Annotated in this window: 49 protein-coding genes (2 of these 49 cut by a window edge); 17 read left to right on the forward strand and 32 right to left on the reverse strand. The window is 51.7% G+C overall.

Annotated features, from left to right (window positions below):
• The 3 genes in view from QWI17_RS14340 to QWI17_RS14350 are tightly spaced (at most 18 nt apart) and all read left to right on the forward strand, a layout consistent with a single transcriptional unit that may run on beyond the window.
• A protein-coding gene (locus QWI17_RS14340) for a YaeQ family protein (protein ID WP_302723206.1) crosses the window boundary here: on the forward strand, positions 1–25 show its 3' end. The gene continues 512 nt to the left of window position 1, outside the view; 25 of the gene's 537 nt are visible here — the last part of the coding sequence; its start codon lies beyond the left edge, outside the window; the stop codon is at positions 23–25.
• Positions 26–43: 18 nt separating this feature from the next.
• Positions 44–916: a thioredoxin gene (gene trxA, locus QWI17_RS14345; protein ID WP_302723207.1), complete on the forward strand. Its 873-nt coding sequence runs from the start codon at positions 44–46 to the stop codon at positions 914–916.
• Positions 917–927: 11 nt separating this feature from the next.
• Positions 928–1,890: a DUF4380 domain-containing protein gene (locus QWI17_RS14350; protein ID WP_302723208.1), complete on the forward strand. Its 963-nt coding sequence runs from the start codon at positions 928–930 to the stop codon at positions 1,888–1,890.
• 68 nt (positions 1,891–1,958) lie between these two features.
• Here the strand turns inward: QWI17_RS14350 and fucP are convergent, their stop codons facing one another.
• Positions 1,959–3,257: an L-fucose:H+ symporter permease gene (fucP, locus tag QWI17_RS14355; RefSeq protein WP_302723209.1), complete on the reverse strand. Its 1,299-nt coding sequence runs from the start codon at positions 3,255–3,257 to the stop codon at positions 1,959–1,961.
• Positions 3,258–3,582: 325 nt separating this feature from the next.
• Between fucP and QWI17_RS14360 the strand changes: the two genes are divergently transcribed.
• Positions 3,583–4,602 carry a LacI family DNA-binding transcriptional regulator gene (locus tag QWI17_RS14360; RefSeq protein ID WP_302723210.1) on the forward strand — a complete coding sequence of 340 codons (1,020 nt, stop codon included), beginning with the start codon at positions 3,583–3,585 and terminating at the stop codon, positions 4,600–4,602.
• A 126-nt stretch (positions 4,603–4,728) separates the two neighbouring features.
• Positions 4,729–5,484, forward strand: coding sequence for a hypothetical protein (locus QWI17_RS14365; RefSeq protein ID WP_302723211.1), 756 nt, complete (start codon positions 4,729–4,731; stop codon positions 5,482–5,484).
• On the opposite strand, the gene QWI17_RS14370 is transcribed toward QWI17_RS14365, so the two are convergent.
• The 6 genes from QWI17_RS14370 to leuS all read right to left on the reverse strand — a co-directional run bounded on the left by QWI17_RS14370 (position 5,481) and on the right by leuS (position 12,378).
• Positions 5,481–6,356, reverse strand: a complete 876-nt coding sequence (locus QWI17_RS14370) for a DUF3014 domain-containing protein (RefSeq protein WP_302723212.1) — start codon at positions 6,354–6,356, stop codon at positions 5,481–5,483. The genes QWI17_RS14365 and QWI17_RS14370 overlap by 4 nt on opposite strands.
• Positions 6,357–6,444: 88 nt before the next feature.
• Complete coding sequence (locus tag QWI17_RS14375) at positions 6,445–7,542, reverse strand: SGNH/GDSL hydrolase family protein (RefSeq protein ID WP_302723213.1); 1,098 nt, start codon at positions 7,540–7,542, stop codon at positions 6,445–6,447.
• The gene (locus QWI17_RS14380; protein WP_302723214.1) at positions 7,539–8,276 is read right to left on the reverse strand and encodes a GDSL-type esterase/lipase family protein; all 738 of its coding nucleotides are present in this window, start codon (positions 8,274–8,276) and stop codon (positions 7,539–7,541) included. The genes QWI17_RS14375 and QWI17_RS14380 overlap by 4 nt, the downstream gene beginning before the upstream one ends.
• 17 nt (positions 8,277–8,293) lie before the next feature.
• Complete coding sequence (gene holA, locus QWI17_RS14385; RefSeq protein ID WP_302723215.1) at positions 8,294–9,343, reverse strand: DNA polymerase III subunit delta; 1,050 nt, start codon at positions 9,341–9,343, stop codon at positions 8,294–8,296.
• A 2-nt stretch (positions 9,344–9,345) separates the two neighbouring features.
• The gene (locus QWI17_RS14390) at positions 9,346–9,858 is read right to left on the reverse strand and encodes an LPS-assembly lipoprotein LptE (protein ID WP_302723216.1); all 513 of its coding nucleotides are present in this window, start codon (positions 9,856–9,858) and stop codon (positions 9,346–9,348) included.
• A gap of 57 nt (positions 9,859–9,915) precedes the next feature.
• A complete protein-coding gene (gene leuS / locus QWI17_RS14395; protein ID WP_302723217.1) occupies positions 9,916–12,378 on the reverse strand; it encodes a leucine--tRNA ligase in 2,463 nt (820 codons plus the stop codon).
• Positions 12,379–12,601: 223 nt separating this feature from the next.
• Between leuS and rplU the strand changes: the two genes are divergently transcribed.
• The 4 genes from rplU to proB all read left to right on the forward strand — a co-directional run bounded on the left by rplU (position 12,602) and on the right by proB (position 15,710).
• The gene (gene rplU, locus QWI17_RS14400; protein WP_302723218.1) at positions 12,602–12,913 is read left to right on the forward strand and encodes a 50S ribosomal protein L21; all 312 of its coding nucleotides are present in this window, start codon (positions 12,602–12,604) and stop codon (positions 12,911–12,913) included.
• 14 nt (positions 12,914–12,927) lie between these two features.
• Entirely contained in the window at positions 12,928–13,185 is a 258-nt protein-coding gene (gene rpmA / locus QWI17_RS14405) for a 50S ribosomal protein L27 (RefSeq protein ID WP_302723219.1), read from the forward strand.
• 158 nt (positions 13,186–13,343) lie between these two features.
• Positions 13,344–14,537 (forward strand): Obg family GTPase CgtA, encoded by a 1,194-nt coding sequence (gene cgtA, locus QWI17_RS14410; protein ID WP_302723220.1) that lies wholly within the window; start codon positions 13,344–13,346, stop codon positions 14,535–14,537.
• 51 nt (positions 14,538–14,588) lie between these two features.
• The gene (proB, locus tag QWI17_RS14415; protein ID WP_302723221.1) at positions 14,589–15,710 is read left to right on the forward strand and encodes a glutamate 5-kinase; all 1,122 of its coding nucleotides are present in this window, start codon (positions 14,589–14,591) and stop codon (positions 15,708–15,710) included.
• A gap of 85 nt (positions 15,711–15,795) precedes the next feature.
• Here proB and QWI17_RS14420 read toward each other — a convergent pair whose 3' ends face one another.
• The 5 genes from QWI17_RS14420 to QWI17_RS14440 all read right to left on the reverse strand — a co-directional run bounded on the left by QWI17_RS14420 (position 15,796) and on the right by QWI17_RS14440 (position 23,429).
• Positions 15,796–17,121 carry an alpha/beta hydrolase gene (locus QWI17_RS14420; RefSeq protein WP_302723222.1) on the reverse strand — a complete coding sequence of 442 codons (1,326 nt, stop codon included), beginning with the start codon at positions 17,119–17,121 and terminating at the stop codon, positions 15,796–15,798.
• Between the two features lie 5 nt (positions 17,122–17,126).
• A complete protein-coding gene (locus tag QWI17_RS14425; protein ID WP_302723223.1) occupies positions 17,127–18,086 on the reverse strand; it encodes a hypothetical protein in 960 nt (319 codons plus the stop codon).
• 2 nt (positions 18,087–18,088) lie between these two features.
• Complete coding sequence (locus QWI17_RS14430) at positions 18,089–19,963, reverse strand: GMC family oxidoreductase (RefSeq protein WP_302723224.1); 1,875 nt, start codon at positions 19,961–19,963, stop codon at positions 18,089–18,091.
• A gap of 15 nt (positions 19,964–19,978) precedes the next feature.
• Entirely contained in the window at positions 19,979–22,531 is a 2,553-nt protein-coding gene (locus QWI17_RS14435; protein WP_302723225.1) for a hypothetical protein, read from the reverse strand.
• A gap of 295 nt (positions 22,532–22,826) precedes the next feature.
• The gene (locus QWI17_RS14440) at positions 22,827–23,429 is read right to left on the reverse strand and encodes an ATPase (RefSeq protein ID WP_302723226.1); all 603 of its coding nucleotides are present in this window, start codon (positions 23,427–23,429) and stop codon (positions 22,827–22,829) included.
• Between the two features lie 215 nt (positions 23,430–23,644).
• Between QWI17_RS14440 and QWI17_RS14445 the strand changes: the two genes are divergently transcribed.
• The 3 genes from QWI17_RS14445 to QWI17_RS14455 are packed head-to-tail and all read left to right on the forward strand — an operon-like array spanning position 23,645 to position 26,711.
• The gene (locus QWI17_RS14445; protein WP_302723227.1) at positions 23,645–24,610 is read left to right on the forward strand and encodes a phosphoribulokinase; all 966 of its coding nucleotides are present in this window, start codon (positions 23,645–23,647) and stop codon (positions 24,608–24,610) included.
• Positions 24,611–24,653: 43 nt separating this feature from the next.
• Entirely contained in the window at positions 24,654–25,472 is an 819-nt protein-coding gene (locus QWI17_RS14450; RefSeq protein ID WP_302723228.1) for an HAD-IIB family hydrolase, read from the forward strand.
• Between the two features lie 18 nt (positions 25,473–25,490).
• Complete coding sequence (locus QWI17_RS14455; protein ID WP_302723229.1) at positions 25,491–26,711, forward strand: glycosyltransferase family protein; 1,221 nt, start codon at positions 25,491–25,493, stop codon at positions 26,709–26,711.
• Between the two features lie 115 nt (positions 26,712–26,826).
• Here the strand turns inward: QWI17_RS14455 and QWI17_RS14460 are convergent, their stop codons facing one another.
• The 5 genes from QWI17_RS14460 to QWI17_RS14480 all read right to left on the reverse strand — a co-directional run bounded on the left by QWI17_RS14460 (position 26,827) and on the right by QWI17_RS14480 (position 32,715).
• Positions 26,827–28,290, reverse strand: a complete 1,464-nt coding sequence (locus QWI17_RS14460; protein ID WP_302723230.1) for a Fic family protein — start codon at positions 28,288–28,290, stop codon at positions 26,827–26,829.
• Positions 28,291–28,302: 12 nt separating this feature from the next.
• Positions 28,303–29,553 carry a RuBisCO large subunit C-terminal-like domain-containing protein gene (locus tag QWI17_RS14465; RefSeq protein ID WP_302723231.1) on the reverse strand — a complete coding sequence of 417 codons (1,251 nt, stop codon included), beginning with the start codon at positions 29,551–29,553 and terminating at the stop codon, positions 28,303–28,305.
• On the reverse strand, positions 29,550–30,221 hold the full coding sequence (locus QWI17_RS14470) for an IspD/TarI family cytidylyltransferase (protein WP_302723232.1): 672 nt from the start codon (positions 30,219–30,221) through the stop codon (positions 29,550–29,552). The genes QWI17_RS14465 and QWI17_RS14470 overlap by 4 nt, the downstream gene beginning before the upstream one ends.
• A gap of 101 nt (positions 30,222–30,322) precedes the next feature.
• Positions 30,323–32,071, reverse strand: coding sequence for an alpha-amylase family glycosyl hydrolase (locus QWI17_RS14475; RefSeq protein WP_302723233.1), 1,749 nt, complete (start codon positions 32,069–32,071; stop codon positions 30,323–30,325).
• Positions 32,072–32,175: 104 nt separating this feature from the next.
• Positions 32,176–32,715 carry a gluconokinase gene (locus tag QWI17_RS14480; protein ID WP_302723234.1) on the reverse strand — a complete coding sequence of 180 codons (540 nt, stop codon included), beginning with the start codon at positions 32,713–32,715 and terminating at the stop codon, positions 32,176–32,178.
• A 104-nt stretch (positions 32,716–32,819) separates the two neighbouring features.
• On the opposite strand from QWI17_RS14480, the gene gntR reads away from it, so the two are divergent.
• Complete coding sequence (gntR, locus tag QWI17_RS14485) at positions 32,820–33,863, forward strand: HTH-type transcriptional regulator GntR (protein WP_302723235.1); 1,044 nt, start codon at positions 32,820–32,822, stop codon at positions 33,861–33,863.
• Between the two features lie 46 nt (positions 33,864–33,909).
• Here gntR and QWI17_RS14490 read toward each other — a convergent pair whose 3' ends face one another.
• From QWI17_RS14490 to pdsR, 6 genes are all read right to left on the reverse strand, one after another.
• A complete protein-coding gene (locus QWI17_RS14490; protein ID WP_302723236.1) occupies positions 33,910–36,276 on the reverse strand; it encodes a GH36-type glycosyl hydrolase domain-containing protein in 2,367 nt (788 codons plus the stop codon).
• 181 nt (positions 36,277–36,457) lie between these two features.
• Positions 36,458–38,086, reverse strand: a complete 1,629-nt coding sequence (locus QWI17_RS14495) for an MFS transporter (protein WP_302723237.1) — start codon at positions 38,084–38,086, stop codon at positions 36,458–36,460.
• Positions 38,087–38,269: 183 nt separating this feature from the next.
• Positions 38,270–38,548 (reverse strand): DUF413 domain-containing protein, encoded by a 279-nt coding sequence (gene maoP / locus QWI17_RS14500; RefSeq protein WP_302723238.1) that lies wholly within the window; start codon positions 38,546–38,548, stop codon positions 38,270–38,272.
• Between the two features lie 159 nt (positions 38,549–38,707).
• Positions 38,708–38,974 carry a 30S ribosomal protein S20 gene (gene rpsT, locus QWI17_RS14505; RefSeq protein ID WP_302723239.1) on the reverse strand — a complete coding sequence of 89 codons (267 nt, stop codon included), beginning with the start codon at positions 38,972–38,974 and terminating at the stop codon, positions 38,708–38,710.
• A 91-nt stretch (positions 38,975–39,065) separates the two neighbouring features.
• Positions 39,066–41,231: an ATP-binding protein gene (locus QWI17_RS14510; protein WP_302723240.1), complete on the reverse strand. Its 2,166-nt coding sequence runs from the start codon at positions 41,229–41,231 to the stop codon at positions 39,066–39,068.
• Complete coding sequence (gene pdsR / locus QWI17_RS14515) at positions 41,228–41,923, reverse strand: proteobacterial dedicated sortase system response regulator (protein ID WP_302723241.1); 696 nt, start codon at positions 41,921–41,923, stop codon at positions 41,228–41,230. Before pdsR ends, QWI17_RS14510 begins: the two co-directional genes overlap by 4 nt.
• Before the next feature lie 138 nt (positions 41,924–42,061).
• On the opposite strand from pdsR, the gene QWI17_RS14520 reads away from it, so the two are divergent.
• Together QWI17_RS14520 and QWI17_RS14525 are read left to right on the forward strand one after the other, a co-directional pair.
• On the forward strand, positions 42,062–43,759 hold the full coding sequence (locus tag QWI17_RS14520; protein ID WP_302723242.1) for a DUF3592 domain-containing protein: 1,698 nt from the start codon (positions 42,062–42,064) through the stop codon (positions 43,757–43,759).
• Entirely contained in the window at positions 43,749–45,173 is a 1,425-nt protein-coding gene (locus QWI17_RS14525) for a C13 family peptidase (protein ID WP_302723243.1), read from the forward strand. The genes QWI17_RS14520 and QWI17_RS14525 overlap by 11 nt, the downstream gene beginning before the upstream one ends.
• Here QWI17_RS14525 and QWI17_RS14530 read toward each other — a convergent pair.
• From QWI17_RS14530 to QWI17_RS14570, 9 genes are all read right to left on the reverse strand, one after another.
• Complete coding sequence (locus tag QWI17_RS14530; protein WP_302723244.1) at positions 45,170–45,514, reverse strand: Na+/H+ antiporter subunit G; 345 nt, start codon at positions 45,512–45,514, stop codon at positions 45,170–45,172. The two genes, QWI17_RS14525 and QWI17_RS14530, sit on opposite strands and share 4 nt — an antisense overlap.
• Positions 45,515–45,520: 6 nt before the next feature.
• Complete coding sequence (locus tag QWI17_RS14535) at positions 45,521–45,790, reverse strand: K+/H+ antiporter subunit F (RefSeq protein WP_302723245.1); 270 nt, start codon at positions 45,788–45,790, stop codon at positions 45,521–45,523.
• Positions 45,775–46,287, reverse strand: a complete 513-nt coding sequence (locus QWI17_RS14540; protein ID WP_302723246.1) for a Na+/H+ antiporter subunit E — start codon at positions 46,285–46,287, stop codon at positions 45,775–45,777. The genes QWI17_RS14535 and QWI17_RS14540 overlap by 16 nt, the downstream gene beginning before the upstream one ends.
• Complete coding sequence (locus QWI17_RS14545) at positions 46,280–47,803, reverse strand: monovalent cation/H+ antiporter subunit D (RefSeq protein ID WP_302723247.1); 1,524 nt, start codon at positions 47,801–47,803, stop codon at positions 46,280–46,282. Before QWI17_RS14545 ends, QWI17_RS14540 begins: the two co-directional genes overlap by 8 nt.
• Positions 47,800–48,141: a Na+/H+ antiporter subunit C gene (locus QWI17_RS14550; RefSeq protein ID WP_302723248.1), complete on the reverse strand. Its 342-nt coding sequence runs from the start codon at positions 48,139–48,141 to the stop codon at positions 47,800–47,802. The genes QWI17_RS14545 and QWI17_RS14550 overlap by 4 nt, the downstream gene beginning before the upstream one ends.
• Positions 48,141–50,978, reverse strand: a complete 2,838-nt coding sequence (locus QWI17_RS14555) for a monovalent cation/H+ antiporter subunit A (protein ID WP_302723249.1) — start codon at positions 50,976–50,978, stop codon at positions 48,141–48,143. The genes QWI17_RS14550 and QWI17_RS14555 overlap by 1 nt, the downstream gene beginning before the upstream one ends.
• Positions 50,979–51,364: 386 nt before the next feature.
• The gene (locus tag QWI17_RS14560) at positions 51,365–51,901 is read right to left on the reverse strand and encodes a DUF3833 domain-containing protein (RefSeq protein ID WP_302723250.1); all 537 of its coding nucleotides are present in this window, start codon (positions 51,899–51,901) and stop codon (positions 51,365–51,367) included.
• An 8-nt stretch (positions 51,902–51,909) separates the two neighbouring features.
• Positions 51,910–52,998: a phospholipase A gene (locus tag QWI17_RS14565; protein ID WP_302723251.1), complete on the reverse strand. Its 1,089-nt coding sequence runs from the start codon at positions 52,996–52,998 to the stop codon at positions 51,910–51,912.
• Positions 52,999–53,097: 99 nt separating this feature from the next.
• Entirely contained in the window at positions 53,098–54,135 is a 1,038-nt protein-coding gene (locus QWI17_RS14570) for a hypothetical protein (RefSeq protein ID WP_302723252.1), read from the reverse strand.
• A 346-nt stretch (positions 54,136–54,481) separates the two neighbouring features.
• Between QWI17_RS14570 and QWI17_RS14575 the strand changes: the two genes are divergently transcribed.
• Together QWI17_RS14575 and QWI17_RS14580 are read left to right on the forward strand one after the other, a co-directional pair.
• Positions 54,482–55,690: an efflux RND transporter periplasmic adaptor subunit gene (locus QWI17_RS14575; RefSeq protein ID WP_302723253.1), complete on the forward strand. Its 1,209-nt coding sequence runs from the start codon at positions 54,482–54,484 to the stop codon at positions 55,688–55,690.
• Positions 55,690–57,671: the 5' portion of an efflux RND transporter permease subunit gene (locus tag QWI17_RS14580; protein ID WP_302723254.1), read on the forward strand. It continues 1,180 nt past the right edge of the window; 1,982 of the gene's 3,162 nt are visible here — the first part of the coding sequence; its start codon is at positions 55,690–55,692; its stop codon lies off the right edge, out of view. The genes QWI17_RS14575 and QWI17_RS14580 overlap by 1 nt, the downstream gene beginning before the upstream one ends.

Genomic DNA, 57,671 nt, shown 5'->3' on the forward strand with positions numbered 1-57,671 from the left:
GAATCCCACCGATAATCTTGATTAAAACCAGAAGCGAATACTCATGAATGACTCACTGAATACAGCTGCAAATATTGTCGATGTCACCGCCGAAACAGCGCAACAGTTGGTGATCGATGCCTCTTTTGAAAAATTGGTGATCGTAGACTTTTGGGCCGATTGGTGTGAGCCCTGCAAAAATTTAATGCCAGTGTTGGAGAAAATAGCCGGAGAGTACCCCGATAGCGTTTTGCTGGCGAAGATTAATGCCGACGATCAGCAGATGCTGGCATCGCAGTTTGGTGTGCGCAGCCTACCTACTGTTATGTTGGTAAAAGATGGTCAGCCTGTCGATGGCTTTACCGGCGCCCAGCCTGAGCCGCAGATCCGAGAGATGCTGGATAAGTATGTCCCCAAGGCCTGGGAGGCGGATTTACAGCAGGCGAAGGCGTTACTTGACGAGGCAAACTACACCGAGGCGTTGCCACTGTTAAGGCAAGTCCATGAGGAATCGGGGCAGTTGCCCTTGGTAACCTCTATGTTGGCGCTGTGTTTTGCCGAACTTAATCGTACCGATGAGGCTGAAGCACTTTTGGCGACGGTTAAAATGGTGGATCAGGATGCGCTTTATCAGCAGGCCTTATCGGTTCTCGAGTTGAAAAAGCAATCGGCGGGCTCCCCTGAATTGGAAAAGCTGCAGGCCGACTATGACGCTGACCCGGCCAATATGGACGTCGCTTACGCACTGGCCTTACAGTTAAACGAAGAGGGGCAGCATAAGGGAGCGTTAGAATTATTGTTGGATATTTTTAAGCGCGATCGCACTTTTCAAGACGGAGCGCCACGCAAGGCCATTACCGATATCCTTGCCGCTCTCGGCAAAGGTGATCCGCTGGCCGTTGAGTATCAGCGCAAATTGTTTACTCTGTTGTACTAAGGCGCCCGGCGATGCAGGTTTTACGCAAATGTTCGGCACTTCTGATGGCTTTGTCGGTGCTTGGGTGTACTGATAAAACAACCGACGTAGCGCCGGCGATTTCACCCCCTGATTACCTATCGTTGACCAATGGACGCGTTTATTTAGAGCGCGGGCCTTTGCGGGTGAGTATCACACCTGCGGTGGGTGGGCGTATTGAGTCACTCAGTTACGGCGCCGTGGAACGCCTGGCCCCGCGCTCTGCCAATAACAATGAGTGGGGTAATGTGCTTTGGACTAGCCCGCAAGCTGATTGGGGGTGGCCGCCGCCCGAAGCGTTGGATTCTGCCCCGTACCGCATTGAAATTACGGCAACTGGTGTTCAGCTACACAGCAGCAAATCTGAAAAGCTAGGGGTTTCATTGAGCAAGGCCTATGCTTTGGCAGAGAATACCGACACCCTAATAATCGATTATCAGATTCTCAATCAATCTGATCGGGAGATTACGTTAGCGCCCTGGGAAATAACGCGCTTACCGGCGCAGGGTCAGGTGTTTTTCCCCAAAGGGGATACCCCTTATCACAGTGGTCAGTTTGCACCGCTGGATTTCACTCATAGCGCCGGTATCGCCTGGTTTGATTATGCTGCTCAGACGTTGAGCGCCGATCACTACAAGTCCATGACCGATGGGGACGAGGGGTGGCTTGCGTATCAAGCCGACGACTGGTTGTTTGTAAAAGCTTTTGAAAATGTTCCCGCTGATTTAATTGCGCCCGGTGAAGGGGAAATAGAGCTTTACGCTAAAGGAGACGGCTCTTATATTGAGCTGGAGCAGCAGGGCTATTTGACGACTTTATTGCCCGGTGAGGCCTTGGATTGGCGAGTGCTTTGGGCTTTCGAATTGCTGCCTCAAGGTGAGTTGCAAACAAATCGTGAATGGTTGGTGGCGCGAGCCCGCCAATTAGCCGGACTCGCCCTCAATGACACCGACTAGCAGTAACTGTGTTCAGATCGGGGGAGCCATATAAGCCCATCATAATCTAGAACACAGTTGCTGCTAGGTTAGTCCGCGTTATTGTACAGATTGGAGTATTTCACTCCGTAAAACAGTATGTAGCCATAGCATAAAGCTGGCAGCAAGAAGGACAGTTGAATACCAATTGTGTCCGCAAGAAAGCCCTGCGCCAGTGGCACAATAGCACCGCCCACAATGGCAACGCACAGCAAGCCGGAGCCTTGACTGGTTAAGCTGCCAAGCTTATGCAACGCCATACTGAATATGGTTGGAAACATAATTGAGTTAAACAATCCCACCGCAATAATAGCCCACATCGCGACCTTACCATCGAGCAAAACCGCAGACAAAACCAGAGCAATAGCGGCAACGCAGTTAAACGCCAGTACCTTACCCGGCTGGACGTGGCGCATTACCACAAAGCCAATAAAGCGACCAATCATCGCGCCGCCCCAATAAAAGCTTACGTATACGGCGGCTTCATGTTCTTTCATGCCGGCGATATTGGCTTCGCCAAAAAAGTTTACCAGAAAGCTACCGATGGCCACTTCGCCACCGACGTACATAAAAATACCGACAGCGCCCAACAGTAAGTGAGGCTTGGAGAAAATCGAGACCTTAGTGTCTGCAGCAGTGACTGCGCTGGGTGCCTCTTCATGGGAAATTTTTGGCAGTTTGGCCAGCTTGAAAAACACGGCCAGCGCGATGAGTGAGCCGGCCAGAACCAGGTAGGGCATTTGTACCGCTGCGGCCTCTTTTGCTTTGGCGGCAGCGGCGTCTAATTCCGACAGCGCAGATGGGTCAATGGCCTCGCCCGCGGCTGCCAGAATGAGCAAGCCGCCGAGTGCTGGCGCGATAGTGGTGCCGAGCGAGTTAAAGGCTTGAGTTAGGTTGAGACGACTGGACGCCGTGCGGGCTGGCCCCAGCACCGTCACATAGGGGTTAGCGGCCACCTGTAAAACCGTAATGCCGGCAGCCAATATGAAAAAGGCGATTAGAAATACAGTATAGGTACTCATTGATGCCGGATAGAACAAGAAGCAACCAAAGCCTGCAATGATCAACCCGGTAACGGCGCCGTTCTGATAACCAATTTTCTTGATCAGCATGCCCGCGGGTAACGATACAACGGCATAGGCAAAAAAGAAGCAGAATTGCACCATCATAGCTTGGGTATAGCTGAGAGTATAAACATTCTTAAGGTGGGGAATAAGCACATCGTTCATGGCCGTTAGCAGGCCCCACATAAAGAACAATATGGTGATAATGACCAAGGGGGCCGTGTAGTTTTCGTCGTTCGAATCAGCCACCTGAGTGACGCCGACACTGGAAGGAGCAGTTGCCATAATAAACCTCGTAGAAAAAACGTGTTGTGTGCACCGCCTGGGTTGTTTTTGGGTTGGTCAGTGCGCTTTATTGTCAGGTGGCTGCCTGTTTATTGTATTGTCCAGTCCGGAGAGAGCTTTATGCCGTCTTTGTTGGCTACGACGACATGCCGCTGTTCCCAAGCCCCAGCTGGCGAGTTTCAGGCGAAGACACTATAAATGAAATTGACAGCGCTGTCAGCTCAGTTTACGCAGAGGCATTAGCATTGGGGTAGAATGCAATTGCCAGCGCGGGTTGAGGCTCTGCTGGTAAGACCAAAAATAATTGCAAATTGCAGGGGATTAAGTGGTGGCAAAAGCAACCATTGACGATGTTGCGGCGTTGGCAGGCGTGTCAATGAAGACCGTATCGCGGGTGGTAAACAATGAACCTAATGTCCGCGCGGCTACCCGTGAAAAGGTTGCGGCAGCCATTGCCGCGCTGGACTACCGCCCCAGTCAATCGGCGCGCTCGTTGGCGGCTAACCGATCTTACGTGTTGGGGTTGTTGTATGACAATCCGAGTGCCAGTTACGTCATTGATGTGCAGGCCGGCGCGCTGGCGACCTGTCGCCGGGCCGGTTACGATTTGCTGATTCACCCCTGTAAGCACGATAGTGAGGAGCTGACACAAGAGGTTCTTCTGCTGGCGCGGCAGAGCCGAGTGGATGGTTTGATCTTGACGCCGCCCTTGTCCGATATTGCTGAGCTTGTGCAGGGGTTGGTCGAGGCGCAAGTGCCGTTTGTGCGCCTATCGCCAACGGAAAACAAAGCGGCCTGTCCTTATGTGCAAACCAATGATCAGGAAGCCGCTTATGATATGACCTGTAAATTACTGGAATTGGGGCATACGCGGATTGGCTTTATTGCAGGTCACCCTGATCATAAAGCCGTGACCGAACGCTATTTGGGGTATCTGGCAGCGCTTAAGGAGAACGACCTGAGGTATGATCGCACTTTGGTAGAACAGGGTTACAACTCTTTTGACTCGGGTCGCGAGTGTGCGGCCCGCCTGTTGGACTTGCCCGATGCCCCCACGGCTATATTCGCCAGTAATGACGATATGGCAGCGGGTGTGATCATCGAGGCGCACCACCGTGGTATAGCCATGCCTGTAGAGCTATCGGTGGCTGGTTTTGACGATACACCTGTTGCCCATCAAATCTTCCCTTCCCTGACTACTGTCCGTCAGCCAATTGTTGAAATGGCCGGAAAGGCCGCTGAACTCTTAATCAAACTGCTTAAGGGCAAGTCGGTTCAAATGCCGGCGGCCATTATGAGTTGTCGCATTCTCGAGCGTGAAAGTACCCATCAAGTTCAGCCTTAACCTGCTTTGATCGCGGTCGGTTTTGGCATAAAAGTCCTTTTCTCGTCTACACTTTTATAGCCGGCGTGTGGCAAGCGTCTGTTGTGGATGCGTTGCCGTGAATTGTGGGTAAAAGGTCGATAAACGATGATGAGAATAATAAAGCTCTACTGCAGGCACGTTTTGGTGGTGATGGTAGCGGCCTATTCTATGCCTGCCAGCGCCGAGATATTATGGCAAACCTACAGCGTCAGTTATCTTAAAGGCAATCATTATCGGGTTGGAGATCCACAGCGAGAAGTCTACACCTTCGAGTATGCCGCCAGCACCAGCTGGGGCGACAGTTTTATGTTTTGGGATCATGTGATTGCCAGTTCTGGTACAAGCACCAACTATGGTGAGTGGTCGCCGCGTCTAAGTCTTTGTAAAAATAAACTTTTATGTCTTCAGCAGGCCGATGAACAGGGTTGGTTAAAAGACACAATGTTGTCCGCGACCATAGAGATGGGGGAGGGTTTTACCAACTATCTGTACGGCGTGGGGTTACAGTTTCGTGTGCCGGGGTTTCGTTATGCAAACCTTGATTTTTACCGTCGAGACAATGATGAAACGGAAGATAACTGGCAGACTACATTTACCTGGGCCTACCCGTTTGAAGTTGCCGGCCAAGTATTTTTATACGATGGTTTTGTAGATTGGTTTTCGACCACCCAAGACCAGCGCAGCAGTCTGCACTGGACGTCGCAGCTTAAGTGGAATTTAGGCGAAAACTTTAAGCTGAATTCTCCCTTGTACATTGGGGTCGAATACACCTACTGGCACAATAAGTTTGGCATTAAAGATTCGGAGGCTTTCCCTACTGATGAAAGTAATGCCAATTTGCTTATTAAATGGCACTTTTAAGGGGCCGTTAATTCAGTTTCAAATTTTTCCAAGTATGCCTTCACCTTGGCTCGATTCTCCGGGCCGATACGCAACATTAACTTCTGTGGGTCAGAAAGGGCTTCCAGCTCTGGATCGGTGTACTTGTACATAACCGCTGGTCGCTTCAATGTCAGTGTTTTAGTGACCTCTGGGGTGGCCAACATATTATCGATGGCATTGAGGAGTACCGGGCGGAACTTTCCCTCCAGACCCTGTTCGGCGTAAGCTTCGTCGAACATGGGTTCAAGTGTGGTAAAAATCCTCGCCAAGGCTGCCGGCTCAATTGATTCCATCAACGCGATATGCTTGTCGTAGCGACGGTAATTGGCCTCAGTAAGTTCATATTCTGCATCCGGCCCGCCACTAATTTGCGTAACCCCCAGAGTTGGTAACGGCGACAGTACGGGGCGGTATTGATTTACCAGACGGTTGTTGGCAATACTGATCGCCGCTCGCACGGTTTTGCGCACAACCTCATCGGGGACGATCAGAGCGGTGAGCTCATCACTGGATTCCGGCGCAATTTGTTCGCTCACGAAGGCATCACTTTCATTGAGCGGCGGTAGTTCTATCTCCGGTTCTGCAATTTCCGGCTCTGGCACAGGCTCGGGCGTAACCGGGTCGACAGGTTCCGGCTCTGGCGTTTCGATGATAGGTTCTGGCTCAATTACAGGCTCTGGGGTTGGTGCCGGCTGGACCGGGGCCGGAGCTTGAACGGGCACAGGTGTAGGTAAGGTATCTGGCGTAGCCTGCTGGCTTTGATACCAATAAATAAAGCCACCCAGTAACGCAATAACGATTACTATTGCGATGATGGCAACTGCATTTCCCGCGGTACTGCTGTCCTTCATAGCCTGCTCCAGTGAGCTAACCTTTTTTCTAACTGTGCGTTAGGTTGTGTCGTTTTACAAGCCTTAGAATGTTATTTAACGTTATGGTTCAGTCGTCCTTTAAATTTAGCAAAGGTTTTAGTTGTATCCATAAGCTTTGGGCGATTTGCCGGTGCTGCTCACCAGTTGGATGTGCATCGCACTCATCGCCGGGGTAATAGGGCGAATCTATTTGATATAGCCTGGGGTTTGCCACTTGTTCGACCGTGTTTGCGATATATCGCTTAAGAACTGTTTTTTGTGGTCGGCTCGGATCAGCCTTGTCATTGACGATAGACCCTTCAGTGAGGGCGATAATCGCCTCGGGGTATGTGGTTAGCAAGCGCCGGGCAAATTCAACGTAGGCACCGACGAATTCGCTCTGCCCCGGCAATGCGCCAATGCCTAAGCTGAAGTCATTGGTGCCCAGTGAAACCACAATCACATCCGGTACAAAGCTTGATAAATCGGCCGGCGGGTTGCCGGGTTCTGGTATGGCCAAAGCAAAGAAATCCGGCGCCTGTAACTCGTCGGTATTGCCGTTCCAGCTGCGTATAACGCCGCGGCCTCCATAGCATACCAATTGGGTTTCGGCGTTGAGTTTGGCGCCGAGCAGCATGCCGTAAGAGTTGTCAGAATCAGGCTCGCGTGGCTTAGTTTTACAGGCGGCTTCTGCTGTGTAAACTCCCTCACCGCAGGTGACGGAGTCGCCAATGACCAGTAATTTGTTGGCGGCAGGTTCGGGCGGGGCGGACAAGCGGCCCTCGTCGAGCGCAAAGCTCTCAATGGTGACCAGGCCGCGCCACGCTTCGGATAAGTGACTGATTTTTATCTGGTGCTGTCGTGTTGCCGATTCAATCAGAGTGTAGCGCGTAGGCTCTGTGGTTAGTGCCAGGCGCCTTGGTGGTTGCTCGTCTATGCGAATGCCGAGTAGGCTGCCAGGCTTAGTACTCGAGGCAACCATGCTAAGCGTGCCCCCATCAATACTCAGATTGGCGTTGACACTCGGGTAGCCGAATTTTACGCGCCCTGCCTGCTCTACATAACGACCGCTCCAGCGAATTAAATCATCGTTCGCATTGAGTGTACTCTGTGCCGGAGGAGGGGCCGTGCAGCTCACCACAGCACAAGTAGTCACTCCCACGATCAGTGCTTTGACGGAATTCATTTTGTCTCACCCAGAGGCGATTTCACCAGAAACAAAAGTTGTTCGATCCAGGTTTCGTAACCTTTGCGGCCCGGATGTAAAAAATCGCCCATAACCTCGGCACTGATACGTCCGTCGTCCTCCAAAAAGAGATCGCCAAAATCGTAATACACAACCCTTGGGTTATTTTCCAGTTGCTGCAGCAGGCTGTTTGTGGCCTTTACCCAATGCCGTTCCGGGGTGTTGGGCTGTTCACCAAAAGGCAATATACCTTGCAGAATCAAGTTTGCATTGGGGTAATAATCGAGTGCTCTATCGACGACAGCCTTAACCCCTAGAAAAGTGTCCTCGGGCGTCGCCTGGTGGTGGAGGTAATTATTGACACCGGCCATCAGTACCACCAGCTCCGGGTCTAGCTTTTCCACATTACCGTGATCCAGGCGCCACAGCATATTCTGGGTCAGGTCGCCGCCAATGGCGAAATTTACCGCACCCAGAGGGGCGAAGTGCTGCTCCCACAGTTCGTGATCCCACCCCTGAGTGATTGAGTCGCCAAGAAAAACAACACGGGCTTGGCCCTGCTCGGCCAGCGCAACATCGGCAGCGTGCCACTCGTACCAATTCGACAGGCTCATCCAGGAAAACTGTTTCGTGCGCGGAACCGGCTCTGTGGAGAGGGGGTCTGCAAATACGCTACCTGCGAGCAGAAGTAAACCGGTTACATTGAGTGTGCATATCAGTTTTTTAGCATTCATCGTATGGTTCTCGTGCTTTATAGTTTGAGATTAAGGCGAATATTATTTGGTGACAGGCTTTGGGTGCCAGCAATATTGAGCACCAGATCCAGCAATTCATCCCACTGATCGGCATTGCGCATACCCTTAATAGCGCGATCTATACCGCCCGCCTGTCGCAGCAGCAGTTCGAGCTTAGGCCTTCTGAGCCGGTGCAGGGCTTTGCCGGCCAAGGGCTGCCGTTTAGCCCAAATTCCCGCTTGTTTCATCGCCCAGTCGGGGTGCTTGCCCTGTTCAACTTGAATGGCGGCCTGCAGAATTTGGCGCAGGTCACGACTCAGTGCCCAAAGTATGGCGGGCGCTTCGGTGCCTTCAGTTTTAAGACCTTGTAGGCTTTTAACGGCCGCTCTGGCATCGCCGAGCAGGGCTTTGTCAGCGAGCCCGAAAATGTCATAGCGTGCGCTGTCTGCCACCACGGAGGCCATAAGCTCTGCGCTCACATGGCCATCGGTTGTCAGTAATTTGAGCTTTTCTATTTCCTGCGCAGCGGCCAGTAGGTTGCCTTCAATACGTGACGCGAGCATATCGATGGCACTGCTTTCTGCGTTAAGTCCGGCCTGTTTCAGTCGTTGACCAATCCAGCGGGGCAGCTGCGGTGGGTCAATGGGCCAGATGGGAATGTGTACGCCAGCTCCATCCAGGGCTTTGTACCACTTACTGCGTGTCGTGGCGCTATCGAGTTTTCCGGTGACAACAAGCAACAAGGTATCCGCGGGCAGCGTTTGGGTATATTCCACCAGTGCGCGCGAGCCCTTGTCGCCGGGCTTGCCATTGGGCATGCGCAGTTCAATCAGTTTTTGACTGGCGAACAGAGATAGGCTGTTGGCGGCGTTGTGCAACTGGCCCCAGTCAAATCCAGCTTCAATGTGGTGCAGCTCGCGCTCTTCAAAACCTTGCTGTCGAGACGCTTTACGGATGCTGTCGCAGGCCTCTTGCACTAACAAAGGCTCGTCTCCGCTGACCAAGTAGATAGGCGCAAGTTTTTCGCCTAAAGCGCGCTGTAGTTGGTCAATGCGCAACTTAGCCACAGTTATTCCTGCGCAGCTTGTTCGGGTTGAAGTTGAAAGTAGCTTTGTCGCAGTATTTGCTGAACCAGCTCCCGGCGCATATCATCGAGCAGTAATTCCTGTTCTCGTTCGATACCGGTTGTGTCAGATGCATCGAGTGAGCGGGTAACGATAGCGCTCAATGGCGAGGTTACCGCCACAGCCTGGGTATCGAACCACTGAAACGGTTGACTCAATTGCAGCTCGAAAGCGGCGGCCAGGCTGTCGGTACCAACTCCGACGGTTCGTTTGCGCAAATCTTCGTCTTCCAGCACGAGGACGTACTGCGCTTTCTCGCCCGCGCCGACAACGTCAATATCATTCTCGACAAAAGCATCGGTTAAGATTTGTAGCAGGGGAGTGTACTGCTCGCTCGAAGCAATCCGCACTGAATCCAGTGCGAGCGGGGGCAGCAGATTGCCGCGCACTTGCCAGCCGCAGCCGGCCAGCACGCCCGTTACCAACATTGCCCATATGGCAAACATTCGCACTGTCACTATGAGCCTCCCCTGTGTACTTTGGATGACGAAAGAGGCTGCCAAAACAGCCCCGTTTTAGTTGGCGACAATGTTGACCAACTTATTGGGAACGACAATCACCTTGCGAACCGTAACACCTTCTAAAAAGCGCTGAACATTTTGCAGTGAAAGTGCCTGGGCCTCAAGATCGCTGCGCTCGGCCTCTACCGACGCCTGCATTTTGTCGCGAACCTTACCATTGACCTGAACCACAATCTCAATACTGGTGCGTTTCAGGGCGGCTTCATCCACGGCTGGCCAAGGGGCATCCAGGGGGATTGTGCTGTGCCCCAGTGCATGCCAGAGGGATTGGGCGATGTGCGGCACAATGGGCGCGAGCATCAGCACCGCGGCTTCCAGCGCTTCGCGTTCGACCGCAAGCCCCTCGGGAGAGGCGCGATCGGCCAGCTTACTGACCTCGTTCATCAATTCCATTACTGCGGCGATAGCGGTATTAAAGGTTTGGCGACGACCGTAGTCGTCACTGACCTTGGCTATGGTTTCATGCGTTTTACGACGCAGATCGCGCTGAGAGTCATTCAGCGATTCGATGTCGATGCTACCGGGGGTACCCGCCTTTAAGTGGCCGTGCAGGGTTTTCCATAAGCGGCGTAAAAAGCGGTTGGCACCTTCAACACCGGAATCGCTCCACTCCATGCTCTGCTCGGGGGGCGCGGCGAACATTGAAAACAAACGAACCGTGTCGGCACCGTAGTGTGCAATTAACTCTGCCGGGTCAACGGTATTGCCTTTGGATTTGCTCATTTTGACGCCGTCTTTGAGTACCATGCCCTGGCACAAAAGACGCTCAAAGGGCTCGTCGCATTCGACCAGGCCTTCGTCGCGCATTAATTTGTGAAAGAAGCGCGCGTATAATAGGTGCAAAATGGCGTGTTCGATACCGCCGACGTATTGATCTACAGGCAGCCAGTAGTTGGCGGCATCCGAGTCGAGCATGCCATCGGCAAAGTTGGGGCAGGTGTAACGCGCGTAGTACCAGGAAGACTCCATAAAGGTGTCAAAGGTGTCCGTCTCGCGCTCTACCGCGCGGCCTTCGTATTCGGCCTTGCGCCATTCGGGGTCGGCTTTTATCGGGGACTGAACGCCGTCGAGTACCACGTCTTCGGGCAGTAATACCGGAAGCTTGTCCGCCGGTACCGGAATTTCGCCGCCGCCGGGCAAGTTCAGCATCGGAATAGGGGCGCCCCAGTAGCGCTGGCGGGAAACCCCCCAGTCGCGCAGACGATAATTGGTCTGTACTTTACCTTTTTTGGCCGCTTTGAGAGTTTGTGCAATCGAGTCAAAGGCCGCTTTAAAGTCGAGGCCGTCGTACTCACCAGAGTTAACCAGTACGCCCTTGTCGACAAAGGCCTCCTTGGTAAGATCTATTGCTGAACCGTCTTTGGGGGCGATAACCTGCTGAATCGGCAAACTGTATTTGTGCGCAAATTCGAAGTCGCGTTGGTCGTGAGCGGGCACCGCCATAACGGCCCCAGAGCCGTAGTCCATTAACACGTAGTTGGCGATCCAAACCGGCACTTCTTCACCGGTAATCGGGTGCAGTGCCTTCAGGCCCGTATCCAGGCCCTTTTTCTCCATATTGGCCATATCGGCTTCGGCAACCGATTGCTCTTTACACTCGGCAATGAACTTGGCAATGCTGTCATCGGCGTCTGCCAGAGACTGGGCGATGGGGTGTTCTGCGGCCAGGCTCACGTAACTGACACCCATAAGCGTGTCGGGGCGTGTGGTATAGACCTCAAAGCCGGTGTGACCGCCGAGCTTTTCGGCCAAATCAAAACGCATTTCAACGCCCCGGCTTTTGCCGATCCAGTTGCGTTGCATGGTTTTGACCTGCTCCGGCCAGTTGGGCAGCTTGTTCAGATCTTTCAGTAATTCTTCGGCATAAGCGGTGATACGGATAAACCACTGTGCCAACTCCCGACGTTGGACCGTGGTGCCACAGCGCCAGCAGCAGCCGTCTTCGACCTGCTCGTTGGCAAGGACGGTTTGATCTTCGGGGCACCAGTTAACCGCTGAGTTCTTTTTATACACCAAACCTTTTTCGTACAGGCGAGTGAAGAACCATTGCTCCCAGCGGTAGTAGTCGCTGCGACAGGTGGCCAGTTCACGGCTCCAGTCGAAGCCAAAACCGAGCTGTTTAAGTTGACCTTTCATATACTCGACATTCGAGTAGGTCCATTTTGCGGGCGCGGTATTGTTCTTAATGGCGGCATTTTCCGCAGGAAGGCCAAAGGCATCCCATCCCATAGGGTGCAGTACATTCTTACCCTGCATGCGCTGAAAGCGGGAAATTACATCGGAAATCGTGTAATTGCGCACGTGCCCCATGTGCAGCTTACCGCTGGGATAGGGGAACATGGCGAGGCAGTAGAATTTCTCGCGGCTGGTGTCTTCGGTGACTGTAAAACTCTGGTTCTCTTCCCAGTAGCTCTGGGCCGCGGATTCCACCTCGGCGGGGTGATATTGCTCTTGCATTGTGGGCTATGATTCCCTGCGAATTGTCGGTGATAGATAAAGAGCGGGCATTATAGGGGGTAGGCCGCGTGATACCAAGGGTTGAGTCGTGCAAATAATCGCTAAAAGAGGTTGATTTGGGTGGAGGTTTGGCATAAAATCGCCGCCCCTAATACGGCTCAAGTCTATAAAACGCGTGGCAACCCCTCGTTACTTCGTGCCGTCCAAGCGCATTGGAGCAGTTATGTACGCAATTTTTGAAAGCGGTGGCAAACAGCATCGCGTAGTGGAAGGCGAAACCCTGAAGCTCGAAAAAATCGAAGTCGCCACCGGCGAAAAAATCGAATTCGACAAAGTTTATCTGGTAGCTAACGGCGGCGACGTAAAAATCGGTGCGCCTGTTGTAGACGGTGCCAAGGTAACTGCCGAGGTAGTTACTCACGGTCGTGCGGACAAGGTGAAAATCATCAAATTCCGTCGTCGTAAGCACTCTATGAAGCGCCAGGGCCACCGTCAGTGGTACACTGAAGTTAAAATCACCGGTATCAAAGGTTAAGCAGGAGTTTACTCATGGCTCATAAAAAAGCAGGCGGTAGTACACGCAACGGTCGCGATTCGGAAAGTAAACGCCTTGGTGTAAAGCGCTTTGGCGGTGAAGCTGTATCGGCCGGTTCTATCATTGTTCGTCAACGTGGCACCAAGTTCCACGCTGGTGTAAACGTGGGTATTGGTAAAGACCACACCCTGTTTGCTAAAGCAGACGGCACTGTAAAATTTGAAGTCAAAGGTGACAAAAACCGCCGCTTCGTTTCCATCGAAGCTGTGTAAGTCACTCTTGGTCGGCTGCTAAGCAGCCATTCGGCGCAAGCCGTTTAGAAAGAGCCCCGTCGATTACCGATGGGGCTTTTTTGTTGATAGACTCACAGAAAGGTCGGGCTGTGAGTGGTGAATTACCGGCCTAATCAGTTCATTCAGCGGAGAAAGCCGTGAAATTTGTCGACGAGGCACCGATTTACGTGGAAGCAGGAAAGGGCGGTAATGGCTGCCTGAGCTTTCGCCGGGAAAAATTTATTGCCAAAGGTGGCCCAGACGGTGGTGATGGCGGTGACGGCGGCAGTGTTTTTCTGTGCGCCGATGAGAATCTGAATACACTGGTGGACTATCGCTATACCCGCCGCTTTAAAGCGCCCAGCGGAGATGGTGGCCGGGGTAAGGATTGTCGCGGTAGAAGCGGCGAAGATCTGACATTGCCGGTACCGGTAGGCACGACTGTCATCGATATTGATTCGGGTGAAACCCTGGGTGATTTAACCAAGGCCGGAGATACCCTCAAAGTTGCTCAGGGGGGCTTTCATGGCTTGGGAAATGCTCGCTTTAAGTCGAGTACCAATCGCGCTCCTCGTCAAACCAGCCCCGGTAGCCCCGGTGAAATACGCAACTTGAAGTTAGAGTTGAAAGTGTTGGCCGATGTTGGCCTATTGGGTTTACCCAATGCGGGTAAGAGTACTTTTATTCGTTCCGTCAGTTCCGCCAAACCTAAAGTGGCCGATTACCCATTTACCACACTGGTACCGAATTTGGGTGTGGTAAAAGTTCAGGAGCACCGCAGTTTTGTGGTGGCTGATATTCCCGGTGTTATTGAAGGCGCCGCTGATGGGGCAGGCCTGGGTATACGCTTTTTGAAGCATTTAACGCGCTGCCGGGTATTGTTGCACCTGGTGGATGTATGCCCGGTAGATGGCAGCGACCCTGTTGAAAACGTAAAAGCTATTGCACGTGAGCTAGAAACGTTTAGCCCGCATTTAGCGCAGCGTAAGCGCTGGCTGATACTCAATAAAGTAGATTTACTGCCCGAAGATGAGCGCGAGGTTATTTGTCAAAATATTGCTAAAGCGCTCGACTGGACTGGGCCTGTCTACGCAATTGCCGCGGTCAGCGGTATCAATGTTGATACTCTGGCCGGGTCTTTGATGCAGCATTTGGAAGAACTTTGGCAGGCCGAAAAAGACGATCCTGAATTGCTTGAGGCAGAGTTTGCTTTTCAGGATGCGATGCAAGAAGAAGTGCGTGAGCGTATCGAGACTTTAAGAGATCAGCATCGCGCAGCGCGTAAAGCACAAAAAACTGATGACGATGATGACGACTTCGATGATGATGTCGAAGTGGAGTATGTGCCTTAATTCTTCGCATTAAGAGTCGGTCTTTCAGTGGAACGGTAAGAGAACGAGCGAATGTCAAAACGTCAGGAGTTAGGTCAAGCTAAGCGTTGGGTGGTTAAAATTGGTAGCGCGCTGCTGACCGATGATGGCAAAGGGTTGGACTATGCAGCCATTTCGCACTGGGTGTCGCAAATCGCAGCACTCAAAAAGCGTGGCATTGAGTTGGTGCTCGTTTCCTCTGGCGCCGTAGCCGCCGGAATGACACGTCTGGGCTGGACGCAAAGGCCCACCGAGATTCATCTGCTACAAGCCGCCGCCGCCGTGGGGCAGATGGGCCTCATTCAAAATTACGAGTCTGAGTTCTCGCAATTTGGCTTACACACCGCGCAAGTATTGCTCGATCACGATGATCTCTCCTCCCGTGAACGCTATCTCAATGGCCGTTCAACTCTGCGTGCCCTAATGGATCTTAATGTGATCCCCATCGTTAATGAAAACGACACAGTCGTGACCGATGAAATCCGATTTGGCGACAACGATACATTAGGGGCTCTGGTTGCGAATCTGATTGATGCCGATGTTTTGGTCATAATGACGGATCAGGATGGGATGTATACCGCTGATCCTCGCACCCATGCTGACGCTGAGCTGATCAGTGAAATGGCTGCTGCCGACGCTCGACTCGATGCTATGGCAGGTGATGGCGGTAGTTTGGGGCGTGGAGGCATGATTACTAAAGTGCGGGCAGCTCGTGTTGCCGCTCGCTCAGGCGCCGATACCATTATTGTCGGAGGTCGGCAGGATTCGGTGTTAACTCGCCTGGCCGATGGTGAAAGCCTCGGTACTTATCTGTGGGCTGATCAAGAGCCACAGGCCGCGCGCAAACGTTGGATCGCCGGTCACTTACAGTCGCGCGGGACGTTGGTCTTGGATGACGGCGCTGTAGCGGTATTACAAAAACAAGGTAAAAGTTTGTTGCCGGTTGGCGTAAAACAGGTGATAGGTGATTTTAAGCGCGGTGAAATGGTCGTATGCAAGAACTTGCAAGGTCGTGAAGTGGGCAGAGGGCTTGTCAACTATCACGCATCGGATGCCCGCCAGATTATCGGGCACCCTAGTTCACAGATAGCGGAACGCCTTGGTTATCAAGGCGATGCAGAGCTGATTCATCGCGATAATCTGGTTATTGTTTAGGTTTGCAGTTTCGTTTGTGTCTGAGGTTTTCCCTCACAGCGTAATATTCGTGTGTCCGTGCCGGGATCTGGAAGTCTGGGGCCAATTATTCTTCGGCATTTAAATCGTTAAACTGACCCATAAAAAAACCAAAGCATGCAGCGAAGGAAAAGTGCCCCCCGCGCTCACAATTCTCGCTGAGCATCTTCGATTCCTGGTGCAGGCTGGACGCAACAATAGATGTTAAATACGCCGATACTTTGTCATTGAAAATATCGCCATGGTCTTTGATAAAGCTAGCATCGGTGCTTAAAAATACGATGGGGTCTTGTGCGGAGCACGGCAGCCGGGCCGTTAATGGATTGTGCGTTGTTGCGCTCTTGTCTTCGCAGTAGTCATGAAACTTCCACTCTCCCAACGGCTGGTCGTACGGATCCCTACGGTTATTTCGGTTGAGTGTTATCGCGCCAGTCCAAAATCGTTCATAGTTGCCAATTGTTGTAATGTCGAGATTGTGTTCGGAAAACTTATACAGTTTATCTTGATAATAGCGTTCAAAATCGACTTCCTCCCAACCTAAGGCGGCAATGGACTGTCCGACTGGGAAATACACATGAGTTGCCTGGTCTCCCTTTGAACTAATAACATGTAGGAGCTCCGACTGCGGCGATGACTGCTCAGCAAAACGCATACTATGCTCTTTTAAGGCAAAAATTTGATTGGCTTCTATGGCTGGGTTAAGCAGTACGACGCCCTCGCCAATAGGGGGTGTGGCCTTGCCATTGGACATTCCGGTAATCATCTTAGTTAATAATATATTGTCTACCGCCGACAAAGTCATTGCGCCGCCAAAACTGTGGCCGGCAATCAGCAAAATATTATCAGGTTTACGTGCATCAATTTCCGCCAGCTTCAGAATGACTGACGAAACACCGTTCGCGCCGATTTCTTCGGCTACCGATTTTCTTGCCCAATAGGTAAGGTATTCAGAGCCCGCACCGTATAAAGATTTGCCTCTCCAACCGATGTAAACCCCCATAAGCTTGCGCTCACCCAGAATATTAGCACTGCCAATTTTGTTGAGCACCTGGCGAAAACTTTTTACATTGCGGTCGTCGTTGCTGGCATTGTGTAGCCAGCCGTGAACAAAAACGACCACTGCTACCCCTGAATCCTCGCTTGCGTAAGACTCTATGCGGCTCACAATGTCCTCGGTTTTACGCCGGTCAAATTGATTGCCTCGCTCGGAGAACTCAATAAAACTCAATTCGAAATTGTCATGTTCTTCAATATAAGACTCTGCGCACGTTTGCCGGCAGTTGGCGGGTGGCTCGGTTCGCCAGGCGGTACTCCGGGTGCAGGAAACCGTTAACGCCACCAATATGCCGGCGCCAAGGAGGAGTGCAAGTACACGAACAAACTTGCTGGGCATAGTGCTCACCACGGCTCGGCCAGATAAGGAAACTCGCTTAAAAACGGCTTGTCATTGGTGTCCTTGCGAGGCCACTCCCAAGTTCGTACATCGCCCAGCGATAGTTCCCACAGCAGGCAGTCACCTACTTTGCAAGTAAGTGCGGCAACGTCATCGGTTAGCATGCGGCCATTGGGGAAGCCCGGGGAAAACTTTGTGCTAAATATCATGACGTCCGGGAACTTATCATAGTCGCGAATCGCAAAAAGTGGTGCAAGTTTTGACATAAGTATGCCGTCGATAAAGCCGGGGTCGTTATGTTTTTTGTTGATGGCTTCAAGGTGCTGGGCGGGCTCCAATGTGTTGAGGAAGTCTAACCGAGGCTGCATGGTTCGGTTAGACCGCCCCACATGATCTATTTTCTTTCCGTGTTTTACAATATCACCCCACATAACAAAGTTATGCTGTTCGGCAGCGAATTCGGTGATGGGGATTGTAACAGCCATGGCGACCACGTTAGAGCCAAAAAACTTCGGAAATATAAAGGGGTCGTCTCGCACGCCGGTAAACACACGAATATTCTCAGAATCCTTCAAAGTGCCGCTTTTCTCTAAAGCCGTAAGGGATGCGTTGTTATCCAGGTGAAAAGCAAGAGTCGCGTCGGGGTGGATGTGAGACGGGCTGCTAATGCTGCCCCCGTAGCGTAATTTTTGCTGAGGATTATCAAAGCTCACCTCAGACGACAAGTCAAAATGTACCCGGTAGGTTTGCTCTGACAAGTGATCAATGGGTGGTGGCTTTTTTAGGCCTGGGTGGGTGGTTAGGATAACAACGAGATTGCCCTTGTGTGGAAACACAAATAGCCCCGATAGACTTTGGGTCGGCTCTCCGTTAAAAACCGGGTCCGCATGATCTGAGGCCAAGCTTAATGAGCAGGCACAGCCTAGTATGCTTACTAGTAAGTAGCAAAGGTAAAGTTTTTTCATGGTTAGCTCTTGTGGCTTTGGAATATCACGTCGGCGGCCTTTTCAGCGGCAACGTAAATAGAGGTGACGATAAAAAAACCGGGAATGCGGGGAAAAATTGACGCGTCTACCACGCGCAAATTGCCAATACCGCGAACCTGAAAATTGCTGTTGAGTACAGCCATAGGATCGTCGTCACGGCCAATTTTGCAGGTGCAGGAAGCGTGGTGCCCCCAGGCGCGGTTGCGTACAAACTCAGCCAGTTCGGCGTCGCTTTGCTTGTCTTGCCCCGGAAGTTCCTCTTCGGCGATTAAGCCTTTGTCAATCAGAGGCTTCGTCATGCTTCGGACAAAGCGAATACCTTCCACCACGGAGGCGAGATCGGCACCGGTATCGTCATTACCCTCATCGAAATAGCGGAAGTTAATGTAGGGTCGGTCAAGTGGGTCATTGGAGGCGAGTGTTACGTAGCCTGCGGTGTTGTTTGTGTGTGCTTTCAATATTGCCCAAGTGAGATAGTTCAGATTTTTAATTAGCTTAGAGTAGCCGGGAAAATAGCCTTTAAATTCGGCGAGCAGCGCAAAGCAAAATAAATCGGGCAAAGGGCGAGAGGGCAGTGAACGTTTAATGGCAGCCAGCACAGCGCCGTTAGTTGTGTATACGCCTTTACCTTTTAACCATTCTTGATGCTGCGGATCTTTAGTGTCGTAATTGGCGTCTTTGAGTACTTCCCAGTTGTCAAAGTTCATCCGGTTAACGACACCGACTTCGTAGCGGTCCTGTAAGTTTTTGCCAACCCCCGGTAGGTGTAGCTTGCATTCAATGGCGTGTGTCTCTAACTCTTCTCGATCGCCAATGCCGGAGAGCATAAGCAGTTGAGGCGTATTAAACGCGCCGCCAGCCAGAATAACTTCTTTAGCGGCGTAAACCTCGCGTACCTCTCCCACTTCCCCGCTTGGGTACTGGTAAGCCCGGTACAGCTTTTCACCCTTGCGGTATTCTACGCCGCGGGCATTGAGCTGCTCATCAATAATAACCCGGGTAACCAGCGCATTGGTTTCAATGGTAAGGCGCTCGGGGTATTTCTTCGCCACATCGAGCAAGCGTTCGCGAGTGCCGTGTCGTTTGTGTTTGCCGGTGGCAAGTGGTGGGTAGCGCAATCCTGTGGCATTGTTTTTCACAAGGCGCCAGTCGTTGGGGTCACCTGCTCCGCGTTTTATCCAACCCAGTCGTTGCCATAGCCTTGGCAGCATACGTAAGCCAACCGCACCTTGTTCCTCTAAGGAGTCGACTAAAGCGTGATCTTTCAGGACATATTCAATTGGAATGGCTTTTTCGGTTCTGAACCAGCCAGAGAAACCGTGGCGCGATGGATTGAACTTGAAGAGTTTGTAAATCCAGCGCCATACCGGTCGGTAGTGGCAATCCTCCAATTTCTCGAAATAGGATCGCATGGTGTCCGAGTTCCAGCTGTCGTCACCGGTAAGCTCGGCAATATCGTCCCAATCTTGATTGTGAGGGTAGACCGTAATCATGGCGTTGTGGGCTGTGCAGCCGCCCAGACAACCCGCCCGAGGGTAGAGTACGCCGTTAACAGGTTGCCCTAAGTATTCAGGGGAGTACTTAGGATCTTTCTTTTGTTGCGTTTGATCAGAGTAATGACGAACAAAGTAATCCCAACGCATTTCATTGTTTTCGGTTGAAAAGGCGTGAAAAACCGGCACTTCATAGTCTTCGGGTAGCCGGTTTTCGGTGCTGACCTGATCACTACCCTTGTGTTTGACCGGGTCTTGTCCGGACTCCAATACCAGTACCCGAGCCCCGTATTCAGCCAGGCGCGCCGCTACCGTGCCACCACCTGCGCCGGACCCGACAACAATATAATCGTACTCGCTCATGTGACAATCCTTTGCTTACATGGTTTTAAGGAATTCAATCAAAGCATACTTTTCTTGATCCGTAAGGGGTGTTTCCTCTTCGCTATCGGGCAGGTAGTCGGTGCCGAAATAATGCCCCTTATTGGTTACGTAATCGGGGCAGGAGCTGCCTTGATACAGTGGCTCGACCAAATTGGCGAATATCGTTTTGGCCTGTTCATCCGACGCGCCATGTGGCAGTTTCTTCAAGTCCTTGATGATTTTTACCAATAACTTTATTCGGTCTTTATCAATGTTACTTATATCCGTATTGTAGATAAGGTTAACGGGGGTTCCGGCGGGAATAGGGCCTAATGTAATACCATCGGATGAGAACAGCTTGGGCAACAGCTTACTCAAAATACCGTCAAATTCGGCGACGAAGTTAGGTAGGTACCCCGGTGTGATATTTAAATAACTTGTTTGCTGAGTGACCTGAATGTAGCCCGGGTGTTTTTTCCCGGAGCGGGTAATCACGTCAAACGGATAGTCATAGTCGTAACTGTCGTCCTGGCCGGAGTGAGCGCGACGCTCGGGCCACAGCAGTCTTTCAACCGAGGCCTCAAATGATTTCATGCGCGCCTCTACTGTGCCTTCATACTCAAAAGGCCCCAGTGCGTTATTAAGCAGGAAGGGGGCGGACGACCATAAACTGATTAATGAAGCGGGGCGAGTATAGCCGCGACCGCCACCAGGCATGGCGAAATCGCGGACCTCACCGGTATAGGGGTTTTGCACCTGAATGTTGCCCACTGCAGGCAGTGATTTGTATGAGCTGGATGAGAAGTTATCCCAGATGTCACCGGCCAGCGCATTGCGTGCTAAAGGGCTGCAGGCATTGGTTTCGAGCAGCGTGACCGGCACGCGAAGCTCAGTGGAAAGAAAGTTGTTCTGCAGAAAGTTATCTTCCTGTACAACTTCTTGCATGGCAGTTTTGAACTGATCGGTTTTACTGTGCTGCCAGTAATCGTTCCAACACTTCAGGTAATCACCGTTAACGCAGCCCTTGTTGGGGAAGTAATCTTTAAAGACATAGTCGGGCAGTTTCGATGAGTGGCAGCGGGCGCAAGTCTCGGCAAAAACCTTTTTACCTTCCGCCAGTACCGATTCGTCATCGCTTAAATAGTTTTCCCCGCCAGGGGCATTTGCCAAATAATCGGGTTCAGCACTGCCTAAGAAAAACAGCGCGACGTCTGCGGTTTGTTCCTCGTTTGCACGCCAATAGGTTGAATTTTTCTGTGCGGTTGCAATCGGGAAGGGGGTGATTTTCTTACCGCCAACAACGGGCCTGAAGTGTTCAACCCACTCCTCGCTGAACAGCCCTATGTTGACGTATACCCGGTTCAGAGCGCCCAGGGCACCCACCGAATCGGCGCCGTCTTTCAACACTCTTGGGGTATAGACAGTGTCCGGGGCATCATAAAACTGACTCAGCGCATGGTCGTCGGGTAGGTAATCATTCAGTTGTTTGTTGTTCTGCTCCGGTCCTTCAATTTTCTCTTGGCCCCATTTGGTTGCCAGTTCCAGGCGCGATGCCAGGTTGTAAATGGCGTTCATTGTGCGCGGGTTATTAATATAATCGGTTGAGACAAGAGAGGTATCCAGCGCACCAGGTTTAGAAGCGTGGAATAGCTGTTTTAAGTAATTATCTTCGTCTTTATCCCACAGCAAAATGCGGTCTACCCAGAAGTATTGTGCCCCCGGGTTAGAGTTTAAGTTGGACCACTCAGGGTTATTAAAGTCTTGCGGTGGATTGGTTGGGTTGGGGCCAACGTGACAGAAGCCGCACGACATACCAACCCGATAGGGGCGTACCAGATCTTTATTGTCATAATATTCCGGGTCAGTGTAATAGCGCACCGGGTCCCAGTTGGCCTCGGCTGTTTCATCAAACTCCGGATTGGGAAACAAGCGCAGACCTACAATGCCAGTGCCGTATCCATAGTAGGAGCCGACTTCAATATTTTCGCCTCGGGCGCCAATTTTCACACCTGGATAGGCTTCGCTGTCTGCAAAGGGGTCGGGGGCGCAGCTGTCGTCCCGAATATCCAGCCACAGACCGTAGCGATCGGCTTGTGGACCGTTTGGTTTTTCAAAGCACGGTTCATTGACCACCCCTAAATACTCCCAACGATTATCACGGCTGTAGCCTAAGCTTGGGTGGTTGGAAATGGTTTTTAACAGGTCAGCGTTGCCGAACGTGAATTGACTCAGCTCGTCCCAAAAACGGTCGTTGCCCGCCGTCCAGACAATCCAGTTGTTGCGCCCGCGCGCGAATCGATCGACGGCGTCTTGCTCGCTAATACCGGGGAAGAAAGGCTCGAGTCGCGCTTGGAGCGCGGCCGGGTTTTTGGAGATGCCGTAGTCCATGTCCGCGTAATAGTCGACGGTAGAGCCTGAGAGTTGCTCCTTCGTTACGCCAACGCACTGCGCTTCATCAAGAATTTCCCCCGCTCCTTTGCCGCAGGGTGAGGGTGCCTCAGAGCATCCCGCCAAAATGCTGAGAGTGCCCCAGAAAACCGTATGGACAGCAAAACTTAATACCTTCATGGTAATCCCCTTCCGTGTGACCAAAAGACGCCGCCAGTCAGTGCTGGTGAATATTTTTGTGGTAAAGATGCCGCTCAGGGAGCGGGAGAGATGTACTGCATTGTCCCGGCTTCGCCCATTAAATATGGCGCCAGATACATCGAGGGTAGGACAACATCCTGTTGCATAATCACTTTAGCGGCATAGGACAATAGATGCAAATGAAATTTATGTGGCATATTATTGCTAAAAATCATTTGGGTGCCACATATGTGCTCAGCGGACAATCTGCGGCGTTCGACATTCCCGCTGAAAATCAGGCGTTGATGTTGAGGTCGGTGGGGTAGGTGTCGCGAATCCAGTCTGGCGGAATGGGTTGTATATTCTCAAATACGCCGTGCTTGACACTTAGGCAAAGCTTGGGCTCTTCAAAATCGACGCTGTTGTCAAAAATTTGCGCTTCATCGGCTATTTCAATGGCACGGCGAATCAGAGGGGGGCAGCGCGAGTAGCGTTCAAACACCTTGTGCGCGGGTACATTGTGGCCGCCTTCTTCGACCCGCAGCGCGACACGCGCCTGGCAAATCTCAGGGGTGGCGACACCAATATGAATGATCTTGGTGTAAAAGCCTGCCGCTTTTGCTGCGGCTACTACATCGGGCTTGCTGGGGTGGGAAAAGGTGGACTCCCAGATGAAACTGGTTTTGTTGTCTATACAATTCTGGCGCCGTTCACTGGCTATTTCAGCCGCTCGATAAGCCGCCTTCATATCGGGCTCTTCCAGTTCGAAGTACTGAATGATGTCTGCGTTTAGAAAGGGCGTTTCGCCATACTCGTGGTGCAGTTCATTGTAATAAAAGCTGGTCTTGCCTGCGCCATTGGGGCCGGCTAGGGCGATCATGAAAGGCGCAGTGTCCATAGGCTAGCTCATCAGTTAAAGATGTTTAGGGTGCCATGTGTGTACAGTGCTGATACAGTCAGTCCTAACTAACCATAGCACAGGAAGCAAAGTTCGCTTTGTAGCTGTGTTTGGGAGTGCAAGATGGGTTGTTGGCGTCATCAAAGGGGCGAGCAATACGCGGTCGAAATTCTGGCTCAAATTGTGCTTATCATAGAAATAGAGGAGATGATGTTATGCCCAATTCAAGTACCGCTCAATGGCCAGAACACCTGGCGCAGGCCTGCGATCTTAACAGCGTGCCAGCGGGAGTTGTGGAGAGTCTTTCCAAGAATCTTAAAATACCCCTGGATATTGCCCGCACCTTAGTGGCTTTTTATATGCCATTGGCCGCCTATTGTGCTGGACATTCTGGCGTAGACAGCCCGCCGTTCTTATTGGGGGTGAACGGCGCGCAGGGAACCGGTAAATCAACGGCGGCGCAAGTGGTCCAGGCTCTGCTGCAGACGGTTTATGATAAGCGTGTATGCGCCGTATCCATCGACGACTTGTACTTGGGGCGTGCCGCCCGGCAAACGCTCAGTGCGCATATTCACCCATTGTTGGCTACCCGAGGGGTGCCCGGCACTCATGACCTGCCTTTGGCGTTGCGACTTTTTAAAAGCCTGAAAGAGTCAGATGCGAGTACCGTGACTCGCATACCGAGGTTTAATAAAGCCCTTGATGATTGCGTTGCCCAAAGTGAGTGGGATTGTTTTACCGGAAAGCCCGATGTGATTATTTTCGAAGGCTGGTGCGTAGGCGCGCGCCCGCAGCGCGCCGGAGATCTGCAGGCACCGGTCAATAACCTGGAGGCGCATGAGGATAATGACGGCGCGTGGCGGCGTTATGTTAACGACTGTCTGCGAGATTACCAGCTCTTGTTTGATCAGATCGACTTGCTGGTTATGCTCAAGGCGCCATCGTTTGATCAGGTGCTGGAGTGGCGCCAGTTGCAGGAAGAAAAACTCCGCGCGTCACTGAGTGCAGAGGATTTGGCAAATTCTAAGGTGATGTCGGCCGATGAAATTGGCCGCTTTATTGCGCACTATGAGCGTTTAACACGCTGGATGTTAGGGGAAATGCCCGCGCGGGCCGATGTCTTGCTAACCTTGGGCAAGGATCATCAAATTGCCACGATTAAATGCCAAATTAGTGAGTAATAGGCATTAACAGAAAATCATAAACCAATAACGAGGTTTTGTTTTGATTGCAAAAGCAGTATTTACCGATCTCGACGGTACCTTGCTAAACCACGACGATTATTCCTACGCTGACGCGCTTCCCGCTATAGAGTTTTTGCGAAACAACCACATCCCCCTGATATTGGTGTCGAGTAAAACCCGGGCCGAAATGGCCGACCTGTGCCGCGAGCTGAGTATTACCGATCCTTACGTTTGTGAAAACGGCAGTGTCATTGTCTTGCCTAAACCCTGGGTGGCCGAGTTTGGTGTAGACACTGAATCGCTGGCAGAGCAGAGCGATTGTTATTTAGCGTACCGTGGCGCTGACCGGGCCGCCATATTGTCTATTTTGAAGCCGTTAAAATCTCAGTTCCAATTTGCCGGCTTTTCCGACATGGATGTGGCCGACGTAATCGACTGCACCGGTTTGTCCGAACCGGCCGCCATGAACGCGATGCGCCGCGATGCCACCGAGCCGTTGCTTTGGCACAGTGATGGGGCGCTATTGGAGCAGTTTGCCCAGTTTTTGGGCGAGAGTAAATTGCAGCTCCTCAAAGGGGGGCGTTTTTACCACGTTATGGCCCAGTGCGACAAAGGCGATGCGGTACGTTACTTGCTAAACATATATCAGTCTCATATTGGGGCGCGGGTGCGCAGCATTGCACTGGGTGACAGCCAAAATGATTTAAAAATGTTGAAGGCGGTCGATCAAGCGGTTGTTATGCCGCACCCAGATGGTTCATATATGAGCGATAAAGACTTAAAGGGCGAGTTGCACGCACCCTATATGGGCGCTAAAGGATGGCGAGCCGGAGTAGAGCAGGCGTTACTGCAGCTATAAAACTAACGAGGAAAAACCATGAGTGATTTTTTTCAAAATGGCCGTATAGGAACTCTCCACAATTTGGGCAATCGCCCTATCGAAGAACTCGAAGCCGAGTTGTTGGAGTGGAGCAAACAAAAGCCTATGTGTTTGGTTTTACCTTGTTTGTATTCGGAACTGGAAGGCCCGGCAATGGACAACATTGTTGAAGAGCTGGCCAAGGTCCCGTTTCTCGATGAAATTATTATTGGTCTTGATCGCGCAGACGAAGAGCAATATAAAAAAGCCAAGAAATTCTTTTCTCGCTTACCACAAAAACACTCCATTTTATGGAACGACGGCCCGCGCTTAAAAGCCGTTGACAAAGTGCTTGATGAAGTTGGCTTGGCGCCGCAACAATTGGGCAAAGGCCGCAACGTTTGGTACTGCCTGGGTTACGCATTGGCCAAAGGGCGCGCTCGTGCTGTCGCTTTGCACGATTGCGATATTGTGACCTACAAGCGCGACATAGTCGCCAAACTTTTTTACCCCATTGCGCACCCCACTTTCAATTACATGTTCTGCAAGGGCTATTACTACCGCGCCGCCGGCGGCAAGTTAAACGGTCGTGTCAGTCGATTGCTGGTGTCACCCCTGGTGCGCGCCTTGCAAAAAGTCTGCGGCCACAATGATTACCTGGATTTTATCGACAGTTTTCGCTACGCCTTGGCCGGTGAGTTTTCCATGAGTATGGACGTGGTCAGTTCAATTCGTATTCCCAGCGATTGGGGGCTGGAAATTGGCGTGTTGTCTGAAGTGAATCGTCGCTACTCCGATGAGCGCGTCTGTCAGGTGGACATTGCCGACGCCTACGATCACAAACACCAAGACTTGTCGGCCGATAATCCCGATGGTGGCCTGTCGAAAATGAGTACCGATATATCCAAATCATTTTTTCGCAAGCTTGCCGTTAAGGGTACCGTCTTCTCGCCTGAAATGTTTCGCACCTTAAAAGCCAGTTACTACCGGCTGGCCTTGGATTTGGTGGATCGCTATCACAATGATGCGGTTATCAATGGAATGACACTGGATCGCAACAAAGAAGAAGAAACGGTAGAGCAATTTACCCAATGCATTATGCGTGCCGGCGAGCAGTTCTTAAATGATCCCACCGAAAAACCCTTTATGGCCAACTGGTCGCGGGTGTTAAGTGCGGTTCCCGATGTGTATTCGCGCCTGTTGGATGCGGTTGAACAGGATGGCCAAAAAATCAGTTAGTATAGCGTGACTGTCCGGCTCCACTATACAAGCTGTGTGTCGCACGGCTTGTATATTAGAAGTGGTGAAATCTGACGTCGCCAGATTAAGATCTGAGTCCTGATGTAAAAATTAATTATGCGTCAGACGTCCAGCCATTGGCCTTCCTGTTGATGATGCCCTGTTCTCGCCGCCGAACATCTGCAAGGAACTCTAGTGCTGACTCTTGTCCTTTTTTGATAACCTCAATCAGAGCATGTGGGTAGGCGTCGGGAAATTTTCTAAATTCATTCATGGCGTGGCCAAGCCTGCCAAGTATCCCCCACTCTTTATTAAGGAGTACAGGGTGCAAGCCTGCATTTTCCAATTCCCTATTGAAAAGCGTTTGGGCGACCCGGCCATTTCCATCTGAAAAGGGGTGAATGTCGCATATTGTCATCAGTAATAGCAGAGCTTTAGGTATACCATTTGGAGCCTTAGGGTAGATTTCGCTAAAGAATTTCCTGATAGTGTTAGCGCACTGTTCGGGTTTTGGTCGCTCTATAATACGGGAGGCCGATGTTCTATTTTGAACAAACTTAAATTGTCCTGGGTGAAAGCCGTCGAGATTGTTGGTGGCCAGTGCGTGTACTTCTCTAAGGACAGACTCTCCTTCTGTTGCTATCTGATATGAAGAGGCTTTTGCATGTCGCACGGAAGCAATCATATTCCTCGTTTCTACATTTTCCCTACAGGTACGGGTATTTTGCAAAATTTCATCTCTATGGGCTATGTATTCTTCGGCAGAACCCACCACGGGTATCATAAAAAATGCTTCATACTCAGGCCAGCGTGGGTCAAGTTTACCAAGCGGCTCTAAAGGGGAGTTAAAAGCGCTCAGAGTTCGGCTATATTTTTCTAGGCGCTCTAAGGTATAAAGGTCTATGCCGAGTTGATCGTTCGGTGTGCAGTGGCTTACTTCTCGCAGGTTGTTTTCGTTTGGAGCACTAAGAAATAATTTGGTTGCTGATTGATATCGAATGTATTCATTAGCCAATAATGTAAGCACAGTTGCATCGGCTCTATCCTCTCGAGTAGCCCTTTTGTAAGGGAATGCGGCTAAAGACTTTAAAGCATCTGTGGGTTTGGCCAGGTTGAGTTGCACTTGAGCCAGCAGAGTAAATGAAGGTGCAAGAGCGGGGTCTGCTGCTATTGATTTGTGCAAAAGGTGTTCTGCTTCCTGGTCTTTTGAAAGTCTTGTTTGGCACCTTGCCATTCTATACAAGCTGCCGGCATCTACCCGAATTTGCAATGCTCTTTGGAACAGCTGCAATGATTGACGATGCTCGCCGCTATCGAGTAGGGCATCCCCCCAGATCTGATAAGCCTGCGGTAGATTTTCGTTAATTTTCAGTGCACGCTTTGCATACTCGATGGCGCTTTTGTGCCTGCCCAACTGATTTGCCGTTTCGGCTAGGTTTACCCAGCTCTCAAACCTACCAGGTTCTAATTTTGTGGCGGAATCAAAACAAATAAAAGCGTTCTCAAATTGTCTGTTTTGAAACGCATGAAAACCGTTTGTCATGGCCTCAAGCCAGGTTTGGCCCGATTCACTATTCATGTGAAGGCCTTTTTATCCCGCTTGTTCGCGGAAACACCGCGCAGCATACTCAATACCCTCGGGGTGATTGTCCAGCCAGGTAGCGGCAATAATCATAAAGTTTGCCGAGCCGAGATCAGCAATGTAGTTATTCAACTCATCAGGAATTTTGCCTCCCTGAATGATTGGCATTGTCTGTTTGCAGCCGCCTAAAACGCTTGTACAAGCTTCAATAAAGTGAGAGTTTGATTGCGTGTTTTGATAATTGGTTGCAATGGGACCGGGGCCAACGGTAAGGTCGGCGCCGGCCAATCGGTGCAATTTTGCCATTACCCCATCGGTTGCTCCCCACTGAGCGGAGCGGGTGATAACGTCACCACAGGTGTTATGGGCAAGTATCATCATGTCGGAACGTTGACGTACTTCTGAGATGAACGACATGCCTTGAATGTAAGAGCTCACAAGAACACCGTCAACACCAGCTTTCTGTGCTTGCTCTAGCATAGGCAAGGCTGCATCTAAGTCGTCAATGATATTGGCAAAGTACAGTTTTCGCTCGCCGGTGTCATCTTCTACCTGTTTCTTCACAGTTACCATGCGTTGCACCCGATCAGCAAAAGGGGACCGATTACTGTCGTAGGTCAGCTCATCGTCCTTGATGACATCAAACCCCCCTGTTAGAACCTGTTTGTTGATTGCTAACATGGTGTTGGTATCAAGGCCATTGGCAGGGCGCATCGAGCGGCACAGGATAGGTCTGTGTGAGAATCCCAGTGTCTGTTGTATGCCTTCTATGCCATAGCGCGGCCCGATAAATTGCTGTGCGAGGCGATTTGGAATGTCAACATCGATGAGTATTGCGCTGCTGAGAAACCCAAGGCGGTGAATTTCGCCCATTACGTTGTTCCAAATTCGGGTTAGGCGATTGCCGAATACGTGAGCGGGGTAAGCAATTACGACTCGATAAACATTGTGTTCGCCTTTGCCTAATGAGTCACCGTAGACACTTGTGTTGAGAAAATATAGCGGGCTGACGGCAACCATGTTGAAGTCTTGGGGTTCAACCGAAACAACTTTGGCTGCAAAGCTTTTTGTGTCCTCTGTTATGTCGAAGGTGGCCAACGAAGTGGCACATACACTTTGTTCCTTGGCAATACCGAATGCCGCCTGCTCGCCGTTCAGTGGGGTGCAAATATGGTAGGTTGCAAACAGGTAGTCATCTGCTTCCTGGTTGGTCCAGGTAAACAGTTGATTATCTTTGGTCGTCAAATTTTCAGAGCTCATTGATACTTATGTCCTAATTTCGGTGCTATGACTTTTTCGGCAATGTCCCAGTCGAGCTGTGTGGTAATTTTAATGTTTTCTGCCTCGCCTGGCACCGCTGCAAGCGATTGGCACCTACTGATCACTAATTGTGCGGTTGATTGAAAAGTGTTGCCGTCTGGCGCTTGCATTGCTTTGGCCAGTACAGCGTGTGAGTATGCTTGCGGGGCTTGAAATATACCGACCTCATCGCGACGCCAAAATCTACTGACGTCGCCCCCGTTAATGCGTCCGACCGGCACTACTGGGTCGATAAATGCGCCCGCAGCGCCGTGAGCTTCGGCGGCCAAAAATACCGCTTCATGAAGCTCGCGTGACGCAAATGGGCGTGCGGCGTCTTGTATTAGGACAGTTTTTGCATCGATGGCATTGAATAAATTTGCAATGGTTCCATGTCTGGAGTTACCACCGGTAATAATGGTGCAGTCGGGCAAAAGGATTGTAGCTTGATGCTCAAAACCTTCAGGCACAGCGATTACAATGGAGTCGACGATAGGGGCTAAACTGTGTGCCACCCACTCAATCAGTGTTCGGTTGCCTAGCGTTAAAAACGCTTTAGGGCCTTTGTTTAAACGCGTACCAAGCCCCGCCGCCGGAATAATGGCGGCCCGGCGCAGGGCCTCTGCCATGATGAAGACCTTTAAATTATGTCAAATTTGGCGCATAAAGTTTCAGTGCGGGGAGGATAGAACATCTCGGATTCGGGGGCAAGATGTTCCTATCTGTCGAGCTATTGTGAGCAGTAGTTGGTTAACCAAAGGTTTTGGTACGGAGCGAGTGTAATGGTGTCACACAGGTCTTCGATTGCATTGCCACTGATTAAGTCCACCCAGTTTTCCGTGCTGATCAGGTTGATATCCGCTAGGTTCAGCTGTTGGGGTTGATCGCTCAGATTATAAATGCAGAAAATGCTTTGGTTGCGCTGCATGCTCTGGCGCCAGAAGGCAAAGATTTCCGGTCGGATGTGCAAGGTGAACTGCGTTGCATTGGGATGGAACGCAGGCTGCTTTGCGCGAATTTTGATGAGGCGTTGCAGTTCGTTAAATACGCGCTGGCCTGGACCGTTTTCTTTTCCAAGTCGCTCATTCAAATCGCTTAAGCTCCAGTTGCAGCGGTTGATAGAGCGGTTGTGGCCGGTGGTTTTTACCTTGTCATAATCATTGTGGGTAGCAAATAGGGTGTGAATGTAAAAGGCCGGTATGCCCTCTACTGCGAGCATAATCGTTTGCGAGCTAATAAGCCGTTCCACTTGCCACTGATCGCTGCCTTTGTAGGTGCCCTTGAAGGCATCGTACAGGCTTATGTTGGCTTCATAGGGCTTACTGTTACCCTCGGCATCGGTGCGTGAGGAAATACGACCACCAAAGGATTCCAGTGTCTGCAACATTTGTTGCAGCTCACCTTCATCAAGTAAACCCTCGGCGGGGCGAAGGCCGACACCATCGTGACTGGCGGTGAAGTTTAGGTAAGTACAGCCAACCGGCGAAGGCGGCATGGTCATCATCCACGTTTTCAGGTAGGTGCAATCACCGGCAAGTAAGGCGTGAATCACCAACGGCGGCAAGCTGAAGTTATAAATAATATGCGCTTCGTTGCTGTTGCCAAAGTAGGTTAGGTTTTCTCGATTGGGTACATTGGTCTCGCTGATAAGCAGCGCATGGGCATTTTTGTACTCGGTGAGTAGCCGTACCAGCTTAATGACTTCGTGAGTCTCGTGAAGGTGAATGCAGCTGGTACCCAATTGCTTCCATAAAAAGGCGACGGCGTCGAGGCGAATCCACTGCGCGCCTTCGTCCAGATAGCGGCCGATGATACTGAGGTATTCCAGTAACACTTTTTCATTGCGAAAATCCACATCAACCTGATCGTGGCTGAAAGTACACCACACATGTTTGGTACCATCGGCCGTATCGGTTTTGCGCAGTAGGGGGCTGGTGCGGGGTCGTACCACGTTAGATAAATCGTAGTTCGGATCGGCCTCTACAAAATAGCCACGTCCGGGGTCTTTGCCGTACTGGTAGTTGCGAAACCAAAGGCTCTGACTGGAGACATGGTTTATGACCAAGTCCGCCATCAGTTTAAAATCCTGGGCGAGAGCGTTGATGTCGTCCCAGTCGCCTAATTCTGGGTCTACCTGGGTGTAATCGATAACCGCGAACCCGTCATCCGAGGAGAAGGGAAAAAACGGCAGTACATGGACGGCCGAAAATACGCCTTGCAAATGGTTGTGGAGAAAGTGCTGGAGAGTGTCTAATGGTTTGTGGCCAGCTTCGCGAATGGAATTGCCGTAGGTGATCAGCAAGCAGTCCTTTTCTGACCATAAGCGCTCGGGCGCTACTACGTCCTTGCTGATGCGCGGGCCAATAGCGGCCAAACACTGCTCTGTTAATTCCTGGGAGTCACAGTGTGGGTAAAGAGCGCCAATCAGCACGTTAACTTTATGCTTGAGCTCTTCCAGAGAGAGGAAGTCTGTGGTCATGGGGTGGCCTCATCGCCTGATCGAAATTTCTACTGCCAAATCAGCACCTTGCTGTTGTGCAGAACTAAGTGATCAGAGGCAAAACTTGTGCCGCGTAGAAGGTGCTAGCCTAGTTTAGCTTCAATATCCCGGTAACAGCTATCAATTACACGCTCGAGCGGTGGGGTTATGTCCACGGAGATGATGTCTGACTCCTGATTGCAGGGCTCAAGACTGTCAAATTGGCTGTCTAGTAGGCTGGTTGGCATGAAATGATCGCTGCGATCGTTCATACGCGAGGCGATAAGCGCCTTTGAGCCTTCTAGGTGCAGGAATACAATGTTAAACGGCAATTGGCGTAACGTGTCCCGGTGGGCCTGCCTTAATCCGGAGAATGCGAGGGTACAGCTGGTGCCTTTTTGGAAGCATTCATTTAAGTATGCACTGATGTTGTGCACCCACGGGGCGCGAAGCTCATCGGTGAGAGGGGTTCCGGCAGCCATTTGGGCTTTGGCCGCCTCGCTGTGGAAGTCATCTGCGTCGAGATAGAGGTATTGATAGTGTTGGGCAAGCGCCTTTGCCACGCTGGATTTGCCGGATCCGGAAACTCCCATCACGATAATTAGTACAGGAATGTGATCGTTATCAATTGAAGATTGGCACATGAAGGTTAACTCGGTAGTATTGGGACGCCACGTATGGGGCTAATGATAGCGCAAACATTGGGTGCTGTGCTAGTATCAATTGAAATAACAGGGGAGAATACACAGTGGGTAGAGCCCGCAAAAGCTCAACAAAGCGAGCGACATTGGCCGACGTGGCAAAGGTGGCTAATGTTAGTGCCATCACTGTTTCACGAGTCATCAATCAACCGGGCAAGGTGTCTCCTGAGCTGGGGCAGCGCGTGCAAGAAGCGATTGATATGCTGGGCTATATTCCCAACCAGTCTGCCAGCTCCCTGGCGTCAGCGCGCTCTGGCGTTATAGGGGTTTCGATCCCCTCGCTCTCCAATGTTGTGTTTAATGATGTGTTGCGTGGGATCTACGATGTAGCCGGTGCCAGTGACTACAAGGTGCTGTTGGTGGATACGCATTATTCTCCCCTTGAAGAAGAGAAAATGGTGCGCACTCTGCTAAGTCAATCGCCCGAGGCAATGATCATTACCGGCGGGGATCAAACCCGTGCCTGTGAGCGCATGTTGGCAAAAGCGGGCATGCCGGTTGTGCAAATAATGGAGCTTTTGGAGCAGCCCCTTGATATGAATGTGGGATTTTCACATTATCAGGCGGGTTATGACGTTGCTCTGAAAATGTTGGCAACCGGTTGTAACCAATTGGGCTTTGTCGGTGCGCGTATGGATGCACGTGTACAACAACGTATGGCGGGCTTTGTCGACGCCTTGCGTGCGAAAAATAAGTTGAATCAGGAGTATATTGTCACGACACCTGAGCCGTCTTCGATTGCGTTGGGTGGCGAGTTGTTCCGCAGCTTACTCAGTGCATCGTCAGGCGCCGTGGACGGCATTTTTTGCTGCAACGATGACCTTGCTCTCGGCGCGTTATTTGAAAGCCAGCGTATGAATATAAAAATTCCTACGGAAATGTCGCTGTGTGGTTTTAACGATTTTGAAACATCGGCTTACGTTAATCCGTCATTGTCGAGTGTGCATGTGCCGCGTTATGAAATGGGTGTTAAAGCGGCTGAAATGATCATCAACGTGCTGAATGATAAAGGCGTTGCGGACAAAACACTCGACATAGGATTCGAGGTGATATTACGCCAATCGTCGAGGGCGTCAGTACCACCGCAGTAATTTGTGTCGGGTGATATGGTTGGCGCGACCATATCACCCGTTTTACTCACTGCGTTCCCAGCAGTACTTCCACGTTATATTCTTGCCCTGACTTGGGAGCGAGCAGCTTAAACACTGATTGAGTGACGCCGTTAACCTTCAGTGAAGATTTTCCCGCTACACGTGTATAGGTAACGTGCACGGTGGCGCCGCGAAACTGGCGGGTCACTTTTGCACTGTTCCAGCCCGAGGGTAATTGCGGGCGAATGATTAGATCCTGCCCCTCGCCGCGCAAACCAAACAGGCCATCCAGCAGTGACCGATACACCCAGCTAACCGTACCGGTGTTAAACAGTTGGCTGGAGCGACCGGCGGTGCGGGGAAACTGGTAGTAGGCGCCACGATAGTAGTTAGGGATATACACAGGCATTTGGCCGCGTTGAGTATAGTCGTCGGTATCTGGCCCCGGCAGCATTTGTCGCAGTAGTTTGAATGCCTTGTCCGCTTCACCGATACTGTAAAGGCTGTAAATGTAAAAAATCGCCGCGTGGTTGTAGACCGAACCATTTTCAGCCGAACCGGGATGCTTTTGCGTGACCCGACCAACGTCCTCGCGCATGGCGGTAAAGGCGGGTGCCAGCATGGCGACCCCGTAGGGTGTTTCCAGTTGCTGCTCTACATTCTCTAACATGGTACGGCGTTGCTCCGCACTGCACGTATTGGCGAGAATGGCCCAGCTCTGCGGGTTGAGAAAAATGCGACCTTCTAAATCTTTACTGATGCCAAAAACAACGTCGTCGTCAGTGATGCCACGCCCGTACCACTGGCCATCCCACAGGTGTTTGTTGACCGCATTGTTGATTTCGGTTGCGCCGCTGCGAAATTCGTCTGCGTTACCGAGACCCTTTTTCTCGCACAGATCGGCCCAAAGGTTAAGCGCGTAGGCTGTGGCGACACTGAGCCAGCCGGATACGCCTTTACCTTTGTAACCCACCATATTCATCGGGTCGCACCAATCGCCCTGAGCGATATAGGACAGCCCGCGCTCGTCGCGCGCCTGCAGCAACCAGCGCATTGCGTTACTGATGCGCGCGGCGACGGTGAGCGATTTTCCGTCAGAACCCGTGACTGATTCGGCGAGAAGGTCAAAGTCTCCGGTTTCATCCAAATACGCCTGTAAACACACCGGTAGCCAAACGCAGTGATCGGTGTGCGGCACCTGATTGATGTATTTTAACTCGGCATCTTCGTGTAACAGGATACCGTCTGGCATTGCACCTGTGTCTTCCTGTTGGCTCAGTGCGTGAACAAATGCGTGGCGAGCGACCGCTGGGTTGATGTAGCTCATGCCCATGTTGTCTTGCAGGTAGTTGCGTGTTTGCGGGTCGGTTGTCAGACGGTTGACGTCACCGTGGTAAAACACCTGGCGAGCGAGCCAGTTGTTAACAAAATTGTCCAGAGTTTTATCCGGTGTATCTATCTGTAGTACACCAGTACCTTGGGCAAGGTAGTCACGGTAGTCTTGTTTGGCCTTAGCAAACCCTGCGGGGGTCAAATAGCGCTCGCGAATATTGGCAATTTCTTCCAAATCTTTGGCCGGGCCAAAAGCAAAGCGCAACGTGGAGATATCTTCCGCGTCCAAACAGAGGCGGTATTGTACGGCGGCCAATGGCGTTTCGTAACGTGCGTCGTTGCATGGCAGTATTGGTTCACGCAGTGCATCCGGGTTGTGTAAGCCGCCTTCGCCTTCAAACGTTTCTCTTTGTAGGTGCCACGCTGTCGGCGCGGTCTCGCACAACAGATAAGTTTTGTCTTTAAAGTGTTGGTTTTTAAAGTAGTCAGGGTATTTTTGATAAGGTGTGACGCAGCTGGCAACAACCGCATTCAAGTCGCTGTTGTACTCGGCACTCTGGTTCATCCAACTCATATAGCCGGGGGTGAAATAGGGGATAACACTGATTTTGCGTTCCCGTCCCGACGTGTTTTCAATTCGGCACTGCCAAAGCTCCACTACGTCATCTACCGGCAAGCTAAGTGACAGGTGCACCGTAATCCCCAAGTGCTGAACGTGCCAGCGAATATCACTCTGCCCGGTAATAAATTCAAAGTGGTCGAGTTCTCCGCGAACTGGTTCGTAGGGCGCTGAAAAAAGCTCGCCAGTTTCATCATCCCTAATATAGAAAAAGCGGCCCGGGTGGTGCGCGTAATAGGGCTGTTCTGGTTGCATGAATGTTTTTGCTTCCAGGTTTGGCGCATAGGCGTACTTGGCCGGCTCCGGCTGCATAAATTGTGCAACGGCGTAGCCTCGACAATTCATCTGGATCATCATTTTTTGGTTCCAGAGAAAGCCGGCCGCGCGTGGCATCATGGTGGGGCTGGTTAAGTGAAAATCTTGGCCGTCGTCTGAGGCGAATAACTTAGGATCTAATGACATGGGTACCTCGGTAAAAAAGAGCGCCCAAGTTGCCTTGGGGCGCTCAAGCGAGAGTGACAGTTACAGGCGGTCGGTTGCCTTAGCCGTCTTACAACCTGGGTTAAAGAACGGTCGTCACTTTACGGAGTCAATCGTTGAGTAAGCTCCGCCGTCGTCAGGCGAAGTGCAGCGGAGCTTATATTTATTCAGGGTTTTTAGCTGCCAATTCCTTTTGAATGGCTTCGAGCTTGTCGCCAGTTAAGTCGTAAAACATTAAGGCGATAATAGCAATAAAGGCAAATGCCCCGGGTGCCAGCGTTTGCATATAAACGATGCCGTCTAGGGAGGCATTCGACTGGGCCTGATTGGCTTGGTAGCCGAGGGCGGCGAGTACGGAAAGCATAAGCGCGGAGCCCGCTGCACTGCCCATTTTTTGCGAAAAGGTCGTTGCCGCGAAGGTCATGCCAGTCGCCCGTCGCCCGGTTTTCCATTCATTGTAATCGGCCACATCGGCGTACATGGCCCAAGTGATAGGGGCTTTGGGCCCCAGAGCCAGAGAAATTAAAATACTGAGGATAAACATCCAAATGATTTCTTGTGGGATGGCTGCGCTGTCCAGAGTTGACCCGTCCCCGCGTGTTTTTATCACGCTAATGGTTTGATTATCCAGGCCTTCCAGTGCGAGAGTGGCGCTGGTGTTGTCGAGTTCGACGCGGTCTTTGATAATCCAGAAAACCTTTTCATAGCGGGTCCAGCGATAGGTATCACCGGCTTGGTGTTCCTCTGCGAGCAATTCGCTGGCAGCGAGTTCTGTTCGCTCGGCGTCGTTCACATCAACCACCCCAAGAGCTTGTGGCTTGGGAACAAACGCAAAGATAAAGCACAGTACGCTGACGATGCCCATCAGAACCATCAGCAGCCGCACTTTTTCTACGTAGCGGGTTAGGGTGGACGCTGACATGGCACCAATCATCAGCCCCAGTACTTGTAAGCCAACAAAGGTTCCCAGCAAATCTGGGCGCTCGACGAAATACTTAAAGTAATAGGTGGCCGAGCTACCGCGCAGGGTAAAGGTGGTCATAATAACCATGGCCAGTATAAAAATAATGATCCACGGCTTACATGTCAGTAGCACTTTTAAATCGCGCAGCGGTTCAGATTTTTGATCCGCCGGTGGGGCGATACGCTCTTTGGTCGTAGCGAAGGCAATGACAAACAATATGGAGGCGACCACCGCGTAAATGCTCATGGTGATTTGCCAGCCTATCGGGCTGTAGCGGTCACCACCGCCAAAGTATTCGGCCAGATCGGGTGTGGCGGCGCCGACAATAATGCCCGTGAAGTAGGCGAAAAAGAAACGAGTACTGTTGAGTGTATTGCGCTCTTGCGCGTCGGCCGTAAGTACAGCAGACAGCGAGTTGTAGGGCATGTTGAGAACGGTGTAGGTCAACATCAAAATCATGTAGGTGGCGTAGGCCCACAGCAGTTTGCCGCCTTCGCCAAGGTCTGGGGTGGTCATGGTGAGCAGGCCGGCCCCCATCATTGGCAGTGTGCCAAACAGCAGGTAAGGGCGGAATTTCCCCCAGCGCGTGTTGGTTTTATCGGCAATTGCGCCCATTGCCGGGTCGGTAAAGGCATCTACTATTTTGGTGATCGTCACCATAGTTGCGGCTGCGGCCGCACTGATGCCAAAGATGTCGGTATAAAAGAAAATGAGGTATGAGCCAATAATGGCCCAGTAAAAGTTAAAGCCGGCATCACCCAGGCCGTAGCCTATGCGCTCGCGCCAGCTCAACTTAGCCAGCCGCTGCGGGGAAGTTTGGTCAGTCACGACATTACCTCGACGTTATTATTGGTAGTGGTACCTAAGGTGAAAGCCTCAGGTTATTATCTAAATGATAGCGCTATCATACTGGCGTCAGGCGCTAAAATCCAGTTTTTCACCGTTGAGGCCGTGACAGTAAGCAGAGAGAGGTGCGGCCAGACCCACTAAAGCCTGGCCATCGGGCAGGTTTTACGCGGAGTTTCTCAGCGGGCACTGCTCTTGTTTGATGCTGGTGTATTTCAGCCAGGCGTGGGCGACTGGGTTGGTCGCTGAAGATTTACCGTCAATCGCCTTGAGTAGTTGCATATCAGCGAAGTTAGGGTTGAGCACTTCGTCCTGTAGCAAGGCGTTGATGAGCGCCCCGTGTTTCTTGATCAGCCGCAGCTGGGCGCTGGTCAGGGGGTGAGTATCGTTTAGGTCATTGGCGCCGTGATAGGGCTGTTTTAGGTAGTGTTCACGCGGCAGCATACTTCTCTCTCCTAATCTGGCTAAAGGATTGTTATGGCGAGAGTTTTATAACCAAGTTTTCTGACGGCTATGTTGCGAAAATGTGACGATTTAAAGAATTGCCAGGGCGGGCATAAAAAAACCGGCCATAGGCCGGTTTTTTAAGCGATTGGCGTCGAATTAAGAGGCCAGAGCTTTGATCTTGCTGTTCAGGCGGCTCTTGTGACGAGCGGCCTTATTTTTGTGGTAGACGCCTTTGTCGGCTACACGATCCAGCACTGGTACGGCTGCTGTATAGGCTTCTTTGGCTTTCTCTACGTCACCTGCTTCAATGGCGGCATCCACTTTCTTCAAGTAGGTGCGCACCATGGAGCGCAGGCTGGCGTTGTGCTTGCGAGCTTTTTCATTCTGGCGTGCACGTTTTTTGGCTTGAGGTGAATTTGCCACCGTGTTGCTCCTATAAATCAAAATAAGTTTATTACTGGACTACTGGTGATTAACTTACCAGCACCCGTAAAAGACGCGGCATTTTACCCGTTTAGGGGCTATTGTCAACACTTGTTACGGCTCTTCGTGCGCTTAACGCCGGGTATTTGGCCGGCATACTGACACTAAAGCATACTCCATTGTCGATATTGCGAGCGGCGGCCTCGCCCTGATGGAAGCGAGCGATCAGTTCGACAATGTAGAGGCCGAGTCCTAAATGCACGGCGCTGGAGTCGCCTGTACGTCTTTCTGAGGTCAGAGAATGAAAAAGACGGCCTTGCATTGCGCTCGGTAGCGGTGGGCCCTGGTTAGACACCGCCAATTCGATCAGTACGCCGCGGCTATCATCTGCTCGATAGGTTAATTCGAGTTGCACTGGGGTCTCGGCGAGGGCAAAGCTCACCGCATTGTCGACTAGCTTATCCAACATCTGTACGAGCAGTTCAGGGGCCACCTGCACGCAGTAGGTCTCTGGTGCGGCGGTTTGTATGCTTAGCTCGAACTTTTGCTGTGGATAGGCACTCTGATAGGCCTGGTGGATATCACTGAGCAGTTGCTTTAAGTCGACATTCTCCAGTTCAGCGCTGGAAATGCTGGCTTCAACCCGGCTGGCCTCGGTCATGGCGCTCACGATGCGGCTTAAACGCAAGCTGCCCTCGCGGGCGCGTTGGGCGTATTTGCCGATTGCCCCGGGCTCGGCTGCCATAAGGTTATCCAGTGAGCCGGTGACGACGGCTAGCGGCGTGCGCAGCTCGTGGGAGAGCTTTCCGGTTAATGAGCGCAAATATTCGTTGTGGTCTTGCAGTTGCGAGAGCACGCCACGGTAATGGCGGGATAACTGGCCAATTTCGTCGTTAAGGGTTAACCGCGGCCACTGCTCCAGTGCCCGGTTTAGGCTTTGTCCCGGCTTGGCGGCATTGCCAGCGGCGCGGCTTAATTTGGTGATCCTTGCACTCAGCCAACTGGCGTAACCGATCAACAACAATAACAGCGCTCCACCGCCGAGCAGTGATGACAGTAATAGACGCCTAGTGGCAGAGTGGTCCAGGAGCTGCCAGGGCATAATTGCTTGTTCGATGACAATACTACCGACATAGCGCGCTTCTAACGCAGCAGCAGTGGCCCGATGCACCGGGACTTCCACGCGTGCAATCAAGGTGTTGTGATCATGAGTCCAACCGTTGAAATGAGGAGCCTCAGAAGCATCTTCCGGGGGGGTAGACCAAAGGCCTGAGTGGACGTCCTGCCAGCCTGCCTGTGGGCGCTTAGTGACCCAATGAAGTAACTTTTGCAGAGGTTTGGCGGCGGGATTGTCAGGCGTGAGCTGTCCGGTTTGCGCCCGCTGCCAGCGGTTCGGATCGAGCAGAGTTAGGCGCGTGGCGGGTCGATTGAATACCTGTAAAGCCCGATGCAGCTGCGCTGCATTGCTCACTAAGCGTCCTGTCGCTGGCGGAATAACCCCGGGATCGGGTCCGGCGGTGGCTAGAGCCGCTGTAGCCAGGGTCCCTGCTACACGTAACGCTTTAAAGGGGGCTTGGTCAACGGCCGCTAAAGCAAAGGGACCCTGCGTCATATTTGAAGGTAATGACAACTCTACCCGATAGCCTTGTTCGGTTTCTTGCCAGACGCCGCGAATACGTTCCTGCCTAACCGATTGGCCAAATGCGTTGCGGTACACCGCTTCAATCGCGCCGGGCAGTTCCGCCCGCACCACAAAGTAGTGTAAACCTTGCTGCTGGTTACCGGCAAAGAGCAGGAGGTGGTCGCCGGTTGCCAACCGTTCGCTACCGGCCTGATGGTAGTGGCGCTTGGTATCCTCAACCTCGATCAGGAAATAGGTCTTTAAATTATCAGTGACGGCGCGGTAGGAGGCCGAGAACGCGTCGGAGCCCGCAAGAGGCAGTGGCTCGAGCGCTAACGCTTGCCAATCCCCAGTGGCGCCATCTATGGTAATTCCGGCTTCACTGCCATCGCCGAAGAGTCTATGGCTGTACAGCTCTTGATCTGCCGGTATTTGCGGCGATCCGGCTAATCCGCTGGCTTGCAACAACTCATCGTCGCTGGCGAGCCTCGCGGCGATAGCCTCGGCCATGCCAACCAGCGCGTTAATGTGGCTGGCCTTGGCCTGTTCATTAAAAATCTGTAACGAGTAGAGTGTTATGCCCGGAATGAGCAATCCGACCAGGGCCAGAAGCGCCAGTTGTTGCCTTAATTTCACGCGTCACCTAGCCAGCGGTAACCCATGCCGTAGGCGGTTTGAATGCGGTCAAAGTCTGCGTCGACAGCGTTAAATTTGCGGCGTATTCGCTTGATATGTGAGGTGATGGTGTTGTCATCCAACACCACATTGGCCGCATCCATGAGTTGCTGACGGTTTTTGACGTGACCTGGGTGCTTGGCCAGTGCATAGAGTATCCAAAACTCGGTAACGGTGAGATCTATCGGCTTGTCTTGCCACTGAACACTCATACGCGAGCTGTTGAGCAGTAAGTTCCCACGTTCAATGGCGTCGTCGCCATTAGCCGGTTCGTGCATTGCATCTACCCGCCGGAATAGGGCGTGTATTCGGGCCAGCATGTGTGCCTGGCTGATGTCTTTGGTCAGGTAATCATCGGCGCCCAGACGCAGCCCGGAAATAACATCAAATTCGTCATCGCGGGCGGTGAGAAAGACAATGGGTAGATTCGGCGCCTTGGCCCTGAGGTCGCGGCAAAGTGTAAAGCCGCCTTCAATATCATCGCCGAGGCCAACATCTATGACCGCGAGATCCGGTAGTTTCACCGCAAAAGCAGTTTGCGCCGAGCGGCGGTCAAGGTAGTGATCAACTTTAAAACCGAGGCGGGTAAAGGCATCTTTATAGTTGTCGGCGATGGCTTGTTCATCTTCAACGATTGCGATGGTGCGTGCCATTTATAAAATCCGTGTCATTGCGTGATTCTGGACAATTGCGCATCATGGTATCTTACCGCCAGATGATCAAGCGAGAAAGGAGACAGGTGATTGAGCAGCGGATCGAGTTCACTCATAACAAGAATCAAAGAACGCTGGATGTTGATCTTATTCGGCTTACCTTTTGCCGCGGTGGGTATAGGGATGTTTATATTCAGCGTGGGAGATTCGCTCACGCAGTGGCAGGCCATGAAGTCCTGGCCCCTGGTGCACGCGAATCTTGCCAGTGTTGACGTAAAAAGCAGTACATCTGATGGCTCTACCAGCTACAAGGTCACAGCGGCTTACAGTTATCGGTATAACGGGCAGAACTACCGCTCCACGCGTGTGGGAATTGGCAATAGTTATGACAATGTGGGAGATTATCATCAGCGCGAGGCCCGGCGTTTGCGACGAGCGCTGGATCAAGGCGGGGTGGTTAACGCATGGGTCAATCCCGCCGAGCCTGAGCAGGCGGTTCTCAATCGCGACCTGCGCTGGGAGTTGCTCGGCTTTAAAATGATTTTTGTTGTTGTGTTTGGCGGCGTTGGCGTGGGGATCATACTCTATTGTCTGCTGGCGCCGACGGACAAAATGCCCGGATCTCGCACGGCTCAGAAGAGTTTAGCAAGCCCCTGGCTCGAGCGGCGCGATTGGGCCAGCGACCAAATTAAAAGCGATGGCAAAACCAGTTTATATGTAAGCTGGGGCTTTGCGATTTTATGGAATGCGATATCGATCCCCGCCGGTATCGGCGGCGTCAGCGAAGCGCTTAAGGGGGAGTGGCTGGCGTTACTTGCCTTATTGTTTCCCGTTATTGGCATGGGGATTTTGTGGTGGGCTATTGCAGTGACCTTAAACTGGCGCCGCTTTGGCGCCGCACCCTTGCAACTGGACCCTTACCCCGGTGCAATAGGGGGCCAGGTCGGCGGCAGCATTGATGTGCAGCTACCGTATTCTATTAATCATCGGTTTGATGTTAGCTTAAAATGTTTGCGCAGTTATGTTACTGGCAGTGGGAAGAATCGCTCGCGACGTGAATCGCTGGTTTGGCACAGCGAAGGGGTTGCTCATTCTCAGGCGAGTATGAAAGGAACGCGGCTGGAGATACTGTTTGATGTGGACGCGGGCTTGCCCGTATCGCAAGAGCCCGATAACAACTACCATTTATGGCGACTGGATGTTAGTTGCGAGCTGCCCGGTACAGATTTTTCGCGCAGTTATGAAATACCGGTGTTTGCGACAGGTCAAAGCGCGCGTCAACTGACGCGGCTAAGTACGGATAATGTTCTGGCGCAAAATGCTCGCGAAGAAGCCTTAAGTGAAGTGCTTGATATTAAGCAAATAGCCGGCGGCATTATTCTGCACTACCCTGCGTTGCGACACCCAAGCGGCAAGCTGGCATTGATAATAGTCGGCGCGGTGTTCGCTGGCGTTGGTTTTGCCGTCCCCGCTGATGACTTCCCTAGCTGGATTTTTACGTTGATTGGCGTTCCCATGGTGTTGGCTGGTCTGTATTTGCTCTTGACCAGTTTAGATGTCCGTATCGACCGCAATGAACTATTGACGCGTCGCCGTTTGCTCGGGGTAAGCTTTGGTAACCGTCGCTACCCTCGTAACACTATTAAGTCGCTGGCATTAAAGGAGAGCTACTCAGCGCAATCGGGACGTTCACATGTCACTTTTTATAAAATTGTTGCCAAGCGACTTGATGGTAAGCCGGTTACTGTTGGGTTTAATTTGGCCGGGCAAAATGTCGCTAAACAAGCGCTGGAATCTTTAAGTCTACTCACTGGGATCGCTACGGATGAAGCTTAGAATAATCGCCTTACTGATGTATTGCTCGATGTCTGCTTGTGCGCATCAGGAACATGCGACTGAACAGACCGTGCAGTTACCTGATGGGGCACAGTATCAGGGGGCACTGGTCGATGGTTTGCTGTCGGGCCCCGGCCAATTGCAATGGCCTAATGGCGACCAGTATCAGGGGCAATTCGCAAACGGGCTTATTTCAGGACAGGGCCGTCTTACTCTGGCCGATGGCGATGTATTTGAAGGCCACTTTGTCGAGGCAAAACTGCACGGCCAGGGGCGCTGGCAGGGCAGTGATGGTGCCAGTTACTCCGGCGGCTTTCAAAACGATGAATTTCATGGTGAAGGCGTCTATAAAAGCGACGACGGAGATGTTTATACTGGCGAGTTTGTCGACGGTGAGCTAACAGGTTTGGGGACCTATGAAAGCTCGGATGGCACCAGCTACGCCGGTGAGTTTCGTGCCTGGCGCTATCACGGTGCGGGCGTATGGCAAGGTGAGGGGCAGCGCTATACCGGAGAATTTGAAGAGGGTTACTTTCACGGTTTTGGCGAACTGGTCAATACCGAAACCGGCGAGGTTGAAAAGTCGGGACAGTGGCGATGGGGGCGACAGCAGGCAAGCGCTGAGCAAAAGGCTGATAAAAAGCACCGCCGCGCCGAGTTTGAGCAGGCGTTGCTGAATCAATCCGCACGCTTAGAGCAATCATTGAGTCAGGTTCACGCATCACGCCCGGGCGAGGTGGATATGTTTGCTTTGCTGGTTGCCGGTGATGGTACCCAAACTGTTTTTGATTCCGAAGTGAGGGTGGTAGCAGAAAAGCTACAAGAGCGTTATGGGGTGCTGGAGCACCGCGTGATTTTGTCTAACTTGCCCGATTCGGTGCAAGATTATCCGCTAGCGACGCGGCACAATATTCAGTCAACACTGACGCGTCTAAGCGAACTGATGCAGTTGGACGAAGATATCCTACTGATTTACATGACCAGCCATGGCTCGGACGACTTTGAATTTTCACTGAAGTCGCCGCAGCATAATTTTGTCGACATTGATTTACAGGATTGGCAAAGTTGGTTAAAAGAGTCACCGATTAAATGGCAGGTGGTCATGGTATCGGCATGCTATTCAGGCGGTGTAGTACCGGCTTTGGAGGGCGATACGGCCCTGGTAATGACGGCCGCCGCGGATGACAAAACCAGTTTTGGTTGTGGCGACAACGACACAATGACTTACTTTGGTCGGGCAATATTTGAGCAGTCTCTGGCCAAAGCACCGGGCCTGGTAGAGGCGTTTGACATGGCCAAAGAGCTTATTTCTGAGTGGGAGCAAGAGCAGGATTTTACCCCGTCCGAGCCGCAGATATCGGCCGGGCAGGCGATGGTAGATAAGTTGTCGGACTGGGAGCAACGGCGACCTTAATCGTCGCCGTTTTGCTGCCAGGGAATATTGCGGGTGCGCTCTTCGCAGGCAATCTGGCGGTGTAACGCCGCTTTGCCGACAATGTGTGCACTGACCGGTGCGGTAATAAACAAGAACAGGGCAATCAGCAGCTCGTGCATACTTAGGGCATTATCACCTGCAGAAAAATAAATGATTGATCCAATGATCATGCCGCCCACACCTAGGGTGGTGGCTTTGGTGGGGCCATGCAGGCGCATAAAAAAATCTTGTAGGCGCGTCAAACCGAGCGACCCAACCAAGGCGAACAATGCCCCGAGCAGCAGAAAAAGCGAAATGATGACTTCCAGTAAAAAACTCATATTACCTCACTCAATAATGTCGCCGCGGAGCAAATACTTTGACAGGGCAACGGTGCCCACAAAGCCCATTACTGCGATTAACAGTGCCCCTTCAAAGTAGAGCGTTTTCTGCTCGTGCATGCCAAAAACAACCAGCAATGCAATGGCATTGATGTACATAGTGTCCAGGGCCAATATGCGATCTGGCAGTGAAGGGCCGATACAAAGGCGCCATAAATTGAGCGCCAGCGCCAGGGCGATAATAAACATGGTGAGCTGAATTACGGATTGGAGCATTCGAAAATCTCCTTAAGCGGGCGTTCGTAGCGCGATTTAATCTCGGCAATAGTAGCGTCAACGTCGGTGACATGCAGACCGTGAACGAGTAAATAGCCTTCGTTCATTTGTAGGTCCACAGAGACGGTGCCAGGGGTCAGCGAAATGGTATTGGCGAGCAACGTGATGGTGAAATCTTGTTTTAACTCGAGAGGAATACGCATAAACGCTGGCTGTAGCTTTTGTCTGGGTCCCATAATCAAAACCGCCACCTGTGCGTTGGCGACTACAATGTCCCACAGCACCAGCAGTAAAAAACGTATGGCGAGCCAGGGTTTGTTCATGACCATTGATTGCGGCCAAAAGCTTTGGGTGAAAAAGGGAATGGCCCACGCTAGAAATCCCCCGAGTAACCACTGACCAAAGCCCAGACTATTGCTCATGACGAGCCAAACACCGAGCATAAACAGGCTTAACAATTTGTGAGGGAAGACCTTTTTGCGGGCAAAGCTAGTCATGGTGGACCCCCTCTATGGTCTGGTGATTGAGCACGGCATCAATATAAATCGACGGTTGCATGATTTGCTCAGCCAATGCATTGGTGTATTGCACCACGGGGCTCGCTGCGAAACTCAATACCAAGCTGGTGGCGAATAATGCCATCACAGCGCTCAGTGCCAGCTTGTCAGTTTTGCTGGCCTTAGTGGTGCGGCTTTCTGTACGCCAGAAAATTGTGCTGCCACTGCGGCTAAGCGCGGTTACCATGATCAGGCTTGATGCCAGCAACAGGAACCAAAGCCAGAAAGTTTGCTCGTCGGTAACCGTTGAGCGCATCAGCATAACTTTGCCAAGAAAACCCGATAACGGCGGCATACCAATAACGGCGGCCGAACCAATAAAAAACAACGTCCCTAACACCACTGGCTGTTTAACCCGTGGGCCAGTGATAATGCGGTCGGAAGTGGCACCGCGTTGACGCATAATTATGTCGGCAAGCAAAAACAATGCGGCGCAGACCCACGTTGAGTGCATTAGATAATAAAGTGTTGCACTGAGCGCAGCGGTGCTGTGCATTGCTACCCCCGCCAGCATTGTTCCCACTGACACAATGACTAAATAAGCAATTTGTAAACGCAGCTCGCGCGCCGCCAAAGCGCCCGTAGCACCGAGGGCTAGAGTAATCAGAGCCAATGGCCACAACCAGGGTGTCGCGACATTGGCAACGACACCGGCTTCGTCGCCAAATACCAGGCTATACATACGAATAATCGCGTAAATACCAATTTTAGTCATAATGCAAAACATCGCCGCTACAGGCGCAGCGGCCGCAGCGTAGGCTCGTGGTAACCAAAAATACAAGGGAACCATGGCCGCTTTCAGGCCAAACACCACGAGCAAGATCAGCGCTGCTGCTTTCATAAGGGGCGCTTGTTCCGGGCTTGTGGCCGCCACTTTAACAGCCATGTCGGCCATATTCAGTGTGCCGGTTAAGCCGTACAGCAGTGCCGCCGCAATTAAGAATAAGCTGGAGCCTACTAAATTAAGCAGCACGTAGTGCAAGCCGGATTTTATCCGGGCGGCACCGCCACCGTGCAGCAGTAAGGTGTAAGAGGCGATGAGCAGTACTTCAAAAAATACGAACAGATTAAACAGGTCGCCGGTTAAAAATGCACCGTTGATACCCATCAATAAAAAATGCACCACACTGTGCAAGCTGTCGGTAGGTTTATCGTTATCGCGAACCGCATACCAGAGGCTGAAAAAGGCGAGACTGGCGGTAATAGTCACCATCAAGGCGCTGAGGCGATCCAATACCAGAACAATACCAAATGGCGGTGCCCAATTGCCCAGAGCGTAAACCAACATATCGCCACCAGCGGCGACGCTTAGCAAGTAAATAGCAGCAACAAGTTGAGCGCTGATACTGATAAAGCTAATGGCGCGCTGTACCCGCGGGGGGCGCCCGGTGCCAAGCAACAATAAGATGCCGGTTACCAGTGGAATTAGAACAGGAGCGATGATCAGATGGTTCACGACTTGACCTCCTCAACGCTGTTGCGGCCATCTACATGGTCATTGCCGAGCTCAGCGCGCGCCCGCAGTGCGAGCACAAGGACAAAGGCGGTCATAGCGAAGCTGATCACAATGGCCGTGAGCACCAACGCTTGAGGCAGAGGATCGGTATAACGTTCCCCTACACCAATAATGGTACTGGCACCGGGATTGAGTCGGCCAGACATAAAAATAAACACATTGACCGCATAGGTTAGCAACGTCAGTCCCAAAATAATTGGGAATGTCCTGCCTCGCAATAGCAGGTACACCCCACAGCTGGTTAACAGTGCAATGACAACGGAGATTAAAATTTCCACTAGTTTTCTCCTTTGCTCAATTCGGCTTCAGTAAAAGATGTACTGGTGGAAGGCCGCGGGGAGTGAGTGGTTTGCGCCAACTTACCCAAGTGCGCCAGAATCAGCAGTGTGGCGCCGACCACCGTAATATAAACGCCAGTATCAAATGCCATGGCAGAGGCCAACTCAATCTCGCCAATGAGTGGAATATAGAAGTGGCCAAACGTGGAGGTTAAAAACGGATAACCAAAGAACCAGCTACCAACCCCAGTCAATACAGCAATCAATACGCCGGAAACCGCCACACGGCGATAGCGCCAACGCAAACGTTGTTGCATCCACACGGTGCCGGAGGCAACGTACTGCAAAATCAAGGCAACGCTGGTCACCAGGCCTGCAATAAAGCCTCCGCCAGGGGCGTTATGACCGCGCAGGAAAATAAAGACCGAAACCAGAATTGCCAGCGGCAACAGGATACGCGCCATGACCGAGAGAATAGGGGGGTGCGGTTCCTTGTCCCATAGCCGGCCATCGCCGTCCGCTTGCGGTAGGGGTAAGTGCAAGCCGTTTAGCATGGCGTAAATACCTACGGCAGCAATCGCTAACACGGTGATTTCGCCCAAGGTATCGAAACCACGGAAATCTACCAAAATCACGTTGACGACATTAGCGCCACCGCCGCCGCTGACACTGTTGGCCAAGTAGAAGTCCGAAATTGTTTCGTAAGGTGTTGTCAGCATGGCGAATGTAATCAGTCCCATGCCCAAACCTGCCGCACTTGCCAGTAATATATCGCGGCCCACCCGTTTAGCGCCGGATTCATTCGGCGTCATCTGTGGCAAAAAGTACAGCGCCAGCATCAGCAAAACAATGGTGACGACTTCGACCGAAATTTGCGTGAGCGCGAGGTCGGGTGCCGAGTAGCGCACAAAAATAAGCGAAACGACTAAGCCCACTACGCTCATCAACAGCAGCGCGGCAAAGCGGTTATGGTGCAGCAATACGGTGCCCAGCGCTCCCACCGCCAGAATTATCGCTGCAAGTAAACTCACAGGTTCAAGCTCGGTCACTGACAGAGGTCCCATCCACTGCATATTGGGCAGCAGTGCATAGCCAATGGCGACCACCGCCGAGCCAATAAGCAGGGCCATATAGCGCTGGAGAGAATTGTTTTGAATAAAATCGGTAAACATTTGCGCAACGCGCACCGAGAACTGCACCCGGGATTCAAACAGTATTTTTTCATCATGCCGGAACTTGCGCTCGTAAAACGCGAACAGGCCCGAGCGCTGCTTGTACATCAATAGGCCACCGGCCAGCGCCACAAAACTCATGATGAGCGGCAAGTTAAAACCGTGCCAAATGGCAATGTGGTAATCGGGCATTTCGTGGCCCAGTACCGCGCGACTCGCCGCTTCCAGAAACGGAGCAATGGTAAGGTTGGGCAGTATGCCCACCAACAGACATAGACCGACCAGTATTTCTACCGGTACCACCATATAGCGCGGGGGTTCGTGTGGCGGGTACTTGGGTAAGTCTATAGGCTCACCGTTAAAGAAAACGTCGTGGATAAAGCGTACCGAGTAGGCTACGGAGAAAATCCCGGCCAGGGTCGCCATCAGCGGGAAAATCCAGCTGAACATGCCCATCGACTCTAAATGAAGTGCCTCGGAGAAGAACATTTCTTTGCTGAGAAAGCCATTCAGCAAGGGGACCCCGGCCATGGCCAGTGCCGCGACCATCGCCAACAGGGCTGTGTGCGGCATGTACTTCCACATCCCGTTAATCTTGCGCATGTCTCTGGTGCCGGTTTCGTGATCGATAATACCGGCGGCCATAAACAGTGAGGCTTTAAAAGTAGCGTGGTTAATAATGTGAAAAATTGCTGCCACTACGGCAAGATCGGTACTGAAGCCCAAAAGCATGGTAATTAGGCCTAAATGGCTGATCGTGGAGTACGCCAACAGCCCTTTAAGGTCGTGCTTGAACAGTGCGTTATAGGCACCGAATAGCAAGGTTGCCATACCCGTAAAGGTTACTAAATAAAACCAGCCGTCGGTTCCCGCCAGTGCCGGATGCATACGCGCCAGTAAAAATACCCCGGCTTTAACCATGGTGGCCGAATGCAAGTAGGCGGAGACCGGAGTGGGGGCGCTCATGGCGTGGGGGAGCCAGAATTGGAAAGGAAACTGAGCTGACTTGGTAAAGGCGCCGAGCAGCACCAACACCAATATCACAGGGTAGTTAGCGTGAGCTTTGATTTGTTCTGCCGCAGCGAAAATGGCGTCCAGTTCGAAGCTGCCGGCGATCCGCTCAATAAGCAGCGCCCCGGCCAGAAAACAAAGCCCGCCTGCGCCGGTAACCGCCAGGGCCATACGCGCACCCTTACGGGCATCACTCTGGTGCGACCAATAGCCGATCAATAGGAAAGATACCAAACTGGTGATCTCCCAAAAGACGATCATCAGCAGTAAGTTGTTGGACAGGACAATGCCCAGCATGGCCATCATAAATAATTGCAAGAGGGCGTAGAGCTTACCCAGAGAGTCGCGCTCAGAGAGATAGTATCTGGCATACAGCACGACCAGTAGACCAATGCCAACGATTAACAGCGCAAACATTAACCCCAGCCCATCCAGTCGCAAGCTGAGATTTAGGCCGATCTCGGGCAGCCAGGCGAAAAACACATGCTCGGTGTGACCTGAGAATACGGAACTGGCGCTGCCGAGAAGAATACCCAGTGCGCACAGCGGACCAAAGGCTGCCGAGTACGCACAAAGCGTGCGGCCAAAGCGCTCGGTAAATAGAGGTAGCAAGGCACCTGCCAGCGGCAGCAAAATAATGCTTAATAGTGTCATGGTGTGTTAACACCCCTGTTATCAGATTTACCCGTTTGGAAATCCGGTGAATTCATTGTTATTAATCAGACAGGGTGGTCCAAAATAGAATTTACCACCGCCAGACCAGCCGGAGGATCTTGATAGTAGGGTTGGTAGGGGGCACAAACTGCCACGCGTGTTGCAGCCTGTGCAAGCTCAGCCCCGGTGCTGTTGTTGAGTCTAAACTTAATTGTAGTCGGCGCTATTGCCATAACATGCAAATCCCTGAATCTGCTCGCGTTTTGGAGCCGAGTGCATGGGACTTTATACACAAACTTGCCGCGAAGTGCCAGAGCTGCAGTGGCCTATAAGCAATAGTATAGGCGCCATTTGGTCAGCTATTGAGCTGTTGGGGTTTGGCTTGATCAGTCTTTGAGTTTTTGGATGACCAGCTGGACACTGCCTACTTTGAATCCCCACTTGCTCAGGGTGGACTCATTGATGACCACATGGTCGTTGACCTGCCACATCCAGTCATCCACATTGACAGCAATATCGCGGCCATTATAGTCGATCAATAAGGTGTACTCGAGGTTCAGTGCATTGCCTTTATGTTCGCCTTTTCCTGTGCCCACTACGTCACCGGCTGTGGCGTTGAAGTGGTTTGCGCCGTTTGGTGTCAGCGTCCAGGTTCGATATTGGATTTCGCCGTCGTCGAATTCGAAACGTTCCTCCAGTGTTCCCACGCCGTCGCGCCACTGCGCGTCAATCGTAGCGTTGAAATGGCGAATGGCCTCTCCTGATCGATTTTTAACCACGCCATGAGCCAGAAGCTCGCCCTGGAAAAACGTTTCAGGGGTAAAGCTTGGAGTGCGCTCAGCGTAAGACTGTATGTCGGGCCCTGCACAGGCACTCAATAAAAAAGTTGAGAGCCACAAACCGGCTACACGTATTGCAGACATGGCAACCTCTAGAAAATGTCAGTAAAGGTAACACCCAGCCCTATGGAGCGCGTATGTGCGTTGTAATCGATCAGGCTGGCACCGTAACCATCAAATACTTTCATGTAGCCGCGCACCGTTGAGGTTACTGGAAATGACCAGTTCAATTCCAAGGCGCCTTTGTTGGCGAAAGGGCGGCGCGTCATAAAGCTGATGATATGGTCATTACGAGTGTAAGCTCCGGTTAGTTCATATTGCCCGTAATAATCTTTTATGTCGGGGTTATCGTCCTTTTCGGCGTCTTCAGGCAGTCGGTACCACGGCGTAATCGCGAAGGCAAAGTGACCTCGTTCAAAAATACTGCGTGCTTTGACACGATTCCAGCTGCGCGACAAATCACCGGATTGACCATTGGACTGATGTGACAGAATGACTTGATTGAGCACGTTCCGAAAACCAAAAATTTCCCATTCAGTGGTGGCAGAAAAAATCAGCTCGGGTTCGTGGTTGGTTTCGCGAAAGGGGCGAGAGATATCCGAGTTGTAGGCTTGCCAAAAAGAGTGGTTGGTATAGGCAACATAAAGATTGCCGTTATCGTGCAGCAGGTCCTGCGCGACCAATACTTTTATACTCAGTTGGAACTCAATTTCCGTATGCTGGAGGTCGGCCTCTTTGGCGAGAGCCTGTTCAAAGGGCGCTTGGTTTGGGTTTTGTGTATACACCGCGGGTAAGACATAGTTGCGATTGTGGGGTGTTAGCAAAAAGCGGTTTGCGCTGTTTATCGCCTCTATGGTCATCCGTTTATCCAGTGGGTCCGCCACTGGGGTTGCCTCGTCGTCGCTGGCCGGGCTATTTGCTTCGCGGGAGGCTGGTGGCGAGGGCTGAGTCGCAGTGTTAGTTTCGCGCTTTGGTTCTAGTATTTGTTGGCAGCCCTCACGCAGCTTGGCCAGCGTCATATCGTCGTCGGCGGTTTGTACCATCTGGGTTAGGCAATCTAATTGCTCGACCTCAGGGTCTTTGGCTTTGGAGTCTGCGGGCTGAGCCAAGCCGGTGGTCGGCAAAATAGCGATAAGTGTCAGGCAAGCAAATCGCTTGAGGGTGCAGTGATGTCGTGACATAGGCTTGGCAGTTTTCAGAAAAAGAAACCATTGTGCCGCAGCCCGGTGGCGACCGCTACCTTCGTTTTATGAATGCGAAGACGGTCGGGAGGCTCAAAATCAGGTTGGGGCGATACCACTTACCAACCATTGGTCCATATCGGCATCGTGCCACTGGTTGATTAAATCAATGCCGTTGTCGACGATGACTAGATAAACATCGATTATATCCGTTGCCAGGTTGTAGATTCGGTTACTGTCGGCATTGACTGCGCCTTCGTGCAAGATGTCGGTTTCGACCATGTTAAGCAAGAACATCAACTTTAATTCATAGCTTTTCAGCTGACTCAGCAGACCAATGTCACCGTCCAAAATGCCCTCTAAGCGTTTAATCTGGTGTCGCAACTTTTCGTTATTTACCCGTGTACACTGAATGACATAGCGCAGTTTGCTGTCGTGGTGAGCATCGAGGTAGCCGGCGGCTGCGGAATAGGTGCCAAGGGCGCGAATTCGGCCTATTTGCTCGACAACGGCCGGCAGCAGCCGGCTAGTGAAGTGCAGTACTTCAAGATGTTTAAACCGACTGGGGTAGTTATTGGCTTCGTTGGCCGGAATAGACGACTCGCCAATAGCCTCTTGTATAGGTTGCTCGAGCTCGCGCGACAAGCTGGCTAGCATCGACAATGATTGCTCAATGAGGTGACAGTGCAGCTCGTAGTTGTCGATAACCGAGTCTTCTTGCCAGTCCCGGCTGATGGTAACCCAGGCGCTGGCCAGATTTTGCTGGTCGCGCTCACTGAGCAAGTTGCCACCGGACTGAGCCATCGACTGTAGCAGCAAAATTCGGCGCTCAAGCTCGGCATGTAACGACTGAAACTCGTTGCGAAACATATCGTTGCCACCGAGTAGCCCCATGCTCATGCCGCGGTGTCTTTGCGCGCCTTTGATGGTTCGGTTTAATTGACGGATTAAGTTGAGGGCATCCTGCCGTCTGCGGTATACGGTGTAATAACGCTCGTATAGAATGCTTGTCCCGCTACTTTCTGGTGCGGAACTCACGTTAATCTGCCCGTTCATTGTGCGTGGTTGAGTATTCATGGAGCATAACTCTGCCTCAAGTTCGACAATATCGGCCAAATATGCTGCGCCTTGGTGCATTTGCAGCCACTCTTGCGCGAAGACCTGTTTCTTAAAGGATGATATAGCAATCAATGTGCCAGTGTGATTTGTGATGATTTTGACGTCGGCTGCATCCGCCAGCCAGCACTGCGCGTCTAACTTGTTTTTAGAGCGCCTCCTCGATGTGAACCTTCAAGGGGCATGCACTCAAGTTTGCGCAACTTATTTGCGCACTTTGCCTTTAAGGGTGCTGTCGATAGGTCTGGAAAGGGGTATGATTGCGCTCACATAAATTGCAAATGTCCCGGGTCTGTTGAACTGATTTAAGCGTTTTTGCTGACCTGGAAGAAGTGATGGTGCCGCCGCAGGCAAGGAGAGAAAATCGATGCAGTCCCCTGGTTTTTTTCGAAGAAATATTCGCTGGTTGTTACCGATATTGATCCTCGTAGGCTGTATCGTACTGTTTATGGGCATGGCAGGGCAGAAAAAAGAGCCGCCGGTTAAACCCCCTGAGGAAAAGTCTCCCCTAGTGGAAACCCGCACCATTGAGCTGTCACCTATGCAAATCCGGGTTAAATCCCAAGGTTTGGTACAGCCTAAATATTCCACCGATTTGATCGCACAAGTGGGCGGCGAAGTGATTCATTTAGCCCCCGCTTTTGTTCGCGGCGGCTTGGTTAAGCAGGGCGATATACTGGCTCAGATAGACCCAACCAACTATGAAGTGGCTTTAGAGAATGCCCGGGCTGGTTTGGCCAGTGCAGAAGCCTCGTTAGAATTGGAAACGGCGCAAGGCGAGGTGGCACGCGTTGAGTGGGAAGATGTGAATGATCGGCCCGCTCCGGCATTAGGTTTGCGCAAGCCACAGTTAGAGCAAGCTAAGGCTCGCGTCATTGCCGCTAAGGCTGACCTCAAGCTGGCGCAAAAAAATCTGGAGAGAACCAAAATTAAAGCGCCTTACGACGCACTAATTACTGAGCGAATGGTGAGTCATGGAACATTTCTGAACTCCGGGGCCAAGCTCGGTCATGTTATGGGTACAGCGGCTGCAGAAATACGTTTACCGGTGTCCTCGAGTGAGTTGATCTATCTTCCTAATAACGGGGTAGGAGGTGAGGTTGTTCTGACTCAGACTGCTGAGGGGGTCATTAGCCAATGGCAGGCACAAGTGGTGCGCAGTGAGGGGGTGATCGACGAAAGCACGCGCATGAATTATTTGGTTGCCGAGGTCCTCGATCCCTATAATTATTTAGGCGAGAGTGCCCAGTCGAAAAGTTTAGCATTCGGCAGTTATGTCGTTGCGCAGCTGGCCGGGGAGCACTTGCCCAGTGCGGTAGAGGTGAGCCGGTCGCTGGTGAAAGACGGCAAGGTGGCATTGTACGTAGACGGTCAGTTGCACTTTAGCGATGTAGAAGTCGCTCGTTACGCTCACGGTCGCAGTATTATTACGCAAGGCCTCAGTAGTGGAGATGAGATCATTACCACCGCACTGGAGTTTCCGGTTGAAGGCATGTCAGTCACTTTAAAAGGGGAGGCTGCCACTGAGGCCGCGTCTGACATGGGGTCAACATCGACCGAACAGGGAGAAAGTTAATGGAATCGGTTGATGACACTCGCAATGGAATAATCGCGTGGTTTGCGCGCAACAGTGTAGCAGCCAATCTTTTGATGATCTGCGTTTTATTGTTGGGACTTTATACCGCCTTCGATATTCGCAAGCAGATGTTTCCTCAATTTGAGCTTAATTTTATCAATGTCAGTGTGCTGTACCGAGGTGCGGCACCACAAGATGTTGAAGAGGCGATAACCGTCAAGCTGGAAGAAGCGCTGGCGAGTATTCAGGGGATTGAGCGCATCATTACCCGCTCCAATCGCGGCAGCGCGAGCGCTAACATTGAGGTAATGGAAGAGTACGACGCGCAGGACGTGTTAGACGAAGTAAAGACTGCGATTGACTCTATTTCGAGCTTTCCCGACGGTATGGAGCGCCCCCAAATCAGTCGTGCCAAATATCGCCAGGAAGTGATGTACATCAGCTTGTTCGGTGACCTCAGTAACTTCGATTTAAAGCGCATGGGGGAAGATATTCACGATGAGCTGCGGGCATTGCCCGATGTGAGTATTGTCGATTATTACAGTGGCGCAAACTATGAAATCGCCATTGAAGTAAGCCGGGACCGACTCTACGAATACGGGTTAACGTTTAGCCAGGTCGCGGATGCGGTACGCGGTTGGTCGACCAATCAATCAGCGGGTCAAATACGGGCTGAAGACGGTTATATTTCAGTTCGCGTAGAAGATCAGGCGTATGTGGGTCCGGAATTTGAACGATTGCCTCTGCTCACGCGAAGTGACGGTACTGTGGTTCAGCTCGGGGATGTGGCCGAGGTCAAAGATGGGTTCGAGGAGGGCATTCAGTTCACCCGTATTAATGGGCAAAACTCGGTTACTTTTTTCGTAGGTGCTACCAAAGACCAGAGTATTACCGATGTCGCTCAGGTGGTAAATAATTATATTGAAGATCGTAGCCTGACCCTGCCCGAGGGGCTGCACCTTGAGACATGGGTGGATTTTACCTACTACTTAAATGGCCGCTTGAACATGATGCTCAGCAACATGTTTTGGGGCGGCTTGCTTGTTCTGCTGATACTTGCATTATTTTTGCGGCTAAAGCTCGCCATGTGGGTAATGCTTGGCCTACCGGTCAGTTTCCTCGGTGCCATAATGTTGCTGCCTTTATCGTGGGTGGATGTCACGATTAACGTCGGCAGCTTATTTGCTTTTATTATGGTGTTGGGGGTGGTTGTCGACGATGCCATTGTGATTGGCGAGAGCGTCCATACTGAGATTGAAGAGCGTGGGCAGAGTATTGATAATGTCATTCGTGGGGCGCAGCGTGTTGCGATGCCCGCGACTTTCGGTGTACTGACGACTTGCGCGGCCTTTGTGCCCATGGTGCTAGAAACAGGGCCTATGTCGGCTTTTCCCAAAGCGATTGGCTTTGTCGTGATATTTTGTCTTCTCTTTTCATTGATTGAGTCAAAGCTCATTTTGCCCGCGCATTTGGCGCATATGAAACCCGTCAAACCCAATCCACGCAACCCCGTTTATCGATTGCAGTCGTATATCGCCAGTGGACTACAGTGGATAATTGAGCATGCTTACTCGCCGGCTTTAGGTTGGTCACTGCACCATCGTTACGTCATTATGGCTGCGTTTACCGGTGCCATTATTATTACCGCAGGTATGTTTGCGGGCGGGCTTATAAATTTCGTGGGGCAGCCCAAAGTGCCACACGACTTTTCGCAAATACGCATTGAAATGAATTCGAGCGCTTCTGAGCAAAAAACGCACGATACATTGCTGTTGTTGGAGGCGATGGTCAAAGATGTGGAAGAAGATGTCGTCGCCGACTTTGGTCAGCCCATGATCGAAAACTTGTACATCTCGCAAACATCGCGCACCACTGCGGAAGTACAAGCGAAACTGGTTGATCCCGAGTTGCGGCCAATTGGTACTTTTGCGTTATCGGCGCGTTGGCGTGAAAAAATGCCGGACATTCCCGGTATGAAAAG

It is taken from the genome of Gilvimarinus gilvus (assembly GCF_030518155.1).
GTDB lineage: Bacteria > Pseudomonadota > Gammaproteobacteria > Pseudomonadales > Cellvibrionaceae > Gilvimarinus > Gilvimarinus gilvus.

Excerpts from the sequence above, each read along its gene's own strand:
- trxA (WP_302723207.1), top strand. The coding sequence starts at position 44 with ATGAATGACTCACTGAATACAGCTGCAAATATTGTCGATGTCACCGCC.
- QWI17_RS14350 (WP_302723208.1), top strand. The coding sequence starts at position 928 with ATGCAGGTTTTACGCAAATGTTCGGCACTTCTGATGGCTTTGTCGGTG.
- fucP (WP_302723209.1), bottom strand. The coding sequence starts at position 3,257 with ATGGCAACTGCTCCTTCCAGTGTCGGCGTCACTCAGGTGGCTGATTCG.
- QWI17_RS14365 (WP_302723211.1), top strand. The coding sequence starts at position 4,729 with ATGATGAGAATAATAAAGCTCTACTGCAGGCACGTTTTGGTGGTGATG.
- QWI17_RS14370 (WP_302723212.1), bottom strand. The coding sequence starts at position 6,356 with ATGAAGGACAGCAGTACCGCGGGAAATGCAGTTGCCATCATCGCAATA.
- QWI17_RS14375 (WP_302723213.1), bottom strand. The coding sequence starts at position 7,542 with ATGAATTCCGTCAAAGCACTGATCGTGGGAGTGACTACTTGTGCTGTG.
- QWI17_RS14380 (WP_302723214.1), bottom strand. The coding sequence starts at position 8,276 with ATGAATGCTAAAAAACTGATATGCACACTCAATGTAACCGGTTTACTT.
- leuS (WP_302723217.1), bottom strand. The coding sequence starts at position 12,378 with ATGCAAGAGCAATATCACCCCGCCGAGGTGGAATCCGCGGCCCAGAGC.
- rplU (WP_302723218.1), top strand. The coding sequence starts at position 12,602 with ATGTACGCAATTTTTGAAAGCGGTGGCAAACAGCATCGCGTAGTGGAA.
- rpmA (WP_302723219.1), top strand. The coding sequence starts at position 12,928 with ATGGCTCATAAAAAAGCAGGCGGTAGTACACGCAACGGTCGCGATTCG.
- proB (WP_302723221.1), top strand. The coding sequence starts at position 14,589 with ATGTCAAAACGTCAGGAGTTAGGTCAAGCTAAGCGTTGGGTGGTTAAA.
- QWI17_RS14420 (WP_302723222.1), bottom strand. The coding sequence starts at position 17,121 with ATGCCCAGCAAGTTTGTTCGTGTACTTGCACTCCTCCTTGGCGCCGGC.
- QWI17_RS14425 (WP_302723223.1), bottom strand. The coding sequence starts at position 18,086 with ATGAAAAAACTTTACCTTTGCTACTTACTAGTAAGCATACTAGGCTGT.
- QWI17_RS14430 (WP_302723224.1), bottom strand. The coding sequence starts at position 19,963 with ATGAGCGAGTACGATTATATTGTTGTCGGGTCCGGCGCAGGTGGTGGC.
- QWI17_RS14435 (WP_302723225.1), bottom strand. The coding sequence starts at position 22,531 with ATGAAGGTATTAAGTTTTGCTGTCCATACGGTTTTCTGGGGCACTCTC.
- QWI17_RS14440 (WP_302723226.1), bottom strand. The coding sequence starts at position 23,429 with ATGGACACTGCGCCTTTCATGATCGCCCTAGCCGGCCCCAATGGCGCA.
- QWI17_RS14445 (WP_302723227.1), top strand. The coding sequence starts at position 23,645 with ATGCCCAATTCAAGTACCGCTCAATGGCCAGAACACCTGGCGCAGGCC.
- QWI17_RS14455 (WP_302723229.1), top strand. The coding sequence starts at position 25,491 with ATGAGTGATTTTTTTCAAAATGGCCGTATAGGAACTCTCCACAATTTG.
- QWI17_RS14460 (WP_302723230.1), bottom strand. The coding sequence starts at position 28,290 with ATGAATAGTGAATCGGGCCAAACCTGGCTTGAGGCCATGACAAACGGT.
- QWI17_RS14465 (WP_302723231.1), bottom strand. The coding sequence starts at position 29,553 with ATGAGCTCTGAAAATTTGACGACCAAAGATAATCAACTGTTTACCTGG.
- QWI17_RS14470 (WP_302723232.1), bottom strand. The coding sequence starts at position 30,221 with ATGGCAGAGGCCCTGCGCCGGGCCGCCATTATTCCGGCGGCGGGGCTT.
- QWI17_RS14475 (WP_302723233.1), bottom strand. The coding sequence starts at position 32,071 with ATGACCACAGACTTCCTCTCTCTGGAAGAGCTCAAGCATAAAGTTAAC.
- QWI17_RS14480 (WP_302723234.1), bottom strand. The coding sequence starts at position 32,715 with ATGTGCCAATCTTCAATTGATAACGATCACATTCCTGTACTAATTATC.
- QWI17_RS14490 (WP_302723236.1), bottom strand. The coding sequence starts at position 36,276 with ATGTCATTAGATCCTAAGTTATTCGCCTCAGACGACGGCCAAGATTTT.
- maoP (WP_302723238.1), bottom strand. The coding sequence starts at position 38,548 with ATGCTGCCGCGTGAACACTACCTAAAACAGCCCTATCACGGCGCCAAT.
- pdsR (WP_302723241.1), bottom strand. The coding sequence starts at position 41,923 with ATGGCACGCACCATCGCAATCGTTGAAGATGAACAAGCCATCGCCGAC.
- QWI17_RS14520 (WP_302723242.1), top strand. The coding sequence starts at position 42,062 with ATGTTGATCTTATTCGGCTTACCTTTTGCCGCGGTGGGTATAGGGATG.
- QWI17_RS14525 (WP_302723243.1), top strand. The coding sequence starts at position 43,749 with ATGAAGCTTAGAATAATCGCCTTACTGATGTATTGCTCGATGTCTGCT.
- QWI17_RS14530 (WP_302723244.1), bottom strand. The coding sequence starts at position 45,514 with ATGAGTTTTTTACTGGAAGTCATCATTTCGCTTTTTCTGCTGCTCGGG.
- QWI17_RS14535 (WP_302723245.1), bottom strand. The coding sequence starts at position 45,790 with ATGCTCCAATCCGTAATTCAGCTCACCATGTTTATTATCGCCCTGGCG.
- QWI17_RS14540 (WP_302723246.1), bottom strand. The coding sequence starts at position 46,287 with ATGACTAGCTTTGCCCGCAAAAAGGTCTTCCCTCACAAATTGTTAAGC.
- QWI17_RS14555 (WP_302723249.1), bottom strand. The coding sequence starts at position 50,978 with ATGACACTATTAAGCATTATTTTGCTGCCGCTGGCAGGTGCCTTGCTA.
- QWI17_RS14560 (WP_302723250.1), bottom strand. The coding sequence starts at position 51,901 with ATGTCTGCAATACGTGTAGCCGGTTTGTGGCTCTCAACTTTTTTATTG.
- QWI17_RS14565 (WP_302723251.1), bottom strand. The coding sequence starts at position 52,998 with ATGTCACGACATCACTGCACCCTCAAGCGATTTGCTTGCCTGACACTT.
- QWI17_RS14570 (WP_302723252.1), bottom strand. The coding sequence starts at position 54,135 with ATGCACCAAGGCGCAGCATATTTGGCCGATATTGTCGAACTTGAGGCA.
- QWI17_RS14575 (WP_302723253.1), top strand. The coding sequence starts at position 54,482 with ATGCAGTCCCCTGGTTTTTTTCGAAGAAATATTCGCTGGTTGTTACCG.